Source organism: Pacificoceanicola niger (assembly GCF_048553275.1).
Classification (GTDB): Bacteria; Pseudomonadota; Alphaproteobacteria; order Rhodobacterales; family Rhodobacteraceae; genus Pacificoceanicola.
Map to the genome: position 1 here is coordinate 1 of NZ_JBLZMW010000020.1, position 57,671 is coordinate 57,671.

Sequence of the window (57,671 nt, forward strand, 5' to 3'; positions counted from 1 at the left end):
CCAACGTTCGCCAAGATGACAGATGGTTCGCCTTCAGACCATACCGGGCTGCAACCTCGTTGACCGTGGCTCCAGGCGCCAGCGTCTCCGCCACGATCCGCGCCTTTAGCTCATCCGACCACTTGCGACTGCGCACGCCCCTACGCCGCGACGTGAGAACCTCCATCGTAGTCTCCACGGAGAAACTCCCTCTCATTCATCCTCGAACGAGCCGATCTCAGATCTCGGAAGCGACAGGAAGGTGGGATTGGAACAGCGGTTACGCTGCTCTTGGTGGCCGGTCCAATTTTCATAGCCGGCGCGATCCAGTTGGCAACTTTGGAGAGGCGTTGGTTCCCAAGCCGTCTCTATGCGATGCACGAACGTCGGCTCCGAGACGCTTCAACACCGCACTGGATTTCCTGACGAAGGTCCGGTTAGGGCCGAAACCACCAATCGGAGCCACGTTTCTACCTGTGCCCGATCCATCCGCGGTCATCGGTGAAGGCGCGGACGGCGAAGATCTTTGCGGGGCTGTAGGTGCTTGGAGAGGCGTTGAGAGGTTCAAGAGGCTGGTGCGACGCTGCGAGGAGGATGTTGGTTCGACCCAAGGCATTCAAATCGCCCTCGACGGCTTCGACATTTGGATAGAGCTTCTGCAAGATCGCATGCACGCCCCGGGCAAGGGGGCCATCGGGCGTGTCCAGAAGGTTCACGTAGACCGGGCCGTCAACGATCTGCTTCAAGCGGGCGAAGGTTTCCATGGTGGCAAGATGCGCCGGAACCGAGCTGGACGAAAACGCATCCATCACCGCTGCTTCGAAGCGTTGCGAGGCCTCGTTGAGGTAAACGCGGCCGTCGGCGTGGACGATGCCCAGCCGCCCGTCGGCCTCTTCTTCCGTGGCATCGTAGCCCGTCTGCGCGATCATCGCCGAGGCACGAGGCATGTGGTCGCGCACGACCTCGGTTACCAGCGGGTCGATCTCGACCGCCACCGCGCGGGCGTCTGGTCGCGAGGCAAGCAGTTTGGTCGGCAGCGAATACCCGCCCCCACCGATGAACAGCACCGAGGCGTCGGGGCCAAGATCCTGATCCATACGCGCCCAAAGCCAATCGGTGTAACTCAGCGCCAGATCGATCCTGTCCTCGCCGGGCGTGATCCGCTCGGCCGCCTGTATGGTGCCGTCCGAGATCAGCCGTACCTCGGGTCCGCGCTGCGCGACGTGCAAGCAGGACAGGCCGCTTTCGAATTGGCAGGCGGGGGATCCGGCGACGCCCGCAAAGGCGACGAAGGCCCCTGCCGCGATGGTCACGGCCGGCTGCCCCGGCTCACCGCCCCGCACGAACGGCAGGCAGAGCAGCGCCACCGCCCCGCAGGCGGCGAAGGTCGCAATCGAGCCGATCAGCGGCAAAGCGACGAACCCGGCGAGGATGGCGCCGAAGATCGCCCCAACCGACCCGGCGGCCAGAACGAAGCCCAGGGATGATCCCTCCCTTCCCGGCCGGGCTTCGATGGCGAGCTTAGCCAGCAAAGGGGACGGCAGCGTCACACAGACCGAGGCCGGGAAGAAGACGCAGAACACGCTGAGCATCATCCCGTCCGTGCCGCGCGCACCCCAGGAATGGAACAGGCCCAGCAGCGTCGGCGACACGGCCATGAGCACTGCGGTTACGACAAGCGCGCTGCGGACGTTGTTCAACGCTGTGGCACGCGGGCGCTCTGCGATGATCCCGCCGAGAGCGCTGCCCAGGGAAAACCCGCCCAGCACCGTCGCGATGACGGTTGTCCAGGTCAGCAGCGACGTGCCGAAGAACGGCGCGAGCACGCGGCCTGCGGCGATCTCGTAGGTCAGGCCCACGGCGGACAGGACGAGGATCAGGGCGATGGTGACGGGAAAGCGGATGGCGGACTCCTTGTCGTTTGAGATGAGAGCGGGCCAGCCCCCTCCGGTCGTTTGACGTAGCGGGCTTATCGGGAAAATCATGGTTTGACGGAAGCAACGTCGGACAGGGCGAAATATTTCCTTCCGTTGCATCCGGAACGAACGATCTCCTGACTGAGCGTATTGACCAGCAGCGAAGACAAGGCCCATGCCGGGGCCTTTGACGCACGTCTGGCGATTCAGCTCAATCTCTCGCCGCCGAATACGGCGCAAGACCGCAGCGAGGCGCCTGATGCCGCGGGCACCTCGTCCTTCTCAAGACCCCGAAACGAACAATGGAGCCGCCGAACGACACACCAGCCCCCGAGAACTTTTTTCCAAAATCCGCTTCGCCTCTCGGCGATGTGGCCAATCTCCTTTTTGCCGAGGCGCAGATGGGCACTGCGCTGCGGTCTTGAATGCCGACCCGAAAGCTGTCGGCGCACGAAACCTGCAAACGGCAAAAAAGGAGACTGCCAATGCCCAAGGACCTCTTCCCCGTGGCGCCCGCCGCGACTTTCATTGTCGCCAACTGTACCGCGCTTGACTATGCGGCGCTGTTGCTTGGCGGACCTGCGGCGCAAAAGCGTCTGCGCAAGCTCGTGGACGAGCTGACCACCGCGCCGATGCTGAACCGCCGCCATCACCGTGAGCTGGACGCGCTCGAAGACCTGCTCGCGCTGCGCCATGTGCATGACGATGAGCGGATCGAGGCTGCGCGTTTCGCGGCGATCGACCCGTGCGATCCGGTTGTCGAAGAGATCTGCATGCTGCTTGACGGCCTTCAAGAGGCCCGGAAGCAGGAAATCTGGCTCGTCTGAAGCCCCCGGCGCCACAGGGCGCCGCCCTTGTTGCGGTCATGAGAGCCGCCGTCCCCCGGAACAATCAAGGAGCCAGATATGCCCTCTCCCTTTTCCACCGAAGATATCGCCTTGCAGGCCATGCTCGACTGCGCGGCCCTGCGGGAGTTGCTAAGCGGCGCCCACGATCTACTGACCGTGTCGCTGCGCCACGGCTTCAGCAAGCTCATGAAGGAAACCCAGGAGGCGGGAATTTTCGATCCAGCCGTGCTGGACCACGCCTGCGCTCTGCAACAGCGCCTGATCCGGGACATCGACAGTTCCGGCGGCGCGCCGATGCCCGCGCGAAGCGACGAGGGCGATCTGCTCTGGCTGGGCGGTACCGATGAAAGCCGCGCGCTATCCGAAGTCGAACGCTGCCTCGATCAGTTCATTACGAAGGCCAGCTACGTCAGCCACGCGCTCGAAGCGGAAGTCGCCCTCGAACGGCGGCGCGCGCAACTCGGCGCTTTCTGACGCCCAATACCCCCCGTAGACGAAAAAGGCCGGTCACGGATCATCCCGTGGCCGGCCTTCTGTCGTTTGGGGTGCAGATCGCGCGAGAACACAGCGCGAAGCTGCCCCAAAACTTTCTTCAGCAAGCCCAGCCGTGTTTTCTTTGGCGACCGACGCCCTGGGGCTACCTGCTTGAGCGAATGACCCGGAAATCCGGTGAAAACGACCCTCTCAGGCCGTTTTCACGCCGATGGACACCAATTGCCTGCGCAATGGACATCAAACCGTGCAAAATGGACAAGAATTGGCTGCGCCGATAGATAATCTGCTCCAACGCCCACTTACCCGCATTTAGAATGCCCGCAGGAGGCGCAGGTCATGCAGCCTTCCTGCATGTGCATGTCGTATTGGCCACAGGATGGGCAGGCTTTGCCGCGCGGGGCGTCCATGGAGACGACACGGGCGGTCGGGTCGGATTTCAGGCCCATGCCTTCGCCTTCAAGGAACCCGGTCGCGATCATGTGGCGTTCGATGATGCTGCCGATGGCTGCAAGGATCGACGGGATGTATTTGCCCTGCACCCATGCTCCGCCGCGCGGATCAAACACGGCCTTGAGTTCTTCGACGACAAACGACACGTCGCCACCGCGGCGGAACACGGCCGAGATCATCCGCGTCAGCGCCACGGTCCACGCAAAGTGTTCCATATTCTTCGAATTGATGAAGACCTCGAACGGACGGCGATGGCCGGAAACGATGATATCGTTGATCGTCAGATAGATCGCATGTTCACTGTCGGGCCACTTGAGCTTGTAGGTATTGCCTTCCAGATGCTCCGGGCGGTCCAGCGGCTCGGCCATGTAGATGACATCGCCATGGGGCGTCTGCGGCTCTTCGTCGGAGGTGGTGACCACTTCGGGGGCCTTCTTCTCCTCAGACACGCTCAGCACGCTGCCGGTCACCTCGTTCGGACGGTAGGTCGTGCAGCCTTTGCAACCGGTCTCATAGGCCTCCATGTAGACTTCCTTGAAGTCCTCGAAGGAGATGTCTTCCGGGCAGTTGATGGTCTTGGAAATCGACGAGTCGATCCACTTCTGCGCGGCGGCCTGCATCCGCACATGCGCCAAAGGTTCCAAAGTCTGGGCGTTGACGAAATAGTCGGGCAGATCCGCCTCTTCGCCGTAGATGTCACGGTAGAGTTGTACCGCGTAATCAACGACTTCCTCTTCGGTCCGGGTGCCGTCCTTCTGCAGGACCTTGCGGGTGTAGCTGTAGGCAAAGACCGGCTCGATCCCGGAGGACACGTTGCCCGCATAAAGGGAAATCGTCCCGGTGGGCGCGATGGAGGTCACCAATGCGTTGCGAATGCCGTGGGTGCGGATCGCCTCGCGCACGTCGTCATCCATTTGCATCATGTTACCGGAAGCGAGATACTTCTCCGCATCGAACAGCGGGAAGGCTCCCTTTTCCTTGGCCAGCTCCACCGACGCCAGATAGGACGCCCGCGCTATGCGCTTGAGCCAGTCTTCGGTCTGGGCGGCGGCCTCGGGTGTGCCGTACTGCAGCCCCTTCATCAGCAGCGCATCGGCAAGGCCCGTCACGCCAAGGCCGATGCGGCGCTTGTTCTGGGCTTCGATCCGCTGCGCTTCGAGCGGAAATTTCGAGGCATCGACCACGTTGTCCATCATGCGGATGGCGGTGGCGACCAGCTTGTCAAGGTGCTTGTCGTCGATATGCGCGGCGTCGGTGAACGGCATGGACACGAGGCGCGCCATGTTGATCGAACCAAGCAGGCAGGCACCATAGGGCGGCAGGGGCTGCTCACCGCAGGGGTTGGTGGCGCAAATCGTCTCGATGTAATTGAGGTTGTTCGCCTTGTTGATGCGGTCGATGAAAATCACACCCGGCTCGGCATAATCATAGGTCGCCTGCATGATGGTGTTCCACAGATCGCGCGCCTGCACGGTCTTGTAGACCACGCCATCGAACTGCAGGTCCCAGGATTTGTCCGCCTTCACTGCGTCCATGAATGGATCGGTAATCAGAACCGAGAGGTTGAACATGCGCAGGCGGGCGCTGTCGGACTTCGCCGCAATGAACTGCTCCACGTCCGGATGGTCACAGCGCATGGTCGCCATCATTGCGCCTCGACGGCTGCCTGCGGACATGATGGTGCGGCACATGGCGTCCCAGACGTCCATGAACGACAGCGGACCGGAGGCGTCGGCGGCGACGCCCTGCACCGGGGCCCCCTTGGGACGAATGGTGGAAAAATCATAGCCGATGCCGCCGCCCTGCTGCATGGTCAGCGCGGCTTCTTTGAGCATGTCGAAAATGCCGCCCATGCTGTCGGGCACCGTGCCCATGACGAAACAGTTGAACAGCGTCACGGAGCGGTCGGTGCCCGCACCCGCGGTGATGCGACCGGCGGGCAGATATTTGAAATCCTCAAGCGCCTGGTAGAATTTCTCTTCATAGCCCTTCTGGTCTTTCTCGACAGACGCGAGCGCGCGGGCGATGCGGCGCCAGCTGTCTTCAACGGTGGTGTCGATCGGCGTGCCGTCCGCCTCTTTGAGCCGGTATTTCATATCCCAGATCTGTTCGGCGATGGGGGCGGCAAAGCGGGTCATGGGCAGATATTCCATTCGATTCGGAGGGCATTTCAGACTACAGGCTGAGGTCTTACACCTCAACAGCTTGAAGGCGAGACCTAAAGATATACCATATATGCGGTAAGTTGGGGAAGACTCTGTGGATAAACACACACATCTGATCAAGCTGAGCGTTGGCACCGAGAGCATCGAAGGGCTTGAAGCGTGGCAGGACAGTTACCGGGCGCGGTTTGCCGACGGACTGCCGCGTCATGTCACCCGCATGTGGCCGAAACGCGAGGCAGAAGTGCTGAACGGCGGCTCAATTTACTGGGTGATCAAAGGCTTGATCCAGTGCCGTCAGCGCATTCTGCGCCTGGATCGGGTCACCGGGGAAGATGGCGTGAATCGCTGCGCCATCGCGCTTGAGCCCAGGCTGATCCGCACCGCGACCGCGCCGAAACGGCCGTTTCAAGGCTGGCGCTATCTCAAGCCGGAGGACGCGCCGGTTGATCTTGGCGATTCGCGGCAAAGCGAGGACACGCTGCCGCCGGAGCTGGCCGGGGCGCTGGCGGAGATCGGGGTGCTCTGAGCGTCAGCGCCTGAACAGCCAATACCAAAGGCAGGCGGGAATCTCGCGCAGGGTTTGCCGGAGGATTTTCAAGCGGCGCCTCTTCGGGATCGGCGGGCAGTCGGTGCGGGCCGTCAGGCCCACACGGCGCGCCATCAGCCGGGCACGGGGGGCATGATAGCGGTCGGTCACGATGATCACATCGCGCGCACCCAAGGCGTCGAGGATCGGCAGGGCAAGGCGTAGATTTTGCTCCGTCGTGGTCGAGCGATCCTCCAGATGGATCGCGGAGAGCGGCACACCAAGACCCTGACAAATAATCGAAATCGCCTCGGCCTCGCTCGGCGGATGCTGGCCTGTGCCGCCGCAGGCAATGACCGCCCGGACCGTTCCGTCGCACCAAAGCTGCGCGCCATGGCCTGCGCGGCGGCGCAGGGTCGGCGAGGGCTGGCCGCCGGGCCAGACGGCGGCGCCGAGGATGAGGGCAATGGGGCGGGGATCGTCGTGCATCTGTGCAGCAAAGCACATGGGTGCCGCGCTGCCCACCTCTGGAATTTCCCGCGCGGCTCGTTAGGGTGGCGCAAAGTGACAAAGGAACACGCGGATGACCGAACAGTATACCCCCCCGAAAAAATGGACCTGGGACAAGGAGAACGGCGGCCAGTGGGCCTCGCTCAACCGTCCCATCGCAGGCGCGACCCATGACAAGGATTTGCCGCGCGGCAAGCACCCGTTCCAGCTCTATTCGCTTGCTACGCCAAACGGCCAGAAGGTGACGATCCTCCTCGAAGAGCTTTTGGAACAAGGGTTTGACGCCGAGTATGACGCCTGGCTGATCAAGATTGGCGACGGCGATCAGTTCGGGTCGGGCTTTGTCGGAGCGAACCCCAACTCGAAGATTCCGGCGCTGATGGATTACAGTGGCGACACCCCCGTGCGGGTCTTTGAATCCGGGGCGATCCTGCTGCATCTGGCGGAGAAATTCGGGGCCTTCATGAGCGCGGAAAAGCGGCCGGAGATGCTCTCGTGGCTGATGTGGCAGATGGGCAGCGCACCCTACCTCGGCGGCGGATTCGGGCACTTCTATGCCTATGCCCCCTACCCCATGGAATACCCCATCGACCGCTTTGCGATGGAAGTGAAACGACAGCTCGATGTGCTGGACAAGCATCTGGAAAACAACCGTTTCATGGTTGGCGAGGACTATACGATCGCGGATATCGCGATCTGGCCGTGGTACGGCCGGACGGTCTTTGGCGAGAGCTATGACGCGGGCGAATTCCTCGACGTCGGCATTTACAAGAACGTGATCCGCTGGGCCGAGGACATCGCCGCGCGGCCGGCGGTGAAGCGCGGGAAGATGGTCAACAAAACCAGTGGCGATCCGGCGGAGCAACTGCATGAGCGCCACGATGCCAGCGACTTTGAAACCAGGACACAGGACAAGATCGGCTGACGTTAACCCGTAGGGTTGGCAGACAAAGTGAACGCACCGCGCGGTGGGGTAATGGACCGCGCGGTGCATCGGCAACGCCCATATCTAGGGGCCGCAGACGGTCCAGCCACAAGGCTGTGACAGAGATTAACCTCTCGCGCGAAGGCGTTAACCATAGTTTGGTACGATTCGCGGCGAGTTTGGTACAAACTCCAAATTCGAGAGCCCGGGTTTACGGCCCCCGTGTCGCGGAGCGCGCTCAATCCGGTTAACGCGCGGGTTTGTCGCAGGGCGTGCGGGGTGTAACCCCGCCCTACGCGCCGTTGCGCGATGCGTAGCTGGCAAGGTCAGAGCCATAGGTCGGAAACAGACCAGATGCACAGAAGCCCCGGGCCGGTCCCGGTGCGCGCCGCTGGCCCACCCGCATGACCGCGCGGCGCCAAGCATCCCACGGGCATCAAGGCACAGCGCCCCCGCGCGGCAGTCAACCGACCTTCAGCATTTCGCAGAGCGTTTCCAGCGTTGTGCGGTCTGTATCGCTCTTTTGGGCCACCCGCGATTTGAACAGGGTCGCCTGCGAGCGCAGCACCGGCTCTTCGCACAGGACCTTGAGGTGGTTGGCGCGCAGGGTCTCGCCGGTGGAGGTGATGTCGGCCACGGCCTCCGCGGTCAGGTTGCGCACCGTGCCTTCGGTTGCGCCCTGACTGTCGACAAGCTGATAGTCCGCGACGCCGCCATCATGCAGATAGGCGCGCACCAGCCGGTGGTATTTCGTGGCGATCCGCATACGGAAGCCATGCGCGGCCCGGAAGGCCGCCGCCGCCGCATCGAGATCGTCCAGCGTGTCCACGTCGACCCAGGCCGCGGGCACCGCGATGATCAGATCGGCATGGCCAAAGCCCAGCTCGGCCAATGGCGCGACCTTCTGATCCCATTGCACCAGCTTTTCCTGGATGAGATCCGTGCCGGTGACGCCGAGGTGAATGCGCCCCGCCGCCAGTTCGCGCGGGATCTCCCCCGCCGAGAGCAGGACCAGTTCGACCCCCTCGACCCCGGTGACCTCACCGGAGTATTCGCGCTCCGAACCGGTCCGGGCGAGGCCGACGCCCCGCGCCCCGAACCAGTCGAAGGTTTTTTCCATCAGCCGCCCCTTGGACGGCACGCCGAGCTTGATCGTCATTGCGCCGCCTCCAGATCGCAAAGCAGTCCGGGCCGCAGCACACCGCCCACCGCCGGAATTTCGCGCCCCCGCCCCAGTTGCCGGGTGAGCGCGTCGTAGCGCCCGCCGGACGAGACCGCAGGCCAGTCCGGCCGGGTCGGGGCGAAAAAGCCAAAGACGAAGCCGTCGTAATATTCCATGGAGCTGCGCCCGTAGCTGGCCTCGAAGGCGAGCGTGGTCGGGTCGATGTCCCGCGCCGCAAGCGCATCGCAGCGGCGTCCGAAGCGTTCGACGGCCTGCGCGATGGCAGGCATGTCCACGGCAATGTCGCGCAGGTGTTCGAGGGCGAAGGTGCAGCTTTCGGCGACCTTCAACAGACCATCGATCAGCGCAACCTCGTCGCGGCTGATGTGCGGCTCGGCGGCTTCGGCGCGCAGCACGGCGATGCGGGCGGCGATTTCACGCTCCGAGCGCAGGCCGATCATCGGCCCGGCGTTCCGCAGCGGCTCTTCACTGGCCAGCAGCGCCTTGCGCGTGGCGGGTGTCTCGGTCTTGCCGGAATAGCGGTCGAGCAGGGCGCGGAAGCGGCGGGGCCGCCAGATGTGGCGCATGAGCGCGGCGCGGCGCGCCTCCGAGGTTTGCAGCCCCTGCACGGCGGCGGTCAGGATGCCGATATCCCCGGTCACGGCGCGCAGGCCGTAGGGTTTCAGAACCTCGGCAAAGCGGGCAAAGACCTCGGCGTCGGCGGCTTCCGGATCTGCGCGGTCGAAGACCTCGTAACCGACCTGGAAGTATTCGGAGGCGCGTTCGGGATGCGCCTCCTGCCGCCGGAAGATTTCCCCGGCATAGGTGTAGCGGGCCGGTTCCGCGCCGTCCGCCATGTGCATTTCCACCACCGGCACGGTGAAGTCCGGGCGCAGCATGACCTCGCCCTTGACCGGATCGTGGGTGACATAGGCGCGCGTGCGGATGTCCTCGCCGTAGAGGTCGAGCAGGGTGGTCGCGGGCTGCAGAATGGCGCAGTCCACGGGCACGGCGCCCATGGCCTCGAAGCCCGCCATGAGGCTGGCGGCCCGCGCCTTGATCTGGCGGAGGCTCATTTGTGCAGGTCCAGCAGTTCGCGCACCTTGACGACCAGTTGATCGCGCGGCACTTCGTATTGGCTCGGGTGGTCCTTCCATTCCTCAAGCGATGCATCGGCGGCGAGTTTCGCCCCGAGGATCAGGTCCTTGATCTGGATGACACCCTTTTCCTTTTCGTCGCCGCCTTCGATCACGGCCACGGGGCTTTCGCGCTTGTCGGCGTATTTGAGTTGATTGCCGAAGTTCTTGGGATTGCCGAGGTAGACTTCGGCGCGGATGCCCGCGTTGCGCAGCTCGGCGACCATGGCCTGATAGTCCGCCATGCGGGCCTTATCCATGACGGTGACGACGACGGGACCTTTTGCCTGGCTCTGGATGCGGCCCTTCTCGCGCAGCGCCGCCAGAAGGCGGTCGACACCGATGGAAACGCCGGTGGCCGGGACTTCCTGCCCGGTGAAGCGCTTGACCAGATCGTCATAGCGCCCGCCCCCCGCGACAGAGCCGAACTGGCGCTTGCGGCCCTTTTCGTCGAAGATCTCGAAGGTGAGTTCGGCCTCGTAGACCGGGCCGGTGTAGTAGCCGAGGCCGCGCACGACCGAGGGGTCGATGAAAATTCTATCCGCGTGATAGCCTTGTGCTTCCAACAGCGACGCGATTTGGCGTAGTTCACGGACGCCTTCGAGACCAACGGACGAGTCCTCAACGATTTCCTCCAAATAAAGAAGGGTCGCGAAATTACGGATTTCGTTCTCAGTTCGGCCTGCTCCGATCAACTGGATCCAGTCTTTGTCACGAGCCATTGCTGCATTCTGAAGGTTTCTTCCCAGATCGCCTTCATGAGGGTCCTCCAAGGCGCCCAGATCATACAAACGCTTCTCGACGCGTTGGTTCGCTTCGACAAACCTCATGATTACTGATTGTTGTGAACGCGAAAGGCCCGCACCATCGGTGTAGTCGCCAGATTCATCTTGCCGACCCTCGCCGAGCAACGCCCGAACACCTTCGATACCAAGCCTGTCTAGTTTGTCTATCGCACGCAAAACTACGCCACGCTCATTCTCATGCGTCGCAGGATCAGCACGATCCAAGAGACCGGCGACTTCCAAGACCCCGTTCAGAACCTTCCGGTTGTTCACCCGGATCAAATAATCCCCGCGCGGAATGCCCACGGTTTCCAGAGCATCCGACAGCATGGCGCAGATTTCCGCATCCGCCGCGACGGACCCCGCGCCGACGGTGTCCGCGTCGCACTGGTAGAACTGGCGATACCGGCCCGGTCCGGGCTTTTCATTGCGCCAGACCGGCCCCATGGCATAGCGCCGATACGGCAGCGGCAGGTCGTTGCGGTGCTGGGCATAGACACGGGCGAGAGGCGCGGTCAGGTCATAGCGCAGCGCCATCCACTGGTCGTCCTCGTCCTGCCAGGCAAAGACGCCTTCGTTCGGACGGTCCACATCGGGCAGAAACTTGCCCAGCGCTTCGACCGTCTCGACGCCGCTGCTTTCCAGCGCGTCGAAGCCGTAGCGATGATAGACCTCGGCAATGCTGCGCAGCATCTCGGCGCGTTCGGTCACTTCGGCGCCGAAATAATCGCGAAACCCCTTCGGCGTCTGGGCCTTGGGGCGTGGGGCTTTCTTCACTTTGGCCATGGGTCGTGTTCCCGCACTGGACTGGTCGCGCTCCCTCTACCGATTTGACGCGGTAGGGGCAAGCGACGGGCGGACCGGCATCGCACACGGTCCGCCCATGCGGTCAGTCCTTGCGCAGTTTCCACAACGCGGCAAGCGCGAGGATGCAGGCAAAGATGACGCTGGCAAGGATGGTATCGAAGGCAAGCGTGGCACCGCTTCCGGCAAGCTGATTCTTGACCAGAACGACCAGACAGGCGAGGCAGACGGTCGCGAGAAAGGCAGACTTCCAGATCATGGCGAGAGACTCCTGAGTGACAGACCCTCTCAATCTCGCATCGCCGCCGTGCTATCCGCCATCGCGCCCTCGGCAGATATCGGCAGCGGCCCTATCCTCTGAGAAGAAATAGATCCCGGCAAAGTCCGACGCCGTTTTGAATCAGCGTTAACCGGTTAACACGCCGGGCTATATTACCCTACGCTAGACTATCAATACGCAATCTATTGATATTATTGAGTAATTTTTTATTATAATCTGTTCTAGCAATTTTATGCTATCTCACGCTAAGCTGGGCAATGATGGCGATTTGCAATCTGGACCATGGCACATCGGAATAGCCCACGCGTGAATGGCGTCACATGCGTGGGATTGGCATGCATGACGTCATATGGGGGCAGACCATGGCCAAGGACAGCGAAAGATCCGCTGACATTCGCCAAAGAGCGACCGAGGTGCTTGAGCTGCTCGAGTCTGCCTATCTGCCTCTTTCACGTCTTATGCGCGACGCGGATGACGCCGGTTCCGATCCGGTCAATGACAAATACGTTGCCGAAGTTACCAAATCGCTGCAAGACCTCTGCGACAAGGCTGGCCTGAACACCCGTCCGATGTTGACCGAAATAGCACACACCGCAGCCCCACAGACCTCCGCGCCCTCCTCCCGCAAAGACAAACCCGCTGGCCCCGCCGCAAGGGCGGCCAAGCTGTCCAACTTCCTGCTGCTGCTGGCCATCCGACAGAAAAACGACCTCGGAGAGGCCGTGAGCCAGACGTATCTTTTCGATCTGCTCTGCCGGTTCGATCCCGTTCAACTGAACAAGCGCCCAAGCTATACCGCCCGTCTTGGCCGCTTCCGGAATGACAAGAGTTGGATCAATTGGAGCGACACCGATGATCTGACGATCACGGCGGACGGGCGGGACGAGGAAATCCGCTTGTACAAGATCGTGAAAGCGCACAAGGACTTTGCAGACCTCGAAGAATGCCTGACACGGGAATTCGGTTCGAAATTGTATTTCGTCATGGCAAAGACGTGACAGACCGGAGCAAGCAGAGCCAGACCATGAGCCAAGACACCCACGACCTTGAAGAGCGGATTGCCTTTCTGGAGCGCACGATCGACGATCTTTCCGACGTGGTCGCCCGTCAGGATACGACCATCGACCGCCTGTCGCGCCAGGTTGCCATGCTGATGAAGCGCGAGGCCTCGCGCGAGACGGATGGCGGCGGCGGGGCATATTTCGCCGACGAGCGCCCGCCGCATTACTGACCGGGGCGGGCCTTTGAGCTGCGGACCAGCCGCATCGAAAGGGGATGCTCGCGCCCGGCGGCGTCGTGACCCCCGGGTCACGGTCACGATTGGCGGCAGTTCAGATTGGAATTGCGCTGCGCGGACCGTCAACGCCGGGGCTCCGCCCGTTCGGCCCTCAAACGGTGCTCCGCACGTTCGATGCTGCAAAAGCGATGCTTTTGCGGACGCATCTCATCCCAGAGCGTTTGCCGCTGCGCGGACCGGGCCTCACCCCTTCGTGTCCACCGCCAGCAGATCGCCATCATGCACCAGAAGTGTGGTCCAGCGGGCATTGTTCTCGAAACGCTCGTAGATGCTGACAAAGGCGGTGTTGCCGGACAGGCGGGAAATCTTCGACCCGCAGGGCGCGTCGCGGGCCACGCCACAGAGCCGCCCCTTCAACCCCTCATAGGCCACATCCGTTTCGGAGCGCGGCAAGGTCACGCCGGGCGCCCCGTAGTGAATTTGCTCATAGCTCTCGACCGAGCCGAACATGACAAGCGCCGCCGTGAACTGCCGCAAGCACCCGTCGTCAAAGCCCGATAGATAGAAATTGCGCGCCTCCGTGCTGCCCGGCTTGCTGTCGAACAGCGTATAGGTGCCGCGCAGGGGAAAGCTCTCGGCCTTCTTGCCAAGGCTTCTCCCCTCCACCCCGCAAAGCCGCGCCACTGTCCCGTGGGGCAGCGTCACACCGGGGCCAACCTTGGCATAGTCGGGCGCGGACGGGCCGGGCGTCGCGTCCGTTGCCGGTTCAGACGGGTCATCGCCACCGAAGAGCCCCCCAAACAGTCCACGCGGCTCAGACTCAGGGGCCTGCGGCACGGGAGCTCCCGGCCCGGGTGTGTCGCCTTCCGGCAGCAGCGCTGCCTCCTGAACCGCTTCCCGCGCCGCGGCGCCGTCCTCTGCGTCCCCGCGAAAGAACCCGCCAAACAGCCCGCGGGCGCGCGTCGGCTCCCGCTCCTCCGCCAGGGAACTGTCGCCGGGTTCCCCGACCGACGCCATGGTCGCCTCGGCGGCGGCAGCGCCCTGCCCTTCCTCGGCCTTGCGCCGCAGGAAACCAAGGAAACCGCGCTGCGGCGTCGTCTGGGTCGCAACAACCGGCGGTGCCACCTCGGTCAGGTCGGCCTGCGCCGCATCGGGCAAAGCATCCGCCTGGCCCGCCGTCCCGTCCACGGTGACGTCACCAAATCTCGGCATCCCCGCAAACGGATCACCGGAGCATGCACCCAGCCCGAGACAGGCCAAAACGATCAAAGTCAGACGCATGAAGGCTCCACGATACATTCCGGGAAAAACGTTAACACGGTAGTACCCCGCCTCCGCCGCGCACGCAAATCGGCTGCCATCTGCCGCCAGGCAGTCCACGGAATTGATTGAGTTCCCTGCAAGCAATGCGCGCCACGCGTCCCTCTTCTTCTCTTTAAAAATACTCCGAAAAAGACCATCGCATCTGGCACTGCCTGCGGAGGAGAGGCGCCCGCGCGCGGCCCGCAGGGTCGCGCGCCCCGGGCGACGCGCATCGCGCGCCGCAAGCAGGCCGAAAAAGGCGAGGTTTTTTCGGCCTAATAATCCTCGACGGCCAGGACGCCGTCCAGCGATTTGATCGCGCCCTTGATTTCCGGGGTTACCGGGAAATCCTGTTTGAGGTCCATCTCCACCTCGCCCGGCAGGCCCGCGTCGTTGAGACAAAGCATCACCGGCCCGCGCGCGGCACGGGGCAGTTGTTCGGTGGCACGGCTCAGGACAGAGGCGATGTGCGGCAGGGCGCTCGGTTCTTCGATGTGGATTTTCAGGCCCATGACGCCGCCGCCGGAGGCCACCGCATCCACCGGGGCCACGCCGCGCGCGAGCAGTTTGAGCTGATCGCTTTCCATGGTTGCCTCGACGGTGACGACGACCTTGGAGCCGGTCTCCAGATATTCGCGGGATTTCTCCAGCGTTTCGGAGAACAGCGTGACCTCATAGGCGCCGGTGGGGTCGGACAGCTGGGCAAAGGCAAAGCGGTTACCGCGCGCGGATTTGCGCTCCTGCCGACCAGCGACGACGCCTGCGAGCTTGGCCACCAGCGCGCCGCGTTCGGCGCGGCCGGTGACCTCGTCCAGCGTCATCACGTCCTGCCGTTTCAGCGCGGTCATGTAATCGTCGAGCGGGTGGCCGGAGAGGTAGAAGCCCACAGCCTTGAACTCCTCCGCCAGCCGCTCGGCGGGCAGCCAGTCGGTGACCGGCGACATGCGCGGCTCCGGCAAATCCTCACCCGCTTCGCCAAAGAGCGAGACCTGCGCGGAGGCCTTTTGTTCGAAGATCGCGGTGGAATAGGCAACCAGCGCGTCGAGGCTGTCAAAGACGCGGCGGCGGTTGCTGTCGAGCTGATCGAAGGCCCCGGCGCGGGCGAGCATTTCCAGCGGGCGCTTGCCGATCTTCTTGAGCTCCACGCGCCGTGCGAGGTCGTAGAGCGTGGCGAAGGGCCGATCCGCGCGCCCGTCAACGATCAGGCCCATGGCATCGACACCGACGTTCTTCAGCGCGCCGAGCGCGTAGACCAGCTCTCCGTCGACCACGTCAAACGTCGCCTGGGAGCGGTTCACACATGGCGGCACCCAAGGCAGCCTGAGCCCCTTGCGGACCTCTTCGAAATAGACGGCAAGTTTGTCCGTCAGGTGGATATCGCAGTTCATGACACCGGCCATGAACTCCACCGGGTGGTTCGCCTTGAGCCATGCGGTTTGGTAGGAGACCACCGCATAGGCCGCTGCGTGGGATTTGTTGAAGCCGTAGTTGGCGAATTTCTCCAGAAGGTCAAAGACCTCCGTGGCCTTCTTCTTGTCGACACCGTTGGCCGCCGCGCCCTTCTCGAATTTCGGGCGTTCGGCGTCCATCGCCTCCTTGATCTTCTTGCCCATGGCGCGGCGCAGCAGGTCGGCGCCGCCGAGCGAGTAGCCCGCCATGACCTGCGCGATCTGCATCACCTGTTCCTGATAGACGATGATGCCCTGCGTCTCGGCCAGGATGTGGTCGATGGAGGGGTGGACGGAGGTGATCTCCTTGAGGCCGTTTTTTACCTCGCAATAGGTCGGGATGTTCTCCATCGGGCCGGGGCGGTAGAGCGCGACAAGCGCCACGATGTCCTCGATGCAGGTCGGCTTCATGCGCTTGAGCGCGTCCATCATGCCCGAGGATTCCACCTGGAACACCGCGACGGTCTTGGCCGACGCATAAAGCTTGTAGGTGGCTTCATCATCCAGCGGGATGAGGTTCATCTGGTTTTCCGCGCCCTCGGCGGGTTCATAGAGTTCGGTGCCATCGGCGGCGATGTGCAGTTGCCGCCCGCTTTTCAGGATCAGGTCGAGCGCGTTCTGAATGACGGTCAGCGTCTTGAGGCCGAGGAAGTCGAATTTGACCAGACCGGCCTGTTCGACCCATTTCATGTTGAACTGGGTCGCGGGCATGTCGGAGCGCGGATCGCGGTAGAGCGGGACAAGCCGATCGGTGGGGCGGTCGGCGATGACCACGCCGGCCGCATGGGTCCCGGCAGAGCGCAGCAGCCCCTCCACCTGCATCCCGTATTTCAGCAGCCGGTCCACGACCTCTTCGTTGCGCGCTTCCTCCGCCAGACGCGGCTCGTCGCGCAGGGCCTGCTCAATTGACACAGGCTTCACCCCTTCGACCGGGATCATCTTCGACAGGCGGTCCACCTGTCCGTAGGGCATTTGCAGAACCCGGCCCATGTCGCGCACGGCGGCCTTGGAAAGAAGCGCGCCGAAGGTGATGATCTGGGCCACCTTGTCGTGGCCGTATTTCTCCTGAACGTAGCGGATCACCTCCTCGCGGCGATCCATGCAGAAGTCGATGTCGAAGTCGGGCATGGAGACCCGCTCGGGGTTGAGAAAGCGCTCGAAGAGCAGCGAGTAGCGCAGCGGATCAAGGTCGGTGATCGTCAGCGCATAGGCCACGAGACTGCCCGCCCCGGACCCCCGCCCCGGCCCGACGGGAATGCTGTGATCCTTCGCCCACTGGATGAAGTCGGCCACGATCAGGAAGTAGCCGGGAAAGCCCATGCCCTCGATGATATCAAGTTCGAAATCGAGGCGTTTCTGATAGTCTTCGACGCTGACCGCGTGGGGGATCACGGCCAGCCGCGCCTGCAGGCCCTCGTTCGCCATGCGGCGCAGTTCGGTCACCTCGTCATCGGCGAATTTCGGCAGGATCGGATCGCGGCGATAGGCCATGAAGGCGCAGCGGCGGGCGATTTCCACCGTGTTTTCGAGGGCTTCCGGCAGATCGGCAAAGAGCGTCGCCATCTCCTGCGGGGTCTTGAGGTAATGCTGCGGCGTCAGGCGGCGGCGCGGCTCCTGTTGGTCGACATAAGCGCCTTCCGCGATACAGATCATCGCATCATGCGCCTCGTACATCTCTTCTTTTGGGAAGTAGACATCGTTGGTGGCGACGATGGGCAGGTCCATCTCGTAGGCCATTTCGAGGAAGGGCCGTTCGGTCAGCTGCTCCGCCTCCGGCAGGCCATCCTCACCCGGATGGCGTTGCAATTCGACGTAGAGCCTGTCGGCGAAGATCTCTTTCATCCGGTCCATAAGGCCCTGCGCCGCCGGGAATTGTCCGGCCCGAAGCAGACGCCCCACCGGGCCATCCGGCCCGCCGGTCAGGCAGATCACGTCGGCGGAATGCTGCGCCAGCTCTTCGAGCGAGATGTAGGGCAATTCCGTCCCAGGCCGCATGTAGAGGCAGGAGTTGAGCAGCATGAGGTTCTCATAGCCCGCTTCGGTCTGCGCCAGCAGGACGATGGGTGCGGGGGGGCGCGGGCGCTCGCCCTGCTGCGGCTCGATTGGGCGCAGATCGAACTGGCAGCCGATGATCGGCTGAACCCCGGCGCCCGCTGCGCCGACGGAAAACTCCAGCGCGGCAAAGAGGTTGTTGCTGTCGGTGACCGCAATGGCGGGCATGCCCATGGCCTCGCAGAGACCGGGGAGTTTCTTCAGCCGAATGGCCCCTTCGAGCAGGGAATATTCGGTATGGGTGCGCAGGTGAATGAATCGGGGATCGGCCATGACCGCACCGTATCTTGTGGGTGTGGAGGGGGGAAGATCACAATTGACCCTCTGACCCTACATCTCTTTGCGCGCACCGCGTTCAGACAAAACCGGCCCCCGCCGAGGACCAGCGGGGGCCGTCATTTGCCGCAGGCAGAGCGCCGGACAGAGGGGGAGTTGTCAGACGCTGTCGAGCGGCAATTCGCGCAGGCGAGTGGAGGCCAGGCAGGCCAGCAGTGCCGCCCCGGCGGCAATCCAGAAGATCGGGTGCAGCGCTTCGGAAAAGCCCTGCATGACCCGCAACTGATCCTCGGGCGAGAGTCCCTGCACCTGCTCGGCGCCAAGCGAGCGCAACCCGCCCTGCCCCGCGTTCGGCAGCACCCCGGCAAGGTTCCCCGCCAGTCCGGCGGTAAAGACCGCCCCGAAGAACGCCGTGCCCAGCGCCCCGCCGATCAGTCGGAACATGTTGGCCGAGGCGGTGCCGACACCCATCATCGACATCGGGATGGCGTTCTGGATCGCGGCAACGCCGATGGAGAACACCGGACCAAGGCCCAGTCCCACAAGGACCATGGTCCCGGCAATGAGCCAAAGCGGGCTGTCCTGCGTAATGGTCGCCATCAGTGCCATGGCCAGCGCCAGAAGCCCTGTGGAGAGGATCGGCAGCAGCTTGTAGCGGCCGGTTACGGACATGACCTTGCCCGCGCCCATGGACGCGCTCAGCAATCCCGCCATCATCGGCACGAGGAACAGACCGGAGTTGGTGGGCGAGACGCCTTTGACCACCTGCAGGAACAGCGGCAGGAAGGTGATCGTGGCAAACATCGCCATGCCGACGAGGAAGCCGACGACGTTGACAACGACAAAGGTGTTATTGACGAAGAGGCTCATGGGCAGGATCGGCGCCTGCGCGCGGCGCTCGGCCCAGACAAAGCCAATGAGCGCCAGCACGCCGGCGATCCCCAGGCCGATGGACTGTTCCAGCCCGCCCGCGTTCGGCACCAGAACGATGGCCGCAAGCAGCGTGGTCAACAACGCGGCACCAAGGTAGTCGAGGCTTGCCTCCGGCCGCTCGGACCGGCGCGGCAGCGCATAGCCCAGCACCACGAAGGCAAGCAAACCCACGGGGAGGTTGACGAAGAAGATCCAGTGCCAGCCGATCGTCTCGACGATCATCCCGCCCAGAAGCGGGCCGATGACGGTGGAAATCCCGAAGGCGGCACCGAGGATGCCCTGCGCCATACCGCGCTGCCGCGCCGGGAGCAGATCGCCGACCGTGGCCATGGACGTGACGATGAGCGCGCCCGCCCCGGCGCCCTGAATCGCGCGCCCCGCAATCACCAGCCCCATGTTGGTGGCGGTGCCGCAGACCACGGCGCCGATGACAAAGACGATGATGCCCCATTGCAGCACGGCCTTGCGCCCGAACATGTCCCCGAGCTTGCCGGCCACCGGCGCGGCGATGGTGGAGGCGAGCAGGTAGGCGGTGATCACCCAGGTCAGGTGATCCATGCCGCCAAGATCCGCCACCATGGTCGGCAGCGCCGTGGAGACGATGGTCTGGCCCAGCGAGGCAAAAAGCAGTGTCGCCGCGATGGCGGCCAACACGACCCGGATCACCGCCGGGTCAGGCTGTTCGGAATAGGCGGTATCGGGTTCGGCGAACGACATGAGGTATCCTGAAACTGGCAGTGCGCAACGCGCGCCGAAAAAGGCACCGCGGCAGGGGTATTTGCATCGTCACGCGTTTGTTGTAAAATGTGCTGAGGACATTTATATGTCAATAGCACGTATTTGTGAGAGTCATGAAAGGACATCATGGGCGAGCGCGACGAAGACCTGAAACGCAAATTGCAGGACGCCGGAATTGACGCCGAGACCGGAGAGGCCGCGTTCGACGTGGATGCGATCCTGCAGCGGTGGCGCCGCAAGGTGATCAAGCGCGAGCTGGGCCATCAAGCGCTGACCGATCTGGGTCTGCCGGTCGATCTGGCACAGCTTGACGTGCTGATGGCGGTGCGTGCCCCGGCCAGTGAATTCCGCAACGAACCGGAGTGCGAGACCATGGTGTCGACCGTGGCCACCCGGCTCAACATCGACCCCTCACGCGCCAGCCGGATCACGTCGGAGTTGATCAGGCGCGGCTACCTCTACCGCGACATCAGCCAGAAGGACGCCCGGCGCGCCGTTCTGGCCCTGACCCCGGCGGGAATCAGCGTCGTGGAGGCGGTGCGCCACTACAAGTTTCTCGTGCTCGGATCCTACCTGAAGGATTGGACCCGCGAAGAGATCGCAACCTTCCTGCCGCTGCTGGAGCGTTTCAGCGCATGGTCCGAACGCGCCGCCAGCCCCACGGGACCTGTCTCCGATGAGGTGGCAAAGCTGCGTGACACGCTGCTGGACCCTGCCCAAGAGCCAACAAAAAAGCCCGCCAAACAGGCGCTCAATTAGCAGGCAAGGCTGCAAATCTGCTCATTTGCTGAACATTTTTTCCTTGCCATACGCCGCACGCCCCGCCTAGCCTGAGCCGACAAGGGTACCGTGCGCTTTCTACGCCGCATCGAGGGCGCACACCCGGCGAACGGGGATGAATTGGTAAGGCGGCAGGCTTTCACTATGAAAATCACCTTTCTTCTCAACGGAGAGAGCGTTGATCTGGACGACGTGACCCCGACGGTCACGCTTCTGGACTGGCTGCGCGAAACCCGCGGCCTGACGGGCACCAAGGAGGGCTGCAATGAAGGCGATTGCGGCGCTTGCACGGTAATGGTGCAGGACGCGCAGGGGGCAAAGGCGCTCAACGCCTGCATCCTGTTCCTGCCGCAACTGCACGGCAAAGCGGTGCGCACGGTCGAGGGGCTGGCCACGCCGGATGGCACGCTTCATCCGGTGCAGGAGGCGATGATCGCGCACCATGGCGCGCAATGCGGCTTTTGCACGCCTGGCTTCATCTGCTCCATGGCCACCGCGCATCTGAATGGCGACACCGGCCACGACGACGCGCTGGCCGGGAACCTGTGCCGGTGTACCGGCTATGCGCCGATCATCCGCGCGGCCGAGGCCGCCGCCTCCGAGCCGGTGCCGGAACACCTGATCCGCGACCGGGACTTCTTCTCTTCGGAAATACTCACGGAGGGTCCGGGAGGCAGTCAGCCTCCCGGGGTTCACGCGCCCGAAACGCTGGAGGACCTCGCCGAGCTTGCCGCCCGCCTTCCGGAGGCCACGCTGATCGCGGGGGCGACGGATGTGGGCCTCTGGGTCACCAAGCAGCTGCGCGATCTTGATACGGTCATCTTCTTGAACCGCTGCAGCGCGTTGCAACAGATCGAAGAAACCGGCGACGGGTATCGCATCGGGGCCGGCGTCACCATGGACCGGGTTCATGCGTTGATGAAAACGCAATTCCCCAGCTATGCCGAGATGATCCGCCGTTATGGCTCGACACAGGTGCGGGGCGCGGCGACGATTGGCGGCAACATCGCCAATGGCTCCCCGATCGGGGACAATCCGCCTGCGCTCATCGCACTTGGGGCGACGCTGCACCTGCGCTATCGCGACACGGTGCGGGAGATGCCATTGGAGGCATTCTACATCGACTATGGCAAGCAGGACCGCCATCCCGGCGAGATTGTCGAGGCCGTAACAATCCCGAAACAGCCGGACCGGCTGAAGGTCTACAAGCTGTCCAAGCGCTTTGATCAGGACATCTCGGCGGTTTGCGGCGCCTTCAACATCCATGTGGAGAACGGCACTGTCACAAGCGCGCGCATCGCCTTCGGCGGCATGGCGGGCACGCCCAAACGGGCCAGCACCGTGGAGGCCGCGATTACCGGCAAGCCCTGGACCGATGACACGCTGGCCGCCGCCTGGGATGCCTGGGAGGAGGATTTCGTGCCCCTGAGCGACATGCGTGCCAGCGCCGATTATCGCCTGACCTGCGCGCGCAACATGCTGTCGCGCTGCCTTCTGGAGGATTTCGGGGCGCGCGCCAATGTTCTGGAGGTGCGGGCATGACTGTCGGAAAGCCCCTGCCCCATGATGCCGCGCGTCTGCACGTCACCGGCGCGGCCCGGTATATCGACGACATTCCGGCAACGAGCGGGACGCTGCATCTGGCCTTCGGGCTGTCGCAGATCGCTGCGGGGCGGATCACCGCAATCGACCTTGAGCCGGTGCGCACCGCGCCCGGCGTGGTGCGTGTGTGGCAGGCGTCTGATCTGCCGTCGGATTGCGACTGCTCGCCCTCGGCGCATGACGAGCCGATGCTGTCCGGCAGCACCATCCGCTATCTCGGCCAGCCGGTCTTTCTCGTTGCCGCGACCTCGCATCTGGCCGCGCGCAAGGCGGCACGGCTGGCGAAGATCGAGTACCAGTCGCGCGATGCGATCCTGACCATTCCCGAGGCGATGGAAGCCGGGGCCTCCTTCGGCGATCCGCGGATCTGGGAAAAGGGCGATGCGGGCGAGGCCATCGACACGGCGCCGCATTCCATCGAAGGGGTGATCGTCATGGGCGGTCAGGAGCACTTCTACCTCGAAGGACAGGCCGCGATGGCGGTGCCGCAGGAAGGCGGCGACATGCTGGTGCATAGCTCGACCCAGCATCCGACCGAGATCCAGCACAAGGTCGCCCACGCCCTGCACCTGCCGATGCACGCCGTGCGCGTCGAGACCCGGCGCATGGGCGGCGGTTTCGGCGGCAAGGAGAGCCAGGGCAACGCGCTGGCCATTGCCTGTGCCGTGGTCGCGGCGGCGACGGGCCGGTCGGCCAAGATGCGCTATGACCGCGACGATGACTTCATGATCACCGGCAAGCGCCACGATTTCCGCATCGAGTACACCGCCGGTTTCGACGATGACGGGCGGCTGACCGGGGTGGAATTCCTGCAACTGGCGCGCTGTGGCTGGGCGCAGGATCTGTCGCATCCGGTGGCGGACCGGGCGATGCTGCATTCGGACAATGCCTATCTTCTGGAGAATATCCGGATCGAGAGCCACAGGCTGAAAACCAACACCCAGAGCGCCACGGCCTATCGTGGTTTTGGCGGTCCGCAGGGGATGCTGGGGATCGAGCGGGTGATGGATCACGTGGCGCATGCGCTTGGCAAGGACCCACTGAAGGTCCGGCAGGCGAATTACTATGCGGCACGGGCAGAGGGGGGGCCAGCCCCCCGTCCTGCGGACTCCCCCCGGGATATTTTACCAGAGAAGAACCAGGACGGGACGGACGTTGATCTGACCTCGCGCGGGGCAGCGGAGGCCGTTCCGGACGGCAAGCCAACGGTGCCGCCCAAAGACGTTCAAACCACACCCTACGGTCAGCCGGTCACGGATTTCATCCTGCACGAGATGACCGAGGCCCTTTCGGAGGGTTGTGAATACGCGGCGCGGCGGGCGGCGGTGGCGGAGTGGAACGCCGCCAACCCGGTGCTCAAGCGCGGGATCGCCCTGACGCCGGTGAAGTTCGGGATTTCCTTTACGCTGACGCATCTCAACCAGGCCGGGGCGCTGGTGCATGTCTATCAGGACGGCAGCATCGCCATGAACCACGGTGGCACGGAGATGGGACAGGGGTTGTTCCAGAAGGTGGCGCAGGTCGCCGCATGTGCATTCGGCGTCGATATGGACAGGGTGAAGATCACCGCGACGGATACGGCCAAGGTGCCCAACACCTCCGCGACGGCGGCCTCCTCGGGCTCGGATCTGAATGGCATGGCGGTCAAGGCCGCCTGTGATACCATTCGGGGACGCATGGCCGAGCATCTGGCCAAGCTTTACGACGACACCGCCGGGGACGTCGTTTTTGCCGATGGCATCGTGCAGGTCGGCGGCAACAAGATCCCCTTCGACGAGGCGGCGAAGCTCTGTTACGAGGCCCGGGTGAGCCTGTCCTCGACCGGCTTTTACAAGACGCCCAGGCTGAGCTGGGATTCCGTGAAGGGCCAGGGGCGGCCGTTCTTCTATTTTGCCTATGGTGTCAGCTGCTCGGAAGTGGTGATTGACACGCTGACCGGCGAGTATCGCATCCTGCGCACCGACATCGTGCATGATTGCGGCACCTCGCTGAACCCGGCGCTGGATCGGGGTCAGATCGAGGGCGGCTTTGTGCAGGGCGCGGGCTGGCTGACCACGGAGGAGCTTGTCTGGGATGTGGACGGGCGGCTGCGCACCCATGCGCCCTCCACCTACAAGATCCCCGCCTGTTCGGATCGCCCGGAACAGTTCAACGTGACCCTCTGGGACCAGCGCAATCGCGAAGAGACGATCTATCGCTCCAAGGCGGTGGGCGAGCCCCCGTTCATGCACGGGATTTCTGTGCTGATGGCGCTGTCCGATGCGGTGGCGGCCTGTGGCACGGAGTATCCGGCGCTGGACGCGCCCGCGACACCCGAGGCCGTCCTTGCGGCGGTGCGGAGGGTGCGCGGTGAGCTTTGATCTGGAGGCGCTGAAGGCGGCGGTGGCGGCGCACGGCCGCGTTGCACGGGTCGTGGTTGCCGAGGTCAGGGGCAGCACCCCGCGCGAAGTTGGCGCCGCGATGCTGGTCTGGCGTGAAGGTGCCCGCCCGGGGCAAAGCGGCACGATCGGGGGCGGTACGCTGGAGCATGAGGCCGCGCGGCATGCGTTTGATCGCCATGGCGCCACGCGACATGCGCTTGGCCCGGAAATGGGCCAGTGCTGCGGCGGGGCGGTGACGCTCTGGACCGAGCAGTTCGATGCGGAGGCTGTGGCAGCACTGGAGGGCCGGCGCGTCGTTGCCCGGGGACCCGGCGCCATGCCCTTCACGGTCGGGGCGCTGCTGTCCCAGGCCCGCCGCGAAGGACAACGCCCGCCCCCTGAATTGCGCGATGGCTGGATGATCGAGCCGGTCGCCGCGCCGCAACGACCGCTGTGGATCTGGGGCGCGGGCCACGTGGGCCGGGCGCTGGTGCAGGTGCTCTCTCCCTTGCCGGACCTCGCCATCACATGGGTCGACACCGGCCCCGAACGCTTTCCGCCCGAGATCCCCGAGGCCGTGACACCGGTGCCCGCCGCGCGGCCGGCGGCGCTGGTCCCGCATGCTCCGCCGGAGGCCGAGCACCTTATCCTGACCTATTCACACGCGCTCGATCTGGACCTGTGCCATGCGATCCTGAGCCATGATTTCGCGTTCTGCGGTTTGATCGGCTCCGACACCAAATGGGCGCGTTTTCGCAAGCGGCTTGGCGCGCTTGGCCATGCGGACGCACAGATTTCACGCATCTGCTGCCCGATTGGGCAAAAATCATTTGGCAAGCACCCCGCCGCCATTGCCATCGGGGTCGCGACGCAGCTACTTACTTTGCAAAAAAGGAACGGGGACACGTGTCAGATATCCTACTTGGCATCCGGGGCCTGACGAAGGCCTATCCCGGTGTGGTGGCGAATGACGATGTGTCTTTCGACATCCGCAAGGGAGAAATCCACGCGCTTCTCGGCGAGAACGGCGCGGGAAAATCGACCCTGGTCAAGATGATCTATGGCCTCGTGGCGCCGGACAAAGGCACGATGACGCTCGACGGGGCGGCCTTTACCCCGGGCAAACCCTCCGAAGCGCGGCAAAGCGGCGTTGCCATGGTGTTTCAGCACTTCTCTTTGTTCGACGCGCTGGACGTGGCGGAGAATGTTGCGCTGGGCATGGAAAATCCGCCGCCCATGCGCGATCTGGCGCGGCGCATCCGCGAGGTGTCCGAACTCTACGGCCTGCCGCTCGATCCGTCGCGCACTGTCGGGACGCTGTCCGCCGGAGAGCGGCAGAGGGTGGAGATCATCCGCTGCCTGCTGCAAAACCCGCGGCTGCTGATCATGGATGAACCGACTTCGGTGCTGACGCCGCAGGAGGTGGAAATCCTGTTCGAGACGTTGATGAAGCTGAAGGCCGAGGGCACCTCGATCCTCTATATCTCGCACAAGCTGGAGGAAATCCGGGCGATTTGCGACCATGCGACAATCCTGCGGCTGGGCAAGAAGGTGGGGGAAAGCACCCCGTCCGAGAGCACGGCGCGGGAGCTGGCCGAGCTGATGGTGGGCAGCAGCTTTGCCTCGCCGGTCTCGCGCGAGATCGAAAAGGGCGCGGTGCTGCTGGAGGCCAAGGGGCTGAGCCTGCCTGCGCCGGGCGCTTTTGGCACACCGCTGCGCGATGTGAATTTCGCGGTGCAGGCGGGCGAAGTGCTTGGCATCGGCGGGGTCGCGGGCAACGGCCAGGACGAGCTGCTTGCGGCGCTGTCGGGCGAGCGGACATCGGGCGCGGGCACGGTGATGATGAAAGGCAATGACATCAGCGCCGCCGGTCCCGTGGCCAGGCGCGACATGGGGCTGCTGTCGGCTCCGGAGGAGCGCCTTGGCCACGCCGCCGCACCGGACATGAGTCTGACGGAAAACGGTGTGCTGACCGCCGCACGGCGCGAATCCCTCGTCAAACGCGGGCTGATCAACTGGAGCAAGGCGCAGAGCTTTGCCGAGACGGTGATCGAGCGTTTCGACGTGCGCACCCCCGGTCCCGGCACCGCCGCGCGGGCGCTCTCGGGCGGGAACCTGCAGAAATTCGTGGTTGGCCGCGAGATCCTGCAAAACCCGGATGTGCTGATCGTGAACCAGCCGACCTGGGGCGTCGATGCCGCCGCCGCCGCCGCGATCCGGCAGGCGCTTCTGGACCTTGCCGGCAAGGGCGCGGCCATCGTCGTGATCAGTCAGGATCTGGACGAGCTGATGGAAATATCGGACCGCTTCGCCGCGCTGAACGAAGGGCGGCTATCCGCCGCGCGCCCGGTTGGAGAGCTGAACATGGAACAGATCGGCCTGATGATGGGCGGCGCACATGACATGGAGGTGGCCCATGTTGAGGCATAAGCGCCCGGACGGGCAGGCCACGCTCCATGGGACCGCTGTTTCATTCCGGTACAATTGCCAGAAGGGCGATCGCGGAGGGCACGCGGCCTTCCCGGCGGCTTCCGGGGTAAAATCCCCAGATCCGTCCTTCATGGTCGCATGGATGGAGGGCGGAGCATGATCACGCTTGAAAAACGCCCGCAGCCGTCGCGGCTCTGGACGGCGATAACGCCGCTTTTCGCGGTTTTGCTGACCATGCTGGTTGGCGGGCTGATGTTTGCCATTCTCGGGGTCGATCCGGTGGAGGCGATCCGCACGATCTTTTGGGATCCGTTGTTCCACCCGCAGTTCGCCGCCTTCTCGCGGCCGCAGTTGCTGGTCAAGGCAGGGCCGCTGATCCTGATTGCCATCGGCCTGTCCATCGGGTTTCGCGCAGGGATCTGGAACATTGGGGCCGAAGGGCAATATATCATGGGCGCGATCTTTGGCGCCGGGGCGGGGCTTGCCTTTTACCCGTCCGAAAATGTGCTGATCTTTCCGCTGATGATCCTGTGCGGGGCTTTGGGCGGCTGGGTCTGGGCCATGATCCCGGCGGTGCTCAAGACGAAGTTCGGGACCAACGAGATCCTTGTCTCCTTGATGTTGGTCTATGTGGCACAGAATATCCTGATTTCCGTTTCCACCGGGCTGCTGCGCAATCCCGAAGGCATGGGATTCCCCGGCAGCCGAAATTTCAAGCAGTGGGACGCCGCCTACAACGCGGAGATCTTTGCCGATACGGGCATGCATTGGGGTGTCGTGACCGCCTTCATCGCGGTGATCGCGGCCTATGTTCTGATGGCGCGGCATATTCAGGGTTTCAACATTCGCCTGTCCGGCGAGGCCCCCCGCGCGGCGCGGTTCTCCGGCGTCAATCCGGCGCGGATCGTGCTGCTGTGCCTTGGGATCTCCGGCACGCTGGCGGGCATGGCCGGCCTTTTTGAGGTCACCGGTCCGGCGGGGCAGATCACCGGAAGCTTCAACGCAGGCTACGGCTTCACAGCGATCATCGTGGCCTTCCTTGGCCGCCTGAACCCCTTTGGCATCCTGCTTGCCGGGCTGCTGATGGCGCTGACCTATATCGGCGGCGAGTTGGCGCAGCTCATGCTTGGCCTGCCCGGGGCGTCGATCCAGCTCTTTCAGGGGATGCTCTTGTTCTTCCTGCTGGCGACGGATGTGTTCACCAATTACCGTGTGCGGATTGGCAAGAGAGAGGTGGCGTGATGCGACATGCGAAACTTTTCCTGATCGGCTTTGCGGTCGCGATTGCCACAATTCTCGGAGCCCCCGTCATCGCTACGGACTACTGGATCCTGGGACTCCTGGTTCCTGGCAGTTATCTTGCAATGCACCTGTGGGCGCGGCGCGCGCGCGCGTTGACCACACAGGCCCGGCCCTGGACGCTCGTCGAAGACCTCGCCGCGCCCGTTGTATCCCGGGAAGGGCGAAGGCGTCTTTATGGCATCGGTATTGGCCTGCCTGTCGGATTTTTCATCTTGAACGAATGGATGGCCCCATGGACCTGAGTTCAATCAATCCTGTCCTCCTCGTTGCCTCCATCATGGTATCGGCGACGCCCATCCTGCTCGCCGCCATCGGCGAGATGGTCGTGGAGAAATCCGGCGTGCTGAACCTCGGGGTCGAGGGGATGATGATCACCGGCGCGGTGGTCGGCTTTGCCGTCTCCGTGACCATCGGCAACCCCTATCTCGGCTTTGTCGCGGCGGCGGTCGCAGGCGCGGTGCTGTCGCTGGCCTTTGGTGTGCTGACGCAGTTCCTGCTGTCCAATCAGGTCGCCACGGGGCTTGGCCTGACGCTTGTGGGCCTTGGCCTGTCGAGCCTGATCGGCAAGCCCTATGAGGGCATGAAGGCGCCGCCGGTGGCCAAGCTCGACATCCCGCTGCTCAGCGATCTGCCCGTCTTTGGCAAGATGCTGTTCAGCCATGATGTGATGATCTATGTCAGCCTGCTTCTGGTCCTCGCGGTCTGGGCGTTTCTGAAGTTCACCCGCGCCGGTCTGATCCTGCGGGCGGTGGGCGAAAGCCACGACAGCGCCCATGCGCTTGGCTACAAGGTTGTCTACGTCCGCCTGCTTGCGATCGGTTTCGGCGGGGCCTGTGCGGGCCTCGGCGGGGCGTACCTCAGCCTTGTTCGCGTGCCGCAATGGACCGAGGGCATGACGGCGGGTGCGGGATGGATCGCACTGGCCATCGTTGTCTTTGCCAGCTGGCGGGCGGGCCGTGTGCTCATCGGGGCCTATCTCTTTGGCGGGGTCACGGTGCTGCAGCTGAACCTGCAGGCGGCCGGGGCCAATGTGCCCGTCGCCCTGCTCAGCGCGTCGCCCTACCTGATCACGATCATCGTGCTTGTCTTTATCTCGGCGCGCGGCGCCCATGGATCGCCCGGCTCGCTTGGTCGGTCCTTCCACGCGTCCAGCTGATCGACTATTCTTTCAAAAAACACCGTCCAACAGGAGACTACATATGCTCAGACGTACCCTTCTCGCCTCCGCCGCCATGGCGCTGACCTTTGGTGGCGCCGCGCTGGCCGAAAGCCATGGCGAGCCGCTGACCGCGGGTTTCATCTACATCGGCCCTCCGGGTGACGGCGGCTGGACCTACGAGCACGATCAGGCGCGCCAGAAGATGGAAGCGCATTTCGACGGCAAGGTGAAAACCGTCTATCAGGAAAACGTGCCCGAGAGCGCCGACGCCGAGCGCGCCATCACCCAGATGGCGCTGACCGGGGCGGATATCATCTTCACGACGTCCTTCGGCTATATGGATCCGACGATGGCCGTGGCCGCGAAATTCCCGGATGTGAAGTTCGAACATGCCACCGGCTACAAGCGTGCCGACAACGTCAGTACCTACTCCGCGCGCTTCTATGAGGGCCGTGCGATTCAGGGCCACATCGCGGGCTCCATGACCAAGACCAACAAGATCGGCTATATTGCGTCGGTTCCGATTCCCGAGGTCATTCGCGGCATCAACTCCGCCTATATCCACGCCAAGAAGGTGAACCCGGATGTCGAGTTTTCGATCATCTGGCTCTACACGTGGTTCGATCCGGCCAAGGAAGCGGACGCCGCCCGCGCCCTGATCGAGAACGGCGCAGACGTGATCCTGCAGCACACCGACTCCACCGCTCCGCAGGCCGCAGCGCAGGAAGCCGGCGGCGTGATCACCTTTGGTCAGGCCTCCGACATGGCGGAATACGCGCCCCTGCCGCGCGTGTCCTCGATCATCGACAACTGGACGCCCTACTACATTGATCGCGTTCAGGCGGTGATGGATGGCACCTGGGAGAGCAAGGACACCTGGGACGGGATCAGCACCGGCATGGTCGGCATTGGCGAGATCACCGACGCCGTCCCCGCAGAGGTGAAGGCCGAGGCGCTCGCCCTCAAGGAGCAGATCGCGTCGGGCGACTACCATCCCTTCACCGGTCCGCTCAACAAGCAGGACGGCACCGCATGGCTTGCCGAAGGCGAAGTGGCCGATGACGGCACACTGGCCGGCATGAACTTCTACGTCGAAGGCATCACCGCAGACGTGCCGAACTGATCGCGTTCTGATTGATGACAGACGGGGGCTCCGCGCGGGCCCCCGTTTTCGTTTCTGGAATTTTTTTTTGAGGTATTTCGGAACGAACTCCACATCCTCCCGTTGAGTCCCAATTGGTTTGCAAAAAACTAGAGGGACGACATCTTGGAACAGCTGGCCCGCAAGCTCGGTTTGAAAACCGACCCGACGATTTTCTTTGCCTCAGCGGGCTTTACGCTGGTCTTCGCTCTCGCCCTCGTCTTTTTTCCCAGTCAGATCGGCGCGGCCTTTGCCGCCGGGCGCGCGTGGATCGTCACCAATATGGGCTGGTTCTTCATTCTTGGCGTCAATGTCTGGCTCGGTTTCCTGATCTGGGCCGCCGCGTCGCGGCATGGGCATATCCGCCTTGGCCCCAAAGGCTCGCGGCCCGAGTTCTCCAACCTCAGCTGGTTCACCATGCTCTTTGCCGGGGGTATCGGCACGGTGCTGATGTTCTGGGGCGTGGCAGAGCCGATCTCGCATTTCTCCAATCCACCGATCCAGGGCGTCGAACCCTACAGCGAAGCCGCCGCCCGCGACGCCATGTCGATCGCCATCTATCACCTTGGCCTGCACACATGGACGATCTTCACGCTGCCGGGGCTGGCGTTCGCCTATTTCATCAACCGGTACGAGCTGCCCGTCCGGGTCAGCTCCGTCTTCTATCCGCTGCTGCGCGAGGGCATTCACGGCCCCGTGGGCAAGGCGATCGACATTGCGTCCATTCTCGGCACGCTCTTCGGTGTTGCCGTCTCGCTCGGCCTCGGTTCCAGCCAGATTGCGGCGGGCCTCGATGCGCTCTTTGGAACAGGAGATGGCGCAACGGTGCAGGTGATGATCCTTGTCGTGCTGACCGTCGTCGCCATCGGCTCCATCGTCGTTGGTCTGGACAAGGGCGTGAAAGTGCTCTCGAACCTCAATATCGGCATGGCCGTGGCGTTGATGGTGTTTGTGCTCGTCACCGGCTCAACGCTCTTCCTGCTGCGCGGCATCGTCGAGACCTTCGGGCTGTATTTCAGCAATTTGCCCCGGCTTGCCTTCTGGAACGACATGCTCGCGAACAACAATCCGGACACTGATACATGGGGTTGGCAGGGTGGCTGGACCGTCTTTTACTGGGCCTGGACCGTGACGTGGTCGCCGTTCATCGGCCTGTTTGTGGCGCGCATCTCGCGCGGGCGCACGATCCGGGAGTTCGTTTTCGGTGTGCTCATGGCGCCGTCGCTGTTCACGCTGATCTGGTTCGCCATCTTTGGCTGGCAGGCGATGGAATTCGACGGGCTTGGAGCTGCCGCCCGCGCGGCGTTGGGCGAAGAGGCCGGGAAGATCAGCGCGGCGGTCGCGGAAAGCGTCCCGCTGGCCATGTTCGCCTTCTTCGAGCATTTCCCCTTCACCAGCTTCATCCAGGGCTTTGCCGTGATCATCGTGGCGATCTTCTTTGCCACCTCCTCCGACTCGGCCAGCCTCGTCGTGGACATGCTCTGCACCGGCTCACCCGAACCCGGCCCGGTGGGTCAGCGGGTGTTCTGGGGTGCGGCGGAAGGTCTTGTGGCTGCGATGCTGATCCTGCTCGCCGGGGACGCGGGGCTCGACGCGCTGCAACAGGTGATCACCGTCGTGGGCCTTCCGATCTTCTTGCTCGTCTGCATGATGATCCCGTCGCTCATTCGCGGCTTTGCGATGGAGGAAATCGACCACATCACCATCGGCACGCGGCCCGAGCTCGAAGAGTTCCACACGGAGCGCGAATAGGCCGCGCGCCCGCGACCCTGGTCAGGGACGGGTCAGCGCTCCGAAGACATTGCAGCCGAGCGTGACGCGCAGGGCACCGATGAGATCCTGCACGGATTCGGCGCTGAAATATTCACCGCCGGTCCGATCCGCGAGGCAGCGGGCATTGCTCACCGCTTCGGTGTCGCGCTCGCTGTCCCAGCGGAAGTGGCTGCTGCGGACCTTGAAACCGATCACATGCACCGTAAGATCCAGCCCCTCCGCCGCCAGATCGGCGGCAAGCTGGCACGGCGCGCCGCCACAGGTCTCGTCCCCGTCCGTCACCAGCACGATAGCCCCCGCGCGCGTGCGGTACTCAAGCGCTTCGGCGGCCAGCCGCACCCCTTCGGTCAGCGGCGTGTTGCCGGTGGGATCAATGGCATCCACCGCCGCCGAAATCGGCCGGGCGGCATCCGGGCGCGGGCCGAAATGCAGCTCCGTGCTCTTGCACTCGGCGTCGCCGCCGGGACCATAGACCACGAGGCCGAGCCGCCGCATCGCGGCGATCTGCGGCAAGACACTGTGCAAGGCTTCACGCGCTTCGATGATGCGCGGCACGTCAATCTTGTTGAAGCCCATTTCGGCCATGCTGCCGGAGCCATCAAAGACGATCATCGCGTCCTGGGTACACTCCGAACCGGCATTCAACGGTGTTGGCGAAAGCAGGAAACCCGTTGCCGCACAACCCGCTGCGCACATCGCGAGGGCGCGCGCGCTGGCAAGGCTTGCTTTTCGTCGAAGACATGTCAGTGTTCGCATCATGAGCCTCTTTAGCACGATTTCGGGGAAAACACCCCTGCCCTTCTGTTTTGGTGCCATGCAGTTTGGCGGCAAGGCAAATGCCGTCGAAAGCCGCACCATGTACGATGCCTGCCGGGCCGCGGGCATCGCCTTTTTCGACACCGCGCATGTTTATACGGACGGCGAATCCGAACGGCTTCTGGGCCGCTTTGCCGCGCAGGAGCGGGACGACCTCCTGATCGCGACCAAGGCCAGCTACTCCGGCGGAGCGTCGCGCGCGGCGATCCTCGACTCGGTGGATCAGAGCCGCTCGCGGATGTCGATCGACGTGATCGACCTGCTTTACATGCACCGCTGGGACCCGGACACGCCGCTGCCCGAAACCTTCGGCACGCTGGCCGAGTTACAGCAAAAAGGCATCATCCGGCGCATCGGCGTGTCGAACTATGCCGCATGGCAGGTGATGAAGGCACAGGCCGTCGCGGCGGAATACGACACCCGCATCGACGCGATCCAGCCGATGTACAATCTTGTCAAACGGCAAGCCGAGGTCGAGCTGCTGCCGATGTGCGCCGGTGAAGGCATCGTGCCGGTGCCCTATTCGCCGCTGGGCGGCGGGCTGCTGACCGGCAAATATGCCGGCGGGGGCGCGGGTCGCCTGACCGAGAACGCGATGTACCAAAAGCGCTATGCGCAGGAAAGCATGCACCAGACCGCAAAGGATCTGGCGGCGCTCGCCCGCGATCATGGCACCTCTCCCGCGACACTGGCGGTAGCCTGGGTGGCGCGGCATGTGGCCCGGCCGGTGCCGATCCTGTCGGCGAGCAAACCGGACCAGCTCTCGCCCTCCCTCGCCGCGATCCGGTTCGAGATGGACGATGCGCTCTATGACCAGATCAGCGCGCTCAGCCCGACGCCGCCTCCCGCCACGGACCGCCTCGAAGAGGCGTGATGCTCAGCGCCAGTCCACCACCTCGGGCAGATCCGCGCGGTCCGTGCGGAAACTGTTGGCCGGGTGGCCCGCCTCGGCATAGCCGAAGGACGCCCCGACAAGCACGTCGCGGTCCGCAGCCACATCGAACCAGTCCCGCATGAAAGGCGCATAGCTGGCCACGGCGGCCTGCGGCACCGCCGCGATGCCGCGCGCCTCGAAGGCAAGCAGCAGCGCGGTAAGATACGCGCCGCAATCCAGTACCCCATAGGGGCCGAGCTTCTTCGGCGTGGTGATCAGCAGGAAGTGCGGCGCGCCGAAAAAGGCGAAGTTCTTGCGCATCTCGGCGGCCGAGCCTTCGCGGTCGCCCTTCTGCACGCCCACCGCATCATATAGCTGCCAGCCACAGGTGCGGCGGCGCTCCTTGTAGGCACCCTCGTAGGCCTCCGGAAACGGAATATCCGGGGTGTGGCTTGCGGTCTTGATATGCGCGCTCAGCGCACCGCGCAGGCGCCCGGTCTCGTCCGCGCCGCAGACATGCACCTGCCACGGCTGGGAGTTGCACCAGCTCGGCACCCGCTGGGCATCGCGCAATGCCGCTTCGATATCAGCACGCGGCACCGGATCGGCGCGATAGGCCCGGCAGGAATAGCGGCGACGCAGCAGCGCGCCGAGAACGTCGGAGTCGGAATTGGTCATAGCAGGCCTTTGTCATGAAGCTCGGAAAGGATCGCCGCGCCATCCTGGCCCCGTGCGGGAGGCGGATGCGGCGGCACGGCAAATGTGTCGAAACGCGGCGCGGGCGCCGGACCGCCGTCCGCGCCCCAGATGCCCCGAGCCGCGATATGCGGATCGCGCCGCGCCTCGTCGGGGGTCAGAACCGGCGCAACGCAGGCATCGCTGCCCTCGAAGAGCGCGGCCCAATGCGCGGCTGGCTGTGAGGCGAAATGCGCCGTCAGCGCCTGTGTCGCCCCCGGCCAGGTCTCTGGATCATAGGGCCGCGCAAAGGCGGGATCGTCCGACAGGCCGAGCGTCTCAAGAAACAGCGCATGGAATTGCGGCTCAAGGCATTGCACCGCGACGTGCCGCCCATCGGCACATGCGTAACAGCGCGACCAATGCGGCCCATCGAGCAGCGAACGCCCCCGCGCGCCGATATCGAAGTGCGGCCCCATGGAGAGCAGCAGCGCCATCATGTGGCTTGCCCCATCGACAATGGCGGCATCGACAACCGTACCCGCGCCGGTTTTCTGCGCATTCATCAGCCCCGCCAACATGCCGACCGCGAGGTACATAGCCCCCGCGCCGATATCCCCAAGCATCGTCGGCGGAGGGAACGGCGGGCTGTCCTGGGAGGCGTAGAACAGCGCACCGCTGAGTGCCAGATAGGTGAGATCGTGCCCAGCCTGCTGTGCCCGCGGGCCGCTCTGCCCCCAGCCGGTCATACGGCCATAGACAAGCCGGGGATTGAGGCGATGCGCCACCTCCGGCCCGAGGCCGAGCCGCTCCATCACGCCGGGCCGCAGGCCTTCTGTCATCCCGTCGGCAGAGCGGATGAGCGCGCGGGCGCTGTGCAGATCATCCGGGGATTTCAGATCGAGCGCGATGGACCGCTTTCCCCGATCGAGCAGCGATCGGGACTGTTTCGCCGGGTTCTCTCCCCCGGACTTGCGATGCACGACGATGACCTCCGCCCCCAGATCCGCAAGCAGCATACCGGCGAACGGCGCGGGACCAAGCGCCTCGAATTCAATGATGCGGATACCGCCCAGCATGACTGTCCTCCCGCCGCACAGTGAAGCGGATGTTGCGCGCAATGGGAAGGGTCTGCGCCGCCTGCCGCCGGACACAAAAATCTTGCTGGGACAAAATTTTGGATTGGGGGCGCTGCCCCCGCCGCCTTCGGCGCATCCCCCGGGATAATTTCGGACCGGTAAGGCCAAAGCGTTTTGCTTTTGTTCAAGGCTCGCTATCTATGGGCTATGACATTGCCCCCTTCGCTTCAGGCCTGGTTCGATCAGCGCGGCTGGTCCGTGCATCCGCATCAGCAGGCGATGCTGGAGCGTGCCGACGATCCGGCGCTGTTGCTGATCGCGCCAACCGGCGGCGGCAAGACATTGGCCGGGTTCTTGCCGTCTTTGGTCGACCTGGCGGAGACGCCGGCGGCGGGGCTGCATACGCTCTATGTCTCGCCGTTGAAGGCGTTGGCAGCGGATATACGGCGCAACCTGCGGGTGCCGATCGAGGAAGCAGGGCTGCCGATCCGGGTGGAGGACCGCACGGGCGATACGTCTTATACCCAGAAGCGGCGGCAGCGGGCCGATCCGCCGCATATCCTTTTGACCACACCGGAATCGCTGGCGCTGCTGACCAGTTATGAGGACGCGCCGCGCATGTTCGCCGGGCTCAAACGCGTGGTTGTGGACGAGATCCACGCGCTGGCCGAAAGCAAGCGCGGCGATCAGCTCATGCTGGCGCTGGCGCGGCTGCAGCGGATGTGTCCCGGCCTGCGCCGCGTCGGCCTGTCGGCGACGGTGGAGGATCCGCCCGCCCTGGCGTCCTTCCTCGCCCGGAATCCGGACCCCTGCGAGATCATCCTTGCCGATCCCGGCCCCGATCCGGACATTGCGATGTTGCAGGTGGAGGCCCCACCGCCTTGGTCCGGCGGCGGCGCGGCCTATGCCATTCCTGCCGTGCTGGAGGCCGTGAAACAGCACCGCACCACGCTGATCTTTCACAACACGCGGGCACAGGCGGAGATCTTCTTTCGCAACCTGTGGCTTGCCAACGAGGATGCCCTGCCCATCGGCATTCACCATGGCTCGCTCGACCGGGCGCAGCGCGAGAAGGTGGAGGCGGCGATGGTGGCCGGTCAGCTGCGCGCCATCGTCTGTACCGGATCGCTGGATCTTGGCATCGACTGGGGCGATGTCGATCTGGTCATTCAGGTCGGCGCCCCGAAGAACGTGAAACGGCTGGTGCAGCGGATCGGGCGCGCGAACCACCGCTATAACGCCCCGTCCAAGGCGCTGCTTGTCCCTGCCAACCGCTTTGAGGTGGTGGAATGCGTCGCGGCGCTGGAGGCGGTGCGGGCGCGCGATCTCGATGGTGAGCCGCGCGGGCCGGGGCCGCTGGACGTGCTGTGCCAGCATATCCTGATCGCCGCCTGTTCGGGGCCGTTCGAGGCAGGCGCGCTGTTTGAAGAGATGCGCAGCGCTGGCCCCTATGCCGGCCTCACCCGCGCCGCCTTTGACGATTGCCTGGAATTTTGTGCCACCGGGGGCTATGCGCTGCGGGCCTATGACCAGTGGAAGCGCCTGCTGCAGCGGCCCGACGGGCTGTGGCAGTTGCGCGATCCGCGCTCTGCCCTGCGGATCCGGCAGAACATCGGAACCATTCAGGACACCGATACGCTCAAGGTGCGCTGGCGCGGGCGTGGCGGCGCGCCGCTGGGCGAGGTCGAGGAAAGCTTTGCCGCGAGCCTGACTCCCGGCGACACTTTCCTGATCGGCGGACAGATCGTGCGCTATGACCGGCTGCGCGAGATGATCGTCGAAGTCAGCCGCGATGCCGCGAAAAAGCCGAAGATCGCGGTATTCAACGGCACCAAATTCGCCACCTCGACACAGCTCTCGCAGCGTATCCTGCGCATGTTCCGGACCGGCGACTGGTCCGGCCTGCCGGAGCACACCGCCGATTGGCTGCGCCTGCAGGCAGAGGTGAGCCGTTTGCCGCAGCCCGGGCGGCTGATGATCGAAACCTTCCCCCATGACGGGCGGCAGAACATGGTTGTCTATGGCTTTGCCGGGCGCAATGCGCAGCAGACGCTCGGCCTCTTGCTGACCAAGCGGATGGAGGAGATGGGGCTGGCTCCCATGGGCTTTGTCAGCAGCGATTACGCCACTCTGATCTGGGGGCTCGACGCGGTGGGAGATCCCGCCGCGCTGTTCAACATTGAAGCGCTGGAGGCCGGGTTGGATGGTTGGCTGGCGGGAAATGCGGTGATGAAACGGACTTTTCGCGCCTCTGCCACGATTGCCGGGCTTATCGAGCGGCGGCTGGGCGGTACGAAAAAGACCGGACGGCAGGCGACCATGTCCTCCGACATTCTCTATGACACGCTGCTGAAATACGATCCCGAACACCTGATGATGCGCGTCACCCGGCAGGAAGCGATGCGCGGCCTCGTCGATTTCTCGCGCATCCGCGAGATGTGCGAGCGGGTCGGCGCGCGGATCGACCACGTCCCGCTGACCCGGATTTCGCCGTTGTCTGCGCCGCTGTTCCTGGAACCTGGGCGCGTACCGGTGAACGGCGGTGCGGACGAGCGACTGCTGGATGAGGCCGTGACACGGCTTTTGCAGGAAAGCGGGCTGGCGGCGGTCGGATGACCGCATGGCGCCCGGCTTGCTCCTTCCGGATCAACGCGCCTCTCCTCCGCCGGGGTCTCGCGCCGCTCGCAAAGCTGCCCGATGCGGCGCTGGCCACGCGACCTACCGGCGCGCGGGAGCAAAGCCAGACCCTTGCCGCGCGGGGCCGGGCATGGCATGGAACAAGCCATGAACACCCACGCGTTTTCCTTCCACGGCGCACAGCTTCTCGCGCTGCCGTCCGGGGCCCTGCACTGGCCCGAGCAAGAGCTTCTGGTCGTTTCGGATCTCCATCTGGGCAAGAGCGCCCGGCTGTCGGCGGTCGGCGGCGCACAGCTGCCGCCCTACGATAGCCGTGAGACCCTGCTGAGGCTGGAGGCGGACCTTGAGACCAGCGCGGCGCGGCGGGTCATCTGTCTTGGCGACAGCTTTGATGCGCCCGGGATCGAGGCGGCGCTGCCCGAGCCGGATCGCCTGTGGATCACCCGGCTGCAGGCCGGGCGCGACTGGACCTGGATCGAAGGCAACCACGATCCGGGACCCGTGGCCCTTGGCGGAACGCATCGCGACAGCCTGGAGATCGGCGCGCTGCAGTTCCGGCACATTGCCTCTGGCCAGATCGGCGAGGTGTCCGGCCACTACCATCCCAAGGCGCGATTGCAGCTCCGTGGCCGGAGCCTGTCGCGGCCGTGTTTCCTTGTCGATTCCGCGCGATTGATCCTGCCCGCCTTTGGCGCCTACACCGGCGGACTCGACTGCACCCGCGCGCCGCTCTGCGGCATGATGAGGGACGGCGCCATGGCGATCCTGACCGGCCAGCGCGCGCTGGCGATCCCGATGCCGCGTTAGGCTTGCGTTGCGGTCCGCGCCATGCGCCAATGCGCCATGGACATAGACCGCATTTACGACAGTTTCGCCCGTCAGGGCATGATGACCACGCTGCAGGCGCGCATTGAAACGGTGGCCGAAGGCGCTGTGACCCTCTCCGCGCCGATCACGCCCGCCACCTCGCAACAGCAAGGCTTTGGGCACGCCGCGCTGACGTTTGCGCTGGGGGACACGGCGGCGGGCTATGCCGCGCTGAGCGTGATTCCTGAGGGCTCGGAGGTGGTCACCTCGGAGATCAAGATCCATCTGCTGTCGCCCGCCATCGGGGACCGCCTGATCGCGCGCGGGCGCGTTGTCAAACCGGGCAGACGCCTGGTGGTGGTCACCGCAGAGGTATTTGCCCTGCGCGATGGCGCGGAAAAGCAGGTAGCGCTTCTGACCGGAACGATGGTGCCTGTGCCCCTCGGCTAGGACACTGTCCCGCAGGATTTCATGTCGGGCGCCGCCCCCGTAAAGACGCGGGGGCGGGCGCCTTTGGGATCAGGCGGTGAGGCCGTCCGGCTCCGCAAGACCGTGCGCCCGGCAACAGGCCGTGATGGTGTTCGCCAGAAGGCAAGCGATGGTCATCGGCCCGACGCCGCCCGGCACTGGCGTGATCGCACCGGCCACCTCGGACACCGACGCGAAGTCCACATCGCCCAGCAGCTTGGACTTTCCCGGCCTTTCCGGGTGCGGAACGCGGGTGATGCCTACATCGATCACCGTGGCACCGGGTTTGACCCAATCGGCCTTCACCATCTCCGCGCGCCCCACGGCGGCGACAAGAATATCCGCCCGGCGGCACACCTCGGCAAGATCTCGGGTGCGGGAATGGGCGACGGTCACGGTACAGTTTTCCTGAAGCAAAAGCTGCGCCATCGGCTTGCCAAAGAGGTTCGAGCGGCCGATCACCACGGCCTCGAGCCCCGACATGGACGCGATCTGATCCCGCAGCAACATCAGGCAACCAAGCGGCGTGCAAGACACCAGCCCCGTCTCGCCACTGGCCAGAAGACCCGCATTGACCACACTCAACCCGTCCACATCCTTCGCAGGGTCGATCCGCGCCACCACTGCGCGCTCATCAAGATGATCCGGCACCGGAAACTGGCACAGGATGCCATGCACCGCAGGGTCGGCATTCAACTTGTCAATCAAGGCGAACAGATCCGCTTCGGAGACATCCGCCGGCAACTTGTGCTCAAAGGACGCCATGCCGACCTCAACGGTCTGCCGGTGCTTGGCCGCCACATAGACCTCGCTCGCCGGGTCCTGCCCGACCAGGACGACCGCCAATCCCGGCGTGATCCCGTGTTCGTCCTTCAGACGCGCCACATGCCCCGCCACCCTCTCGCGCAACTCTGCGGCAAAGGCCTTTCCGTCGATCACTGTCGCTGTCATCCGTCTTTCCCTTCCTTGCCCTGCGTGCCGCCGCGTGGAAATGAACGGCCTCGATCATCACCGGCCAGATAGGCAGTGTGCTGATCAATTGCACCCGGTGTCTTTTTTCACAAAACTCTAGCCCGACCTATCGCCCCGCGAAGCGCCGGACAAGGGCGCCCGGCGGGATGGTGGGCGGGGCGATGTCGCAGGCTTTGCAAAAGCCGGGACGAGCGCCGCGCCCATCCCGGCCCGCTTGCCTCAGAACAGACCTTCGATCAGCCCTTCGTCGTTGAGACGGATCGTCTCGGATGCCGGTGTCCGCGGCAGCCCCGGCATTGTCATGATTTCACCGCAGATCACCACGACAAAACCCGCACCCGCAGACAAGCGCACTTCACGGACCGGAACCGAGTGGCCGGTCGGCGCGCCCCGGCGGTTGGGATCGGTTGTAAAGCTGTACTGGGTTTTGGCCATGCAGACCGGCAAGTTGCCGAAGCCCGCATCTTCCCATTCTTTCAGCTGATTGCGGATCTTGGCATCCGCCAGAACCTCATCCGCATGATAAATCGACTTGGCGATGCGCTCGATCTTCTGGAACAGCGGCATGTCGTCGGCATAGAGCGGCGCGAATTGGCTGGCGCCGCTGTCGGCGATTTCCGCGACCCGGGTGGCCAGATCGGCGGAGCCTTCAGAGCCCAGTTCCCAGTGCCGTGACAGGATCGCCTCGGAGCCCTGGCTTTCGACATAGGCTTTCACCGCGTCGATTTCCGCGTCTGTGTCGGTGACAAAGTGGTTGATCGCCACGACCACCGGCACGCCGAACTGCTTGAGGTTGCCGATATGACGGCCGAGGTTGGCGCAACCCGCCTTCACCGCGTCCACGTTTTCACCGCCGAGGTCCGCCTTGGCGACGCCGCCGTTCATCTTCATCGCGCGCACCGTGGCGACCAGCACCACGCAGTCCGGCGCGAGGCCCGCCTTGCGGCACTTGATGTTCATGAACTTCTCGGCCCCGAGGTCCGCGCCGAAGCCCGCTTCGGTCACAACATAGTCGGCCAGCTTGAGCGCCGTCGTGGTGGCGATCACGGAGTTGCAGCCGTGGGCGATATTGGCAAACGGGCCGCCGTGCACGAAGGCCGGGTTGTTTTCCAGCGTCTGCACCAGGTTGGGCTGCATCGCGTCCTTGAGCAGGACGGTCATCGCGCCATCGGCCTTGATATCGCGGCAATAGATCGGCGAACGGTCGCGGCGGTAGGCCACGATCATGTCGCCAAGGCGGCTTTCAAGATCGGCGAGGTCTTTCGACAGACACAGGATCGCCATGACTTCGGAGGCGACGGTGATGTCAAACCCGGTCTGGCGCGGGAAGCCGTTGGCCACGCCGCCGAGCGAGGTCACCACATCGCGCAGCGCGCGGTCGTTCATGTCCAGAACCCGGCGCCAGGTCACGCGGCGCTCGTCGATTTCCAGCTCGTTGCCCCAGTAGATGTGGTTGTCGATCATCGCGGACAGCAGGTTGTGCGCCGAGGTGATGGCGTGGAAATCGCCGGTAAAGTGGAGGTTCATGTCCTCCATCGGCACGATCTGCGCCTTGCCGCCGCCCGCTGCGCCGCCCTTCATGCCGAAGTTCGGCCCAAGCGAGGCTTCGCGGATGCAGACGGCAGCCTTCTTGCCGATCCGGTTGAGACCGTCGCCAAGGCCCACGGTGGTCGTGGTCTTGCCCTCGCCCGCCGGGGTCGGGTTGATCGCGGTCACGAGGATCAGCTTGCCGTTCGGACGATCCTGCACGGAATTGATGAAATCCTGGTTCACTTTCGCCTTGTCGTGGCCATAGGGCACGAGGTTCTCAAAGGCGATGCCGAGTTTTTCACCGATCTCGCGGATCGGGAGCTTGTTCGCCTCGCGGGCAATTTCGATGTCGGTCTTGAAGGCCATCTTGCGTGCAGTCCCGTTGGGTTGAGGGTTTTTTTGGTCTGTCAGGTGCAGCCATACCCGCCCGCCCGCATCCCTGTCGCCGCGAATCCGACCTTTCGCGCGCATTGTGCGGCGCGGCGTGATCAGGACCAGAGCGCAGGGGCGCGCATCGGAAACGCCGGGCGCGTGACGGCGACAGGCGGCGATACCACCTGCGTCAATTGTGGGGCGGCGCTCGTCTCATGCGTGCGGGTGCCAGTGGCGCTGGCCGGGGATGTGAAGCGTCAGCGTGTCGCCAACGGCCACGCGCCCCTCGCGCGCGACCCAGGCGGTCACGCCCCGGTGGCCCTCTGCTGCAGATTTGAAGCCCTTGGCCGGATCCCCCAGCACATGGCGCAGGCTTTTCGCCGGAAACTGGCAAGGTTGGTTGAGCATGTCGATCGCGACCGTCGCACCGGAGGGCGCCTGCAGCCGCGAGGACGGCGGCACATGGCTGAAATCGTGGATGCCCCGGATCACCATGCTCGCCCCGAGCCGCGCCGGATCCAGCGCCGAGGCCTCTACGCCCATGGCCTGCGCGATGATCCCCAGTTCCTCTTCCGAGACGATGCTCAGCTGGCGTTCGTTGCGAATGTCCGTGCCCTTCGGATATTGCGATTTCACCCGGCTGCAGGAGGCCCGCGTCAGCCCGCCATGCACCGATCCCGCGATCCCGTCAAAGCGCAGGTCAAGCGTGTCGCGCACCTCCGACATCAGTTCCTGGCGGTCCGTGCTCGTGACAACGCCAAGCCAGACGATCTCGGCGGTGTAGTCTGTGGGTATCAGGGCAGGCATCATGCGCTCCATGCTGTAGGGCGGGGTTTCACCCCGCCGCGCGGGTCAGGGTAAAGAACATCCGCCGGAACGGGAAGAGCACGCTGCCGTCCTCTCCCGCCGGATAGGCCTTGGCGACCACCTCTTCATAGGCGCTGATCAACTGTCTTTGCTGCGGTGCCGACAGTGCCGAGAGGATCGGCCTGGCAAAGGTGCTCTCGGAGAACCGCCGCACCGGGTGCCCCTCGGTGCCGGGAGCCAGCGGCTGGTAATACTCTGTTTCCCAAAGATCGAACTGCCCCAGCGGGCTCAGCAGGCGATGGTATTCCGCAGGCAGCAACACGCCCGGCAGCGCGTCATGGTCGACAATGCCGGGGAACAGCTCGTCGGCTATACTCAGCCACATGCGATGCGACGGCGCCCGGTTCTGATGCGGCACCTGCACGGCCAGTGTGCCGCCCGGAGCCAGCGCCGCCGCAAGACGCGGCATCAGGCTGTGATGGTCCTTCAGCCAATGCAGCGCCGCGTTGGAAAAGATCAGACCGGCGGGCGCTTCGGGCACCGGCGTCCAATCGTTCACATCGCCCCGGATCAGCGCATCATACGCACCGCTCTGCTGCGCCTGTTCCAACATGGCGGGCGACATGTCGATCCCGATCAGCCGTCCGGTGCCCATCCGCGACCGCAGCACCGGACCCGCCGCACCATTGCCGCAGCCGAGATCATAAGCGACCGTCGCCTCCGGCGGCGCCGGCACCCGCGCCAGAAGATCCAGCGCAGGACGCAGCCGTAGACCGGCGAATTGCGCGTATAGCGCGGGGTTCCAGTCGTTTTGGGTCATCGGATCTTTCCGGTCGCTGTGGGGTGTTCTTCTGTCATAGCCCATGCGCCGGGTCCGCAACAGGAAAAGCACGCGCGCCCAAACGCCCCAGCCGCCGCTGCTCGCCTCCGGCGATCTGCCCCCTGGGACGCAAAACGGCCGCTCCGAAGAGCGGCCGCCGGGGTGCGTTCACATCAGGCCGAGGGTTCCGGCTCCATCCCGCCACCCTTCGGCTTTGCCTTGGGTTTGGTCTTGGGAATGGCCGTCACGCTGGGCGTCTCTTCGGCGGCACTGGTGCCATCGTCGTCGTCCTTCGAAGTCGGCGGATCACCGCGCATCACGCGAACAATTTCCTCGCCGGTCAGCGTCTCATACTCCAGAAGGCCCTGCGCCAGCCGCTCCCAATCGTCCTTGCGTTCCGTCAGGATCTGGAAAGCGCGATCGTAGGCGTCCTGGATGAAGTTTTTGACTTCGTCCTCGATCAGTTCCTTGGTGTGCGCCGAAACCGACAGACCGGCAGTGTTGCCCGAGTAGCCCTCATGCGCTTCGGAATAGTCGATATTGCCGACTTTATCCGACATGCCCCACCGCAGGACCATCGCCCGCGCCAGTCCGGACGCCTGCTGGATGTCGCCCGCCGGACCGTTTGACACATTCGGCGCGCCATACTTGATGATCTCCGCCGCCTTGCCCGCCATGGTCATGGCCAGCTTTTCCTCACACTCGGATTTGTGCCAGTTGAGACGGTCGATCTCGGGCAGCGAGACCACCATGCCAAGCGCACCGCCGCGCGGGATGATCGTCGCCTTGTAGACAGGATCGCACTGCGGCAGCGTCAGGCCAACAACCGCGTGGCCGGCTTCGTGGTAGGCGGTCTTCTCCTTCTGGTCGTCTGTCAGAACCATGCTGCGACGCTCCGCGCCCATCATGACCTTGTCCTTGGCCTGTTCGAAGTCTTCCATCGTCACGAACCGCCGCCCCACACGCGCCGCCATCAGAGCCGCCTCGTTCACAAGGTTGGCAAGGTCCGCGCCGGAGAAGCCGGGCGTGCCGCGTGCGATGATCCGCAGATCCACATCGGGGCCAAGCGGCGTCTTGCGGGCGTGCACCGCGAGGATCTTCTCGCGGCCCTTGATGTCCGGGTTCGGAACGGTGACCTGACGGTCAAACCGGCCGGGACGCAGCAGCGCCGGGTCCAGAACATCGCGACGGTTGGTCGCGGCGACGATGATCACACCCTCGTTGGCCTCGAAACCGTCCATCTCGACCAGCAGCTGGTTGAGCGTCTGTTCACGCTCGTCGTTGCCACCGCCATAGCCTTGACCACGGGCGCGGCCCACCGCGTCGATTTCGTCGATAAAGACGATACAGGGCGCGTTCTTTTTGGCCTGCTCGAACATGTCGCGGACACGGGATGCGCCGACACCCACGAACATTTCAACAAAGTCAGAGCCGGAGATGGTGAAGAAAGGCACGCCCGCCTCGCCCGCGATCGCGCGCGCCAGCAGCGTCTTACCGGTGCCCGGAGGACCAACCAGAAGCGCGCCCTTGGGAATCTTGCCCCCCAGACGGCTGAATTTCTGCGGATTGCGCAGGAATTCCACGATCTCTTCGAGCTCTTCCTTGGCTTCGTCGATGCCTGCCACGTCATCGAACGTGACGCGGCCATGCTTTTCGGTCAGCAGCTTGGCCTTGGATTTGCCAAAGCCCATGGCACCGCCTTTGCCGCCGCCCTGCATGCGGTTCATGAAGTAGATCCACACCCCGATCAGCAGCAGGAACGGCAGCAGGGAAAGCAGGAAGGACTGGAAACCAGACTGCTCCTGCTGCTCGGCACGGACTGGAATGTCCTTGTCGATCAGGAGCTTGGTAACTTCAGCGTCCTCGGGCTTGATGGCCACGAAGTCCTGACCGTCATTCGTCCGGAAGCGGACCTGCTCGCCGTCGATGACCACGTTGCTCACCGAATTGTCGTCCACGGCGCGGACGAATTCGGAGTAACTGGCCTCGCGGCTCTGCAGCGTCGATCCGCCGCCCGAGAACAGGTTGAACAGCGCCAGGATCAACAGGAACAGGACGACCCAGAAGGCGATATTGCGAGCGTTGCCCAAGGGAAAACTCCTTTGAATACGTAAAGACGCCGTCGTGCGGCGCTTCCGTGTAACATAGACATCCCGCCGGGCGGTTCAATGCGAAAGAAGGAAAGCTTCTACGCTGAACAGCTCTTTGCCCATGGGCCAGAGCCGTGTCGTGGTGCCGGGGCCAAAACCCAGCGCATCGCAAGCCAGCAGCCTGTCGCCGTCCCAGATCGACGGCAACGAGCGCGCGGCATGATAGGGCGGCGCGCCGTCGGGCCGCTGTTTGAGTTGCTGCCAGCCGTTCTCGCCAAGGGCGCGGATGGTCTTGCCGTGCGAAGCGTCGCCAAGAACATGCCATCGGCCATCCCAAAGACCCGCCTCCCCGACGCTCTGCGTGACCTGGGCCACGGCCCTGAATTCGCGAAACACCCGGATCACATCGCGCTCGGCGCGCGCTTCACAGCCATGCAACGTGCCGCCACCGCCCCCGAGCAACCGCTCAAGCAGCGCCTCCAACGGCTCGGCCCTCGGGCGATAGTCCGCCGTGGCGATATACTGAAGCGCCCCGGCCAGCAGCCGCAGCTGGGTATCCCGTTCGATCGCCTCGAACCCCGTGCGATCCAGCAGCAAATCGCCAGTTGCGACAGACCCGGCGCGATCTTCGCGCCCGATCTCGCCCCAGACCTGCGCCGCGCGGGCCTGCAAAGCGCCCCGGGCGCGGTCCATGCGTCTGGCAGTCTCGGCCAGCCCCTGCGGATCGAGGCCAAGTGCTGCGATCTGCTGGCGCAGGCGGGCGCGGTCATAGCGAGGGTCCTCGTTGCTGGGATCGTCGACCCATCGGCCTTTGAGCGTGCGCAGGTAATGGCGCAGCGCCTCGCGCCCCATGCTCAGACAGGGCCGGATCACCTCGAAACCGGCGCGCCGTGTCGCGGGTTGTGGCGGGCTGTCTCCGGTGATCACGCCGGGCGTCGTGGCGGGCAGAACCCGGCGCCGCGCCTGCATGGCAGAGAGTCCCTCGACGCCCGACCCCCGCGCCAGCCGCATGAGCAGCGTCTCGGCGATATCGTCGCGGGTGTGGGCCATCAGCACATGATTAATGCCGCCGCGCCATTGCTCGATAAGGCCAAGGCGGGCGCGCCGGGCTGCGTCCATGACATTGCCCTGCCCGTCCCAGTCCCAGCGCAGCGTGGCATGGGGATGGCCAAGGGTCCGGCACTCCTCTGCGACCATCTCCGCCTCCGCCGCGCTCTCGGGGCGCAATCCGTGATCCACGGTCACCACCCAAAGCCGCACGCCCCACCGGTGCGTCCAGTTGTGGGCCAGCGTCAGCATTGCCATGCTGTCGCCCCCGCCGGAAACGGCAAGGGCGATGTCTTCAGGGAAATCAGGGCCAAGCAGGTCGCCCATGGCGTCGGCGAACTGCTGATCGAGAGACCGGGCCTCGCGCGTCATGCCGCCGTCACTGGCACCCAAGCTCGGCGCGGCTCTCTGCCGCATTCTGCACGAAATCCGACTCCGGATAGCGCCCGCCCACTTCGTTCAGCGTCACGCAGGCTTCGGGTGTGCTGCCCAGCTTGGCCAGCGACACGCCCAGCCGCCAAAGCGCCTCGGGGGCGGCGGGGGTCTCGGGAAAGCCACTGTAGGCATCGAGATAGCGCCGCGCCGCTTCGCGCGTGTCGCCCTGCCCGTCAAATGCCTTCCCTTCGGAAACCAGCGCCGATGCATTCAGCGGCCCGCCGGGATAGATCTCGCGGAACTTCGCAAAGAGCTGCGCCGCGCCGGTGTAATCGCCAAGCTCCAGCGCTTTCTGCGCGGCGAGGTAATCGGCCTCCTCGCTGACCGCAAGCTCGCCCTGATGCGCAGGCAGGCTGTCCGTCGGCTCGCGCGGCGCAGGCGCGGCAGCAGCCACAGCCTCGCCGCCAAGCGGGCGCGTGGCTTCGATATTTCCGATGTCGCATTCCGGCTGTACTTCGCAGACGCGGAATTCAAGATCCCCGAGGCGATTTGTGCCATCACTTACGACAGTGTCGATCCGGTTCTGCATCTGCTCTGTGCGGGCTGTGATCCGGGTCAGCTCCGCTTCGATGGCGTTGACCCTGTCAAGCACGGAGCCGCCCACCTGAACCGTTCCGATGCCAGTGGTGTTCAGCTCCTGCTTGAGCCGCGCCAACTCGCCCTGCAGCAGGACAATGTCCTGTCGCAGGTCGGCCAGCGTCTCGCTCTGCTGCGCCGGGGCAGCCCCGGCCATCACCACCAAACCAAAGGCAAAGACAGCGCGGCGGATCATCTCAGACCCCCGAACCCATGGAGATCACCGTCACCGCGCGGCGGTTCTTGGCATAGCAGCTCTCGACCGAGCAAACCTCGATCGGGCGCTCCTTGCCGTAGGAGATGAACTTCAGGCGGCTCGCGGCAACACCCTGGGATGTCAGGTATTCCATGACCGCATTCGCCCGGCGCGCGCCCAGTGCGATGTTGTACTCGCGCGTACCCTGCTCGTCGGCGTGGCCTTCGATGATTGCAAGGTAATCGGAATTGGTCATCAACCATTGCGCCTGCTGGCGCAAGGTCGCCTGCGCTTCGGGCGACAGTGTCGACTGGTCCACCGCAAAGAAAACGCGGTCGCCGATGCTCTGGCTGAAATACGCCGGAGAGGTCGGATCGTTCGCGCTGCCCGGAATGATATCGGAGGTAATGCCGCCATTGGCCCCGGCCCCCGCCGCACCGTCACCCGCGCCGAAGCGGCTGGCATTGGTACAGGCCGAGACGGCCAGTGCCGCGATCAACAAAATCGCCTTGGTCATATGTGTCATCTAACTGTCCTGCTCATTTTTCTTTTCGATTTGCCGGGAGGGTATCACAGCCGCCCGGACGTATAAAGATAGACGCTTATTGCAGCGGGCCCCAGCTCGGATCAGAGCCGCCCGCCGGGGTGCGCACCCGCTTGAGGTTGCGCCCGGAAATATCCACCGAATAGAGCGCCGAGGCACCTTCGGTTCCTTGGGTCTCGCGGGCGAACATGATCACCCGGCCATTCGGCGCCCAGGTCGGGCTTTCGTCAAGAAACGAGGCCGTGAGCAGACGTTCTTCGCTGCCATCCGTGCGCATCACTCCGATGTGGAAGCGGCCCGCGTTCTGCTTGGTAAAGGCGATCTGATCGCCGCGTGGCGACCACACCGGCGTGCCATACCGGCCCTCGCCAAAGCTGATCCGCGTCGCCTCTCCGCCCTGCGCCGGCATCACATAAAGCTGCTGCGTGCCGCTCCGGTCGCTCTCGAACACGATCTTGCTGCCGTCCGGCGAATAGCTCGGCGCGGTTTCGATCGCCGGGGTAAAGGTCAGCTGCCGCACCGCGCCCGATCCGATATCCATCGCCCAGATATCCGTGTTGGACCCGTTGGTCAGCGAATAGACTACGGTCTGTCCATCCGGCGAAAACCGCGGCGCAAAGCTCATCACGCCCTGATCGGCCTGAAATATCCGACTTTGCACATCGCCCACGTTCAACACGTGAATGCGCGGGCTGCCCGTGGCATAGCTGGTGTACAGCACCCGCTCGCCGCCGGGCGAGAAACGCGGCGCCAGCACGATGGCGTCCGATCCTGTCAGATACTGCACGTTCGCGCCATCGTAATCCATGATGGCAAGACGCTTTGCCCGGGCGTTCTTGGGGCCTGTTTCAGACACGAACACCACGCGGCTGTCGAAATACGGACTCTCGCCGGTCAGACGCGAATAGACCTGATCGGCCACCTTGTGCGCAAGGCGGCGCCAGCCGTCGGTTGTGGCGGTGAACTGCATACCCTGCCCCAGCTCGGTCCCGGCAAACACGTCCCAGACGCGAAATTTCACGATGACCCGGCCCGTCCCATCAAGGCTCACAGCCCCGGTGATCAACGCCTGTGCATTGATCGCCTTCCAATCGGCGAACGGCACCGGCGCGCCAAAGCTCGCGACGGTCGAGATATGCGCCTCGCGCGGGATCTCGCGGAACAGGCCTGTACCGGTCAGATCATCAGCCACCACGCGGCTGATATCCTCCACATATTGCCCGGCGTCCGGGGTCTCGGCGACAAAGCTCGGCACCGCGTAAGGCATCGGCTCGACCACCCCTTCGGTGATCTCGATCCTCAGCGGGCCATCCTGCGCCGCGACACTCGAATGTCCGAGAGCCACCATCGCAAGCGCCGCGATCATCAGACTGGCAATCCGCACCATCATGTTCTGTCCCTCCTCGGGGTCCGCTTGTGTCCTCGGACGTTCGCGCCATCGTATGCACGATAAATTCATTGCAAAACACCTGTCGCACGGCGCGTCACGGGGAATTTGCGCAAGGTCCCGCTCATCTCAGCCGCATGTCCGCCGGGTTGAAGGTCATCTCGATTTCGCGCCATTGCTCGTATTTCTCCGCCGGCAGGTCATAGCCGTCCTTCTGACAGCGCAACACCGCCCGCCGCGCCGCCTGAAACGCGGTGTCAACCGCCGCACCGCTGCCGCCGCTGGACGAAATCATCCGCAGGCTGTTCGACACAACGCGGCCATCCCGATCGAGTTCCATGCCAAGCACCACGGTCACATTCGCCGCTTGGCTGCCCACATCCACAAGCCAGCATTGCTGCACCGCCAAGCGCAGACCCTCACGCTCGCCGCGCGTAAGCGGCGGACCACTCGGGGCCTCCTGCTCGCTCCCACCCGACAGCGCCTCTGCCAAAGCCGCGGCAATCGCATCTTCGGTCTGCTCGCTCGTCGGGGCTGTTTCCGGCTCCGGGTCCGGCGCGGGCTGCGCCGTTTGTGTCGGGGTCTCCGGCTCGGCGGGTGTCGCGGGCCGTGCATCGGCGGGCCGTGTCTGCGGACGGATGCTGGCCGTCGGGGCCAGAGTCCCGGATGGCTCTTCTGCCTCCGTCACAATCTCTGTCGCCGCCTCTTCCGGGGCGGTGGCTTCCTGCTGATCTTCGACCTGATCGGGGGATGTCGCATCGGGATCGGCCGCTTGCTGCACCTCCTCGGCCACGGTCGTGTCCGGTTCGGGCGGCGCGACCGGCTCCGGCGCGACACGCGGCGCGGGGCGCGGTACGGGCCGCGAGGATTCGTCAGGCGCCAGCACCGGCGGCGGGGTCGGCTCCGGCGCGGGCGGCACCGGTGCGACCGGCGTTTCTGGAGGCTGCGGCTGCGGCGCAGGGACAGACTCCGGCGCGGGTGTCGGCGGCGTCGGTTCCGGCTCGGGCACCGGCGGTGTTGGTTCAGGTTCGGGCGTGGGCTCCGGCACCGGTTCTGGCTCCGGGACCGGCTCGGCCGACCCGGGCGCTGCGGGCTGCGTCAACGCCGCGAACTCCGCCTCGGAGATCACCGACACGTCGGCAACCTCCATCTGCGGAGGATCGGCGTCGAACACGCCGCCAACCAAAAGCCACAACAGCACAAGGCCGTGTGCCCCGGCGGATATGGACTGACCCGTCGTCACGCCTGCGCCCTACTGTCCCGACCCGTTCAGCGCGGGTCCACCGATGTCGGTCACAAGGCCGATGGACGAGAATCCACCAGCATTCAGCGCGCCCATGACCTGGGCGACGTCCTGATACGGCACACCGCCGTCGGCGCGCAGATACACCCGGTCATCACTGCGCTCCGCAGCAATGGCACGCAGACGCGGCACAAGATCCGCGCGGGCAATTTCCGTTGATTGTAGCAACACCGTGCCATCGGCGGCAATCGTCACGGTCAGCGGTTCTTCTGTTTCCTGCGGCAGCGCCTGCGCCGCCGTCTTCGGCAACTCCACCGGCACGCCAACCGTCAACAAGGGGGCCGCCACCATGAAGATGATCAACAGCACCAGCATCACGTCGACAAACGGCGTGACGTTGATTTCGGACATCGGCTGGGTGCGACCGCCAGCGCGGCGACGCCTGCGGCGGCTTCCGCCCCCGCCCCCGGATTTGACAACACCCGCGCCCATGGCTCAGCTGTCCAACTGGCGCGACAGGATGGTCGAAAACTCGTCGGCAAAGGCTTCGTAGCCGTTGAGAATACGGTCACTGTCCGCGCTCAGCTTGTTGTAGAAAATCACCGCCGGAATCGCCGCCATCAGGCCAAGCCCTGTGGCCAGAAGCGCCTCCGCGATCCCCGGCGCCACCACCACCAGAGAGGTGTTCTGCTGCTGCGCAATCTCGATGAAGGCGTTCATGATGCCGAACACCGTCCCGAACAGACCGACGAACGGCGCGGTCGAGCCCACGGTCGCCAGCACCGGCAGCCCCTTCTGCAAGGCCTCCGCCTCTTTCTGGATGGCCACGTCCATGCTGCGGTCGATGCGGCTCTGGGCGTTGGCAATCAGCGCCCCATCCTCGCGGTGCGAGCGCCGCCACTCCGTCATCCCGGCGGCAAAGATCCGCTCCGCCCGCCCCTTCGGCTCCGGCCCGAGCGTCTCATAAAGCTCATCCAGCGGCTCGCCGGACCAGAACGCCTGATCAAACCGCGCCGCCTCCCGCCGCGCCGCGCGATAGGCGATAAGCTTGTCGATGATAATGCCCCATGACCAGATGGATGCGATCATCAAGGCCAGCATCACCAGCTTGACGGTCAGTGTTGCGCGCGCAAACAGCGCCCACATGGAGAAATCGATCTCCTGCGCGAGCGCAAGCGTTTCTGTTTCCATGAACCTGCTCTTCTTTCAGCCTCTCGGCTCTCTGACTGGAGCCGTATTATCCGCCTGTTTACCCGATTTGCAGAGCAAAGGCCAACATATTGCTGTGATCGGCAGCAAATTAGGGGCCGTCGGCGGTTCCTTGCCCCCCGCATCGCACACCGCCCCCGGCGTCTTTGGTCCACAAATACCCTCGGGGAGGCGCAGCCCCGCTGCGCAGGGGGCAGAGCCCCCGAAACCGGGACGGCGGGCGGGGTGCCTTTCGGCCCTCGGGCCGAAACAGCGCCGTCAGCCGCCTTCCCCTCTGCAGACCGCGAGGGCTTGCCGCCCCGCGACGGCCACGCGCTCGGGCCAACCCGTCGCAATAAAGTCCGCCACGTCCATAGCAGGCGGCGTCGCATCGCAGGCCGCGGCAAGCATGATCCGAACCCGCTCCATCGCGGCCAATTCGGAGGCGCTCAACGCCCCCTGCCAGATCGGCTCAGCCTCATCATGGTAGGGCAGCCAGTCAAAGACACACTCGAAATACCCGCCAAAGCCCCAGACTTCGAGCGTATGCTCGGGTTAGGCCAACCCTTCAACAGCGCCAATCATACCCTGCCGACAATTGCCAATCACAGCCTACTCGGACCTGTCCACCGCTCAATGCACCTTTTTGCGAAGCCCCGCCGGAAGCCGCGCCGGATGCCCGTCCAGCGTGGCACAAACCGCCGTCACCTCGGCCCTGAAGAGCACCTCCTCACCGCGCAAGACCTCTTGCGCCATGACGAGCCGCACGCCGGTCATGGCCTTGATCGTGGTCCGCACCTCCAGCGCATCGTCGTACTTCGCGGGCACAAGATAGTCACACTCGATGCGCCGCACAACAAACACGATGCCCTCCTCGCGCATGGCGTTCTGATCCAGCCCCTGCTGCTTCACCCATTCGGACCGCGCCCGCTCGATGAACTTCAGGTAATTGGCGTGATAGACTATCCCCGCCATATCGGTGTCCTCATAAAAGACACGCACAGGGAAAACATGGGGGTGCGGCATGGGCAGGGTCTCCGGGTTTCTGGCCGGACCCTAGCGGCGCAAGCCACGCGGGTGAACCGAATTCTGCCCCAGCGCAGCGCAACCCGCATCGACCACCGGGACCCCGATCCGGCATCGGGCGTACACGCGCCACCGGCCCGCCCATCCGCGCCGCATTCGGAAGTACGGGCGCGGCCTGGCCTCGGGCGGGGCGACCTCCAGTCCGACACTGCGATCAGATCGCGCTGGCCGACCGCCGCATGACCGCACCAAACGCAAACGGGCGCCCCATCGGGACGCCCGCTGCCTGTTATTTCATCTGACTTACTGCGAGCCGAACACCGGGATCGCCGCGCCGGCCTGGACCGGCATTGCCGCCGGGGCCGAACCCGCCGCACCGGGCATGCTCGCCATGGCTGCCTTCAGCAGGGAGACACGCTCCGGCATCCCGGGGCCAAACACCGCCTTGGTGCCACCGTCCAGCGCCTCGGTTGCCTGCCCGTACCATGCCAGCGACAGGTCAGAGCGCTCCGGCAGGCCGAAGCCCTGGCTCAGGTGGTGGCCGATCAGCTCGGCATAAGGCGCCTTGCCCAGCGCCACGAGCACCAGTGCAGACCCAACCGCCGTGTTCATGTCATCGGTCTTGTAGCCCGACGACAGGCAGACCGTCGCGGTATTCTCCAGCTGCGCCGGGGACATGCCAGAGCCTAGCACGAACTGCCCGACACTGCGCAGGACCTCTTCACGCGGCTGCAGGGCCGCGGCTGTGACCTGATCCTTGAGCAGAGCGCCAAAGCCCGCGCATTGCTGCGCAATCGCTGCGGGTGTCACGCCATTCAATTCCGCGACCAGCGCATCGCCGTTGGCAATCGCATAGCTGCGCGAAAAGCACATCTGCTCGCCCAGCGCGGTCTGCGGATCAGTCATCGTCTGCGCCGTGGCATAGCCGCCATTGGTGCTGGTTACGAGGTTGACCATGTTGCAATGCGAAGCAAGCGAGCGCACCGGCGCGGCACCACCCGCAAAGAACTGCGGCATCGCGGGAGCATCGGCTGCCGCCGCGGCCTGGACCGGGGCCTGAACGGAGGGCACCGCCGCGGCCACTGGCGCCGTGCCACCACCGGTCACCGCCATGGTCGCCATCTGCGTCTGCGGCTGTTGCTGCGGCATGATCGGCGCCGGCGCGGGAGCGGCGGCCATCATCGACCCGCTGCCGTCCCCGGTCTTGGAACAGGTGCCACGGGTACAGCTGAACATTGCCGGGGTCACGTTGAACGCCTGGAAATCGTTGCGCTCATAGCCTTCCGGCGTGGAGGCAAAGACCCGCACGGTACAGGCCTGCGCGCTGCACCAGAAGGCCGATCCGGTCACCGAGGTGTCGATGATGTAATCGGTTTGCCCGTCGCCATTGATATCCGAAAGCTGGATAAAGCCGTGCCGGTTCACCAGCTGCTCCGCCGTCGGGTCCGAGCTCTTGGCGATTTCGTTCACCGTCTGCGCGATCGTCGGCGGCAAACCGTAATGACTGGCCAGGGCCGAGCGCGCGCCCGGTCCGCCAACCTGCTCATCCCGATAGGTGATCAACAGGCCACGCACGCCCTGCGGGTCCTGCGCGATCATCTGCGCCGTGGTTGCGCCCCCGGCCTGCGCCCGCTGATACGAGCTCACGAGGAAATTGCGTTCGAATTCAGTCAGTTGGCCAGTGGCCACATATCCCATATGCACCTGGTATTGCGTCACCGCGGCGCGGGATTTGCGCCCCATGACACCATCGGGCGATCCGGCATTAAAACCGAAATAATTCAGCGCGGTCTGCGCCTCACGATTCTGCGCACGGGCGGCGGAATAAACCGGCTTCGGCGCGGAGCGCCGCGTGGTGGTGGCAGGGCGGCGTTGTGACTGATTGGCCATGGCACCGCCAATAATTCCAACCGCAAGGCCCTTGATGAAATCATCCGCCGCGGCCGGTGCTGGCGACAAGGCCATCGCAGACATCAATGCAGCAAAAACAAACTTCTTCGACATATTACTCTCCCGGAAACTCGGATTGATTAAGTCCAAACCGCCGATTCGAGGCAAGCAGTTTGGTATTCCATACGGTCTTTTCCACTCCAAAATTCTCGAAAATTGGCGCAATACGGGGTTAATTTACCGTTAATTCCGGTTTGATTTCCGGATGACCCTGACTCCAAACGGTCCCCCTGCGCCGTATCCCATGCCCACCGGCACGGGACAGCACGTGGCAAAACCCTTGCCCCGCCACGCGCCCCAAGGCAAAAGACCGGCCAAGCTTCGCCATCCGGACACTATCCCAGCCATGACCTTCGATCTCGCCGCCCAGCCGCAGTTCGTCCAGACCCTCGCCGGCTATGGCCTCAGCGGCTGGGCGATCGCCCGCGATTGGCTGACCTCCCCGGCTGCCTGGTCGCAATTCGGTCTGCTGGCCGTGGCCTTCCTGCTCGCCTGGCTGCTCACCCGCCAACTCCGCCCCGTGCTCACCCGCTGGCTTGCGCCTGCCCCGGGCGCGCGCGGTCTGCTGGTAACCCTGCGGCGCTTTGCGCTGATCTTCGTGCCGCTCATGTTGCCGGTTCTCGCCTTCAGCTTCACCGCCATCGGTGAACAGGCGACACGGGCGCTCTTTGGTTCAGGGGCGGTCATCGCCTTTGGCAAGCGCATCTTTCTCTTCCTCGCCGCCCGCATCCTCGTGCGCGAAATCATCACCGACGGCTTTCTCAAGGTCCTCGGGCGCCTCATCCTTCTGCCGATCATGGCGCTCTATGCGCTTGGCTTCCTCGACGCCTCCATCGTGCGCCTCAACGAGATGACCATCGCCCTCGGCAATATCGAATTCACCGTCATGTCGGTGATCCGGGGGCTGATCGCCGGATCAATCCTGTTCTGGATCGGTCGCTGGTCCAACGATCAGACCGGCAGCTTCATCAACCAACAAGAAGAGCTGCCCCCCGCCACCCGACAACTGGCCACCAAGGCCGCCGAAGTCGCCATCTTCGGCCTCGCCTTCCTGCTGCTGATGAACATCGTGGGCATCCCGCTGACCTCCCTGGCCGTGATGGGCGGCGCCATCGGCGTCGGCCTCGGCTTTGGCTTGCAGAAAATCGCCTCCAACTACATCTCTGGCGTGATCCTTCTGCTCGAAGGGCAGGCCACCGTCGGCGATTATGTCGAACTCGACAGCGGACAGGCCGGCACCATCATCAAGACCACCGCCCGCGCCATGATCCTCGAAACCTTCGATGGCCGCTGGATCGTCGTCCCGAACGAGGACTTCATCACCACCCGGATCATCAACTACTCGGACCAGGGCAGCGCCAATCGCTACGAAGTCCCCTTCTCCGTGAGCTATGACACCGACATCAACCGCGTCCCGGACATCATCGAAAAGGCCGTCGCCACACATCCCGATGTGCTCGACGAGCCCTTTCCGCCGGACTGCGAATGGCGCGGTTTCGGCGACAGCGGCGTCGAATTCTGGGTGGGCGGGCTGGACGACGGCAAGAACAAGTACAGCTCCGACGTCGGCTTCCTGATCTGGAACGCCCTGAAGGAGCACAATATCGAAATTCCCTAT

The 57,671-nt window shown here is 64.4% G+C and carries 49 protein-coding genes (1 of these 49 running past the window's edge); 21 read left to right on the forward strand and 28 right to left on the reverse strand.

Annotation, left to right across the window (positions count from 1 at the left end):
* Together ACN2XU_RS20525 and ACN2XU_RS20530 are read right to left on the reverse strand one after the other, a co-directional pair.
* The coding region (locus ACN2XU_RS20525) for a transposase (protein ID WP_419412219.1) at positions 1-196 on the reverse strand (196 nt) is incomplete at its 3' end.
* A gap of 253 nt (positions 197-449) precedes the next feature.
* A complete protein-coding gene (locus tag ACN2XU_RS20530) occupies positions 450-1,964 on the reverse strand; it encodes a fused MFS/spermidine synthase (RefSeq protein WP_419412220.1) in 1,515 nt (504 codons plus the stop codon).
* Between the two features lie 416 nt (positions 1,965-2,380).
* Here ACN2XU_RS20530 and ACN2XU_RS20535 point away from each other — a divergent pair, with 416 nt between their 5' ends.
* Both ACN2XU_RS20535 and ACN2XU_RS20540 read left to right on the forward strand, forming a co-directional pair.
* A complete protein-coding gene (locus tag ACN2XU_RS20535; RefSeq protein WP_419412221.1) occupies positions 2,381-2,722 on the forward strand; it encodes a hypothetical protein in 342 nt (113 codons plus the stop codon).
* 78 nt (positions 2,723-2,800) lie between these two features.
* On the forward strand, positions 2,801-3,217 hold the full coding sequence (locus tag ACN2XU_RS20540) for a hypothetical protein (protein ID WP_419412222.1): 417 nt from the start codon (positions 2,801-2,803) through the stop codon (positions 3,215-3,217).
* A gap of 320 nt (positions 3,218-3,537) precedes the next feature.
* Here the strand turns inward: ACN2XU_RS20540 and ACN2XU_RS20545 are convergent, their stop codons facing one another.
* Positions 3,538-5,826: an adenosylcobalamin-dependent ribonucleoside-diphosphate reductase gene (locus ACN2XU_RS20545; protein ID WP_419412223.1), complete on the reverse strand. Its 2,289-nt coding sequence runs from the start codon at positions 5,824-5,826 to the stop codon at positions 3,538-3,540.
* Between the two features lie 121 nt (positions 5,827-5,947).
* Between ACN2XU_RS20545 and ACN2XU_RS20550 the strand changes: the two genes are divergently transcribed.
* Entirely contained in the window at positions 5,948-6,379 is a 432-nt protein-coding gene (locus ACN2XU_RS20550) for a DUF1489 family protein (protein ID WP_419412224.1), read from the forward strand.
* Between the two features lie 3 nt (positions 6,380-6,382).
* On the opposite strand, the gene ACN2XU_RS20555 is transcribed toward ACN2XU_RS20550, so the two are convergent.
* On the reverse strand, positions 6,383-6,868 hold the full coding sequence (locus ACN2XU_RS20555) for a YdcF family protein (RefSeq protein ID WP_419412225.1): 486 nt from the start codon (positions 6,866-6,868) through the stop codon (positions 6,383-6,385).
* A 94-nt stretch (positions 6,869-6,962) separates the two neighbouring features.
* Between ACN2XU_RS20555 and yghU the strand changes: the two genes are divergently transcribed.
* On the forward strand, positions 6,963-7,814 hold the full coding sequence (gene yghU / locus ACN2XU_RS20560) for a glutathione-dependent disulfide-bond oxidoreductase (protein ID WP_419412226.1): 852 nt from the start codon (positions 6,963-6,965) through the stop codon (positions 7,812-7,814).
* Between the two features lie 463 nt (positions 7,815-8,277).
* On the opposite strand, the gene hisG is transcribed toward yghU, so the two are convergent.
* The 4 genes from hisG to ACN2XU_RS20580 form a co-directional block, all read right to left on the reverse strand.
* Positions 8,278-8,973, reverse strand: a complete 696-nt coding sequence (hisG, locus tag ACN2XU_RS20565; protein WP_419412227.1) for an ATP phosphoribosyltransferase — start codon at positions 8,971-8,973, stop codon at positions 8,278-8,280.
* Entirely contained in the window at positions 8,970-10,052 is a 1,083-nt protein-coding gene (locus ACN2XU_RS20570; RefSeq protein WP_419412228.1) for an ATP phosphoribosyltransferase regulatory subunit, read from the reverse strand. Before ACN2XU_RS20570 ends, hisG begins: the two co-directional genes overlap by 4 nt.
* Positions 10,049-11,683 (reverse strand): histidine--tRNA ligase, encoded by a 1,635-nt coding sequence (hisS, locus tag ACN2XU_RS20575; RefSeq protein WP_419412229.1) that lies wholly within the window; start codon positions 11,681-11,683, stop codon positions 10,049-10,051. The genes ACN2XU_RS20570 and hisS overlap by 4 nt, the downstream gene beginning before the upstream one ends.
* 103 nt (positions 11,684-11,786) lie before the next feature.
* Positions 11,787-11,960 carry a hypothetical protein gene (locus ACN2XU_RS20580; protein WP_419412230.1) on the reverse strand — a complete coding sequence of 58 codons (174 nt, stop codon included), beginning with the start codon at positions 11,958-11,960 and terminating at the stop codon, positions 11,787-11,789.
* 356 nt (positions 11,961-12,316) lie between these two features.
* Between ACN2XU_RS20580 and ACN2XU_RS20585 the strand changes: the two genes are divergently transcribed.
* Positions 12,317-12,979 carry a hypothetical protein gene (locus ACN2XU_RS20585; RefSeq protein WP_419412231.1) on the forward strand — a complete coding sequence of 221 codons (663 nt, stop codon included), beginning with the start codon at positions 12,317-12,319 and terminating at the stop codon, positions 12,977-12,979.
* Positions 12,980-13,005: 26 nt separating this feature from the next.
* Complete coding sequence (locus tag ACN2XU_RS20590; RefSeq protein WP_419412232.1) at positions 13,006-13,212, forward strand: SlyX family protein; 207 nt, start codon at positions 13,006-13,008, stop codon at positions 13,210-13,212.
* 249 nt (positions 13,213-13,461) lie between these two features.
* On the opposite strand, the gene ACN2XU_RS20595 is transcribed toward ACN2XU_RS20590, so the two are convergent.
* The 3 genes from ACN2XU_RS20595 to ACN2XU_RS20605 form a co-directional block, all read right to left on the reverse strand.
* Positions 13,462-14,499, reverse strand: a complete 1,038-nt coding sequence (locus ACN2XU_RS20595) for a hypothetical protein (protein WP_419412233.1) — start codon at positions 14,497-14,499, stop codon at positions 13,462-13,464.
* 296 nt (positions 14,500-14,795) lie between these two features.
* Entirely contained in the window at positions 14,796-18,293 is a 3,498-nt protein-coding gene (gene dnaE / locus ACN2XU_RS20600) for a DNA polymerase III subunit alpha (protein WP_419412234.1), read from the reverse strand.
* Between the two features lie 162 nt (positions 18,294-18,455).
* Positions 18,456-19,946: an MDR family MFS transporter gene (locus ACN2XU_RS20605; protein ID WP_419412235.1), complete on the reverse strand. Its 1,491-nt coding sequence runs from the start codon at positions 19,944-19,946 to the stop codon at positions 18,456-18,458.
* A 147-nt stretch (positions 19,947-20,093) separates the two neighbouring features.
* On the opposite strand from ACN2XU_RS20605, the gene ACN2XU_RS20610 reads away from it, so the two are divergent.
* From ACN2XU_RS20610 to ACN2XU_RS20655, 10 genes are all read left to right on the forward strand, one after another.
* Complete coding sequence (locus ACN2XU_RS20610) at positions 20,094-20,726, forward strand: MarR family winged helix-turn-helix transcriptional regulator (RefSeq protein WP_419412236.1); 633 nt, start codon at positions 20,094-20,096, stop codon at positions 20,724-20,726.
* 165 nt (positions 20,727-20,891) lie between these two features.
* Complete coding sequence (gene xdhA, locus ACN2XU_RS20615; RefSeq protein WP_419412237.1) at positions 20,892-22,289, forward strand: xanthine dehydrogenase small subunit; 1,398 nt, start codon at positions 20,892-20,894, stop codon at positions 22,287-22,289.
* Complete coding sequence (gene xdhB / locus ACN2XU_RS20620) at positions 22,286-24,709, forward strand: xanthine dehydrogenase molybdopterin binding subunit (protein WP_419412238.1); 2,424 nt, start codon at positions 22,286-22,288, stop codon at positions 24,707-24,709. The genes xdhA and xdhB overlap by 4 nt, the downstream gene beginning before the upstream one ends.
* A complete protein-coding gene (xdhC, locus tag ACN2XU_RS20625; RefSeq protein WP_419412239.1) occupies positions 24,699-25,649 on the forward strand; it encodes a xanthine dehydrogenase accessory protein XdhC in 951 nt (316 codons plus the stop codon). The genes xdhB and xdhC overlap by 11 nt, the downstream gene beginning before the upstream one ends.
* Entirely contained in the window at positions 25,616-27,139 is a 1,524-nt protein-coding gene (locus ACN2XU_RS20630; protein WP_419412240.1) for an ABC transporter ATP-binding protein, read from the forward strand. The genes xdhC and ACN2XU_RS20630 overlap by 34 nt, the downstream gene beginning before the upstream one ends.
* Positions 27,140-27,295: 156 nt before the next feature.
* Complete coding sequence (locus ACN2XU_RS20635; RefSeq protein WP_419412241.1) at positions 27,296-28,381, forward strand: ABC transporter permease; 1,086 nt, start codon at positions 27,296-27,298, stop codon at positions 28,379-28,381.
* On the forward strand, positions 28,381-28,683 hold the full coding sequence (locus tag ACN2XU_RS20640; protein ID WP_419412242.1) for a hypothetical protein: 303 nt from the start codon (positions 28,381-28,383) through the stop codon (positions 28,681-28,683). Before ACN2XU_RS20635 ends, ACN2XU_RS20640 begins: the two co-directional genes overlap by 1 nt.
* Positions 28,674-29,597 carry an ABC transporter permease gene (locus tag ACN2XU_RS20645; protein ID WP_419412243.1) on the forward strand — a complete coding sequence of 308 codons (924 nt, stop codon included), beginning with the start codon at positions 28,674-28,676 and terminating at the stop codon, positions 29,595-29,597. The genes ACN2XU_RS20640 and ACN2XU_RS20645 overlap by 10 nt, the downstream gene beginning before the upstream one ends.
* Before the next feature lie 43 nt (positions 29,598-29,640).
* On the forward strand, positions 29,641-30,723 hold the full coding sequence (locus tag ACN2XU_RS20650) for a BMP family ABC transporter substrate-binding protein (protein ID WP_419412244.1): 1,083 nt from the start codon (positions 29,641-29,643) through the stop codon (positions 30,721-30,723).
* Between the two features lie 144 nt (positions 30,724-30,867).
* Entirely contained in the window at positions 30,868-32,493 is a 1,626-nt protein-coding gene (locus tag ACN2XU_RS20655) for a BCCT family transporter (RefSeq protein ID WP_419412245.1), read from the forward strand.
* A gap of 21 nt (positions 32,494-32,514) precedes the next feature.
* On the opposite strand, the gene ACN2XU_RS20660 is transcribed toward ACN2XU_RS20655, so the two are convergent.
* Complete coding sequence (locus tag ACN2XU_RS20660) at positions 32,515-33,126, reverse strand: vWA domain-containing protein (RefSeq protein ID WP_419412246.1); 612 nt, start codon at positions 33,124-33,126, stop codon at positions 32,515-32,517.
* Between the two features lie 145 nt (positions 33,127-33,271).
* Between ACN2XU_RS20660 and ACN2XU_RS20665 the strand changes: the two genes are divergently transcribed.
* On the forward strand, positions 33,272-34,204 hold the full coding sequence (locus ACN2XU_RS20665; RefSeq protein WP_419412247.1) for an aldo/keto reductase: 933 nt from the start codon (positions 33,272-33,274) through the stop codon (positions 34,202-34,204).
* A gap of 3 nt (positions 34,205-34,207) precedes the next feature.
* Here the strand turns inward: ACN2XU_RS20665 and ACN2XU_RS20670 are convergent, their stop codons facing one another.
* Together ACN2XU_RS20670 and ACN2XU_RS20675 are read right to left on the reverse strand one after the other, a co-directional pair.
* Positions 34,208-34,882: a nitroreductase gene (locus ACN2XU_RS20670; protein ID WP_419412248.1), complete on the reverse strand. Its 675-nt coding sequence runs from the start codon at positions 34,880-34,882 to the stop codon at positions 34,208-34,210.
* Positions 34,879-35,958, reverse strand: a complete 1,080-nt coding sequence (locus tag ACN2XU_RS20675) for a CaiB/BaiF CoA transferase family protein (protein ID WP_419412249.1) — start codon at positions 35,956-35,958, stop codon at positions 34,879-34,881. Before ACN2XU_RS20675 ends, ACN2XU_RS20670 begins: the two co-directional genes overlap by 4 nt.
* Positions 35,959-36,165: 207 nt before the next feature.
* On the opposite strand from ACN2XU_RS20675, the gene ACN2XU_RS20680 reads away from it, so the two are divergent.
* From ACN2XU_RS20680 to ACN2XU_RS20690, 3 genes are all read left to right on the forward strand, one after another.
* Entirely contained in the window at positions 36,166-38,574 is a 2,409-nt protein-coding gene (locus tag ACN2XU_RS20680) for a ligase-associated DNA damage response DEXH box helicase (protein ID WP_419412250.1), read from the forward strand.
* 168 nt (positions 38,575-38,742) lie between these two features.
* Positions 38,743-39,402, forward strand: a complete 660-nt coding sequence (gene pdeM / locus ACN2XU_RS20685; RefSeq protein WP_419412297.1) for a ligase-associated DNA damage response endonuclease PdeM — start codon at positions 38,743-38,745, stop codon at positions 39,400-39,402.
* Positions 39,403-39,438: 36 nt separating this feature from the next.
* Positions 39,439-39,852, forward strand: a complete 414-nt coding sequence (locus ACN2XU_RS20690) for a PaaI family thioesterase (RefSeq protein WP_419412251.1) — start codon at positions 39,439-39,441, stop codon at positions 39,850-39,852.
* Positions 39,853-39,921: 69 nt separating this feature from the next.
* On the opposite strand, the gene folD is transcribed toward ACN2XU_RS20690, so the two are convergent.
* The 14 genes from folD to ACN2XU_RS20760 all read right to left on the reverse strand — a co-directional run bounded on the left by folD (position 39,922) and on the right by ACN2XU_RS20760 (position 56,107).
* Positions 39,922-40,821, reverse strand: a complete 900-nt coding sequence (gene folD / locus ACN2XU_RS20695; RefSeq protein ID WP_419412252.1) for a bifunctional methylenetetrahydrofolate dehydrogenase/methenyltetrahydrofolate cyclohydrolase FolD — start codon at positions 40,819-40,821, stop codon at positions 39,922-39,924.
* Positions 40,822-41,061: 240 nt separating this feature from the next.
* The gene (locus tag ACN2XU_RS20700) at positions 41,062-42,738 is read right to left on the reverse strand and encodes a formate--tetrahydrofolate ligase (protein WP_419412253.1); all 1,677 of its coding nucleotides are present in this window, start codon (positions 42,736-42,738) and stop codon (positions 41,062-41,064) included.
* A 219-nt stretch (positions 42,739-42,957) separates the two neighbouring features.
* The gene (locus ACN2XU_RS20705) at positions 42,958-43,551 is read right to left on the reverse strand and encodes an MOSC domain-containing protein (RefSeq protein ID WP_419412254.1); all 594 of its coding nucleotides are present in this window, start codon (positions 43,549-43,551) and stop codon (positions 42,958-42,960) included.
* A gap of 28 nt (positions 43,552-43,579) precedes the next feature.
* Entirely contained in the window at positions 43,580-44,371 is a 792-nt protein-coding gene (locus ACN2XU_RS20710; protein WP_419412255.1) for a methyltransferase domain-containing protein, read from the reverse strand.
* A gap of 173 nt (positions 44,372-44,544) precedes the next feature.
* Complete coding sequence (ftsH, locus tag ACN2XU_RS20715; RefSeq protein WP_419412256.1) at positions 44,545-46,461, reverse strand: ATP-dependent zinc metalloprotease FtsH; 1,917 nt, start codon at positions 46,459-46,461, stop codon at positions 44,545-44,547.
* A gap of 75 nt (positions 46,462-46,536) precedes the next feature.
* On the reverse strand, positions 46,537-47,880 hold the full coding sequence (tilS, locus tag ACN2XU_RS20720; protein ID WP_419412257.1) for a tRNA lysidine(34) synthetase TilS: 1,344 nt from the start codon (positions 47,878-47,880) through the stop codon (positions 46,537-46,539).
* A gap of 7 nt (positions 47,881-47,887) precedes the next feature.
* Entirely contained in the window at positions 47,888-48,715 is an 828-nt protein-coding gene (gene ybgF / locus ACN2XU_RS20725; RefSeq protein ID WP_419412258.1) for a tol-pal system protein YbgF, read from the reverse strand.
* Between the two features lies 1 nt (position 48,716).
* On the reverse strand, positions 48,717-49,241 hold the full coding sequence (gene pal, locus ACN2XU_RS20730) for a peptidoglycan-associated lipoprotein Pal (protein ID WP_419412259.1): 525 nt from the start codon (positions 49,239-49,241) through the stop codon (positions 48,717-48,719).
* A gap of 76 nt (positions 49,242-49,317) precedes the next feature.
* Positions 49,318-50,625, reverse strand: coding sequence for a Tol-Pal system beta propeller repeat protein TolB (tolB, locus tag ACN2XU_RS20735; protein WP_419412298.1), 1,308 nt, complete (start codon positions 50,623-50,625; stop codon positions 49,318-49,320).
* 145 nt (positions 50,626-50,770) lie between these two features.
* A complete protein-coding gene (tolA, locus tag ACN2XU_RS20740; RefSeq protein WP_419412260.1) occupies positions 50,771-51,889 on the reverse strand; it encodes a cell envelope integrity protein TolA in 1,119 nt (372 codons plus the stop codon).
* Positions 51,890-51,898: 9 nt separating this feature from the next.
* Positions 51,899-52,381 carry a protein TolR gene (gene tolR, locus ACN2XU_RS20745; RefSeq protein ID WP_419412261.1) on the reverse strand — a complete coding sequence of 161 codons (483 nt, stop codon included), beginning with the start codon at positions 52,379-52,381 and terminating at the stop codon, positions 51,899-51,901.
* A gap of 3 nt (positions 52,382-52,384) precedes the next feature.
* The gene (gene tolQ, locus ACN2XU_RS20750) at positions 52,385-53,080 is read right to left on the reverse strand and encodes a protein TolQ (RefSeq protein WP_419412262.1); all 696 of its coding nucleotides are present in this window, start codon (positions 53,078-53,080) and stop codon (positions 52,385-52,387) included.
* A 630-nt stretch (positions 53,081-53,710) separates the two neighbouring features.
* Positions 53,711-54,103, reverse strand: coding sequence for a tol-pal system-associated acyl-CoA thioesterase (gene ybgC / locus ACN2XU_RS20755; RefSeq protein WP_419412263.1), 393 nt, complete (start codon positions 54,101-54,103; stop codon positions 53,711-53,713).
* Positions 54,104-54,406: 303 nt separating this feature from the next.
* Positions 54,407-56,107: a peptidoglycan-binding domain-containing protein gene (locus ACN2XU_RS20760; RefSeq protein ID WP_419412264.1), complete on the reverse strand. Its 1,701-nt coding sequence runs from the start codon at positions 56,105-56,107 to the stop codon at positions 54,407-54,409.
* A gap of 292 nt (positions 56,108-56,399) precedes the next feature.
* On the opposite strand from ACN2XU_RS20760, the gene ACN2XU_RS20765 reads away from it, so the two are divergent.
* A protein-coding gene (locus ACN2XU_RS20765; RefSeq protein WP_419412265.1) for a mechanosensitive ion channel family protein crosses the window boundary here: on the forward strand, positions 56,400-57,671 show its 5' portion. It continues 45 nt past the right edge of the window; only the first 1,272 of its 1,317 coding nucleotides appear in the window; the start codon lies at positions 56,400-56,402; its stop codon lies off the right edge, out of view.

Bases quoted from the DNA above. Each gene is read 5' to 3' on its own strand.
- ybgC (WP_419412263.1), bottom strand. From the start codon at position 54,103: ATGCCGCACCCCCATGTTTTCCCTGTGCGTGTCTTTTATGAGGACACC.
- xdhA (WP_419412237.1), top strand. From the start codon at position 20,892: ATGAAAATCACCTTTCTTCTCAACGGAGAGAGCGTTGATCTGGACGAC.
- ACN2XU_RS20590 (WP_419412232.1), top strand. From the start codon at position 13,006: ATGAGCCAAGACACCCACGACCTTGAAGAGCGGATTGCCTTTCTGGAG.
- ACN2XU_RS20570 (WP_419412228.1), bottom strand. From the start codon at position 10,052: ATGAGCCTCCGCCAGATCAAGGCGCGGGCCGCCAGCCTCATGGCGGGC.
- folD (WP_419412252.1), bottom strand. From the start codon at position 40,821: ATGACAGCGACAGTGATCGACGGAAAGGCCTTTGCCGCAGAGTTGCGC.
- ACN2XU_RS20635 (WP_419412241.1), top strand. From the start codon at position 27,296: ATGATCACGCTTGAAAAACGCCCGCAGCCGTCGCGGCTCTGGACGGCG.
- ACN2XU_RS20705 (WP_419412254.1), bottom strand. From the start codon at position 43,551: ATGCCTGCCCTGATACCCACAGACTACACCGCCGAGATCGTCTGGCTT.
- ACN2XU_RS20645 (WP_419412243.1), top strand. From the start codon at position 28,674: ATGGACCTGAGTTCAATCAATCCTGTCCTCCTCGTTGCCTCCATCATG.
- ybgF (WP_419412258.1), bottom strand. From the start codon at position 48,715: ATGATCCGCCGCGCTGTCTTTGCCTTTGGTTTGGTGGTGATGGCCGGG.
- yghU (WP_419412226.1), top strand. From the start codon at position 6,963: ATGACCGAACAGTATACCCCCCCGAAAAAATGGACCTGGGACAAGGAG.
- ACN2XU_RS20690 (WP_419412251.1), top strand. From the start codon at position 39,439: ATGGACATAGACCGCATTTACGACAGTTTCGCCCGTCAGGGCATGATG.
- xdhB (WP_419412238.1), top strand. From the start codon at position 22,286: ATGACTGTCGGAAAGCCCCTGCCCCATGATGCCGCGCGTCTGCACGTC.
- dnaE (WP_419412234.1), bottom strand. From the start codon at position 18,293: ATGGCCGATCCCCGATTCATTCACCTGCGCACCCATACCGAATATTCC.
- ACN2XU_RS20605 (WP_419412235.1), bottom strand. From the start codon at position 19,946: ATGTCGTTCGCCGAACCCGATACCGCCTATTCCGAACAGCCTGACCCG.
- ACN2XU_RS20545 (WP_419412223.1), bottom strand. From the start codon at position 5,826: ATGACCCGCTTTGCCGCCCCCATCGCCGAACAGATCTGGGATATGAAA.
- hisS (WP_419412229.1), bottom strand. From the start codon at position 11,683: ATGGCCAAAGTGAAGAAAGCCCCACGCCCCAAGGCCCAGACGCCGAAG.
- ACN2XU_RS20680 (WP_419412250.1), top strand. From the start codon at position 36,166: ATGACATTGCCCCCTTCGCTTCAGGCCTGGTTCGATCAGCGCGGCTGG.
- hisG (WP_419412227.1), bottom strand. From the start codon at position 8,973: ATGACGATCAAGCTCGGCGTGCCGTCCAAGGGGCGGCTGATGGAAAAA.
- ACN2XU_RS20580 (WP_419412230.1), bottom strand. From the start codon at position 11,960: ATGATCTGGAAGTCTGCCTTTCTCGCGACCGTCTGCCTCGCCTGTCTG.
- tilS (WP_419412257.1), bottom strand. From the start codon at position 47,880: ATGACGCGCGAGGCCCGGTCTCTCGATCAGCAGTTCGCCGACGCCATG.
- ACN2XU_RS20650 (WP_419412244.1), top strand. From the start codon at position 29,641: ATGCTCAGACGTACCCTTCTCGCCTCCGCCGCCATGGCGCTGACCTTT.
- ACN2XU_RS20665 (WP_419412247.1), top strand. From the start codon at position 33,272: ATGAGCCTCTTTAGCACGATTTCGGGGAAAACACCCCTGCCCTTCTGT.
- ACN2XU_RS20700 (WP_419412253.1), bottom strand. From the start codon at position 42,738: ATGGCCTTCAAGACCGACATCGAAATTGCCCGCGAGGCGAACAAGCTC.
- ACN2XU_RS20535 (WP_419412221.1), top strand. From the start codon at position 2,381: ATGCCCAAGGACCTCTTCCCCGTGGCGCCCGCCGCGACTTTCATTGTC.
- ACN2XU_RS20675 (WP_419412249.1), bottom strand. From the start codon at position 35,958: ATGCTGGGCGGTATCCGCATCATTGAATTCGAGGCGCTTGGTCCCGCG.
- tolR (WP_419412261.1), bottom strand. From the start codon at position 52,381: ATGGGCGCGGGTGTTGTCAAATCCGGGGGCGGGGGCGGAAGCCGCCGC.
- ACN2XU_RS20610 (WP_419412236.1), top strand. From the start codon at position 20,094: ATGGGCGAGCGCGACGAAGACCTGAAACGCAAATTGCAGGACGCCGGA.
- tolB (WP_419412298.1), bottom strand. From the start codon at position 50,625: ATGATCGCGGCGCTTGCGATGGTGGCTCTCGGACATTCGAGTGTCGCG.
- pal (WP_419412259.1), bottom strand. From the start codon at position 49,241: ATGACACATATGACCAAGGCGATTTTGTTGATCGCGGCACTGGCCGTC.
- ACN2XU_RS20670 (WP_419412248.1), bottom strand. From the start codon at position 34,882: ATGACCAATTCCGACTCCGACGTTCTCGGCGCGCTGCTGCGTCGCCGC.
- ACN2XU_RS20760 (WP_419412264.1), bottom strand. From the start codon at position 56,107: ATGTCGAAGAAGTTTGTTTTTGCTGCATTGATGTCTGCGATGGCCTTG.
- ACN2XU_RS20660 (WP_419412246.1), bottom strand. From the start codon at position 33,126: ATGATCGTCTTTGATGGCTCCGGCAGCATGGCCGAAATGGGCTTCAAC.
- ACN2XU_RS20595 (WP_419412233.1), bottom strand. From the start codon at position 14,499: ATGCGTCTGACTTTGATCGTTTTGGCCTGTCTCGGGCTGGGTGCATGC.
- ACN2XU_RS20530 (WP_419412220.1), bottom strand. From the start codon at position 1,964: ATGATTTTCCCGATAAGCCCGCTACGTCAAACGACCGGAGGGGGCTGG.
- ACN2XU_RS20710 (WP_419412255.1), bottom strand. From the start codon at position 44,371: ATGACCCAAAACGACTGGAACCCCGCGCTATACGCGCAATTCGCCGGT.
- ACN2XU_RS20555 (WP_419412225.1), bottom strand. From the start codon at position 6,868: ATGCACGACGATCCCCGCCCCATTGCCCTCATCCTCGGCGCCGCCGTC.
- ACN2XU_RS20540 (WP_419412222.1), top strand. From the start codon at position 2,801: ATGCCCTCTCCCTTTTCCACCGAAGATATCGCCTTGCAGGCCATGCTC.
- pdeM (WP_419412297.1), top strand. From the start codon at position 38,743: ATGAACACCCACGCGTTTTCCTTCCACGGCGCACAGCTTCTCGCGCTG.
- ACN2XU_RS20585 (WP_419412231.1), top strand. From the start codon at position 12,317: ATGCATGACGTCATATGGGGGCAGACCATGGCCAAGGACAGCGAAAGA.
- tolQ (WP_419412262.1), bottom strand. From the start codon at position 53,080: ATGGAAACAGAAACGCTTGCGCTCGCGCAGGAGATCGATTTCTCCATG.
- ACN2XU_RS20640 (WP_419412242.1), top strand. From the start codon at position 28,381: ATGCGACATGCGAAACTTTTCCTGATCGGCTTTGCGGTCGCGATTGCC.